Raw genomic sequence first — 46,167 nt, forward strand, 5'->3', positions numbered from 1 at the left:
ACAAATTCGTATCCGTGCTCAGGTGAAGCCATCGATTAGCAAGCGTTTTCCTGCTCGCCCTGCGACGGTTACCACTAAACCGAATGGTTTTAATGATACCGGTTATCGAGTTGGCTCTAAAGTGAAGCACTTTAAGTTTGGTGAAGGCAAGGTGATTAACTTTGAAGGCTCAGGTGAAAAAGGGCGTGTTCAGGTTGAGTTTGTCGATTTCGGCATCAAATGGCTGTTGGTGTCGTTAGCAAAACTAGAGCGTTGCTAATCTGTTGCGTTTGCTAAATCATGGAGAGATGACACCAATGCGATTGCAAGACAAGCTGCATGCATATGCACGATTAATGCGGATCGATAGACCCATTGGCACCTTACTTCTACTGTGGCCGTGTTTAATGGCGCTGGTGTTAGCGGCTCAAGGTATGCCAGACATTAAGGTCTTGCTGATATTTATTGTCGGTGTGGTGATTATGCGTGCTAATGGTTGCATTATTAATGACTTTGCCGATCGTAACTTAGATGCCCATGTTGAACGTACCAGTATGCGGCCGTTGGTGTCGGGTGTGGTCAGCGCCAAAGAAGCCCTAGGGTTGTTTGTTGTGTTGGGGCTCGCCGCATTTAGCTTAGTCTTATGGCTCAATCCACTGGTAGTGCAGCTATCTGTCGTTGGCATTGTGTTAACTGTGATGTATCCGTTTATGAAACGGATTACCAATATGCCGCAAATGTTTTTGGGCATTGTATGGAGCTGGTCTATTCCGATGGCTTATGCCGCTCAACTCGGCGAAGTCCCTGCTGAAGCTTGGTGGTTATTTATGGCTAATTGGTGTTGGACTGTGGCTTACGACACCATGTATGCCATCGTCGATCGCGACGATGATTTAAAAGTGGGCATTAAATCAACCGCCATTTTATTTGGCCGTTACGATAGGCAGATTATCGGCTTATTTCAACTTGCCGCCCTAGGGTGTTTTGTGATGGCGGGATTGATGGCTGAGCGTGGAGTGATTTATGGCTTGGGCATTATCAGCTTTGTTGCGTTTGCTGTGTATCAGCAAGGGTTAATTTATGGTCATGAACGTGCGCCATGTTTTAAGGCTTTTTTAAACAACAACTGGGCAGGTATGGTTTTGTTTATCGCGCTAAGTGCTGACTATGTTATTTCTGCAGCGGTATAATCACGACAAAGCATGAAATGGAATTGAGTTAATGGTTTATTACCATAGGGCAGGGATGCATGAATGAAAACAACTCCTTGGTTAATCGGTGCGATAATATGTTGTTGGTTATCCCTAGCCAGTGAGTCCGCTAACAATGATGCTTTACTGGCTGGCTTACCAAGCAACGCTGTCGATGTGCATTCCACAGCTGCAGTAGTCACTATTCCTCGTACCCGCCAATTTGTGCTTAACGATGGCGATCGCCACTATCAAGTGATGATCAAACTACCTAAAGATTACCGCAACAATCGTACTCATCATTACCCTGTAGTCTATATGACGGACTCCATGTATAGCTTGCAAGTGGTGTCTGGTGCGACGCGATTTCCAATGAACAGCAACATGATGCAACAAGCTATTTTAGTCGCCATAGGCTATCAGAGGCCGAGCAAAGGTTCGGCGAGTAGGATCCGCGACTATACCCCAAGTCACGATGCGAGTTGGAAACTACCCACTGGTGAGGCCAAGCGGCACGTTGCCTTTATCAGCCAGGTTGTTATGCCCTTTATTGAAAAAAACTATCGAGTCGACACACAACAAAATACCTTTGTGGGTAATTCGTTAGGCGGGTTACTCGGCGCACATATTTTATTAGAACAGCCAACGCTATTTGCGTATTACGTGTTGGGTAGCCCATCTCTATGGTTCGACAATAAACAATTGTTGCACCAGTTTGCTCAGCGTTTTAGTCAAACACCAGCAATATCTGCCGAGGTGTTTATTGGCATTGGTGAATTAGAGAAACCACCTTATACCCATGATGGTCATCAGATGGTTGCAGATGCTGAGGCTTTTTATCAAATACTCCAATCTCACCCATCTGCTCAAACCGGCACATTACAACTGAAACTATTGGTGATCCCCGAGGCCGATCATTCGATGGCTTTTCCTACTACCGCGATTCATGGTTTAACTTGGCTGTTCAAGCGCAATTTTTCGTGATCCCCATTTACGGCAATTTTTAGTAACAATTTTCACGCCAATCAATAGCAGTGAAACTAATGTTTGCTGATATGTTAACGACTTGTATCATCTCGTTTATATTCAGAATAATGATATGGCGTGGGTTAATAACATCTACAGGGATAAGTATTTAATGAGAGCCACGGTTAAGTATCGGTTAGTCTTTTTAGCCTTAATGGTGTTTAGCTTTGTAATAGGCGTTCAGTGGACGCCAGAGTCGTTAACGAGTGAAGCTGACAAGCGGTCGTTATACCTTATTTGTGCATTGTATTTTGTATTACTGCCTTTGAGCTACTGGTACTGCATTATTAAAATGGGTGCTCAGAAACTGTGGAAACTGATTGTCATTTTCAGTCTAAGCAGCTTGGTTGCTCGGTTAAGTTTCCCTGCCGAAGTCGCGCACTATTTTGAGTTTATTGCATGGTTACGTTATCCGATTATTGCGGTATTGCTGGTCATTGAATTGTACTTGGTGGTGAGTGTTGTTCGTGGCTTGATTAAGGTGCGAAAGCTTAAGGGCGATCCTAGAGTCGGGGCGGTAGAAACGTATCGGGATGGCGATGAAAAAAGCTTAACTATCGCACTTATTATGGCCAGTGAAGCGACTAACTGGTTTTATTCAATCCCTTGGTTTTCACGTCATCATCCGGTGGCCATCGCTAATATTAACCTCAACAGTGCAACGCGCTGGCATGTGTGGCTTATGCTATTTGGTTGTATTACCGCATCTTGTAGCAGTTATTTATTACTGGTTTCATGGAGCGAATGGGTGGCGATTATTGTCTCGAGCATTATTGCCTATACCTTGATGTCTATCGTGGCTAACCATCGGCTATCGCGTTATTACTCTTTGTATTTAATCAGAGATAACTTAGTGATCAATAATTCATTGTGGGGATTTATGGTGGTGAACATTGCCGATATTGCCAGTGTCGCTGCTCAAGAATCAACTGAATTAAATAAAGATGAGCCAGAAACCATTATTATTGGCCGTGGGCAGAGTAATGTCACTATTACCTTAAACCATCCGGTCATTTATCATGGTGGTATGGGCCAGTTACCCGAACCCATGATTACGATACATTTGAGTGTGGATGAGCCACAGCTGCTAATTCAGGCGCTTAATAATAAAGTCTCAGTGGCCGCGTAGTCATAAAAAGCTCATAAAAAATGCGCTGATAAAAGCGCATTTTTTATGAGTCAATCAGTACTACCAAGTGAAAACCCAGTCGTTGATTTGTTGATTAGTTTCGTACTAGTTTGGTTAAGTCTGCAGGGCGATAATAAACTGACTTTAATACTTTGCCTTGGCGCACAACTTTACCTGCCATTTCGACGTCTTTAGCGCACTTAGCAATAATAAACTCACCTTTAGTGCTACCGACAATCTCGACACCTTGTTTAGCGTAATGGGCAATGGTTTCGTCGAGTTCTTTGTGGTTGCGGCATACTTTACTCATGTTGCTTGAGTGCACTTCATCCCAGCATTGAATAAAATCAATTTGACGGTTTTTAGCGACGTTGAGCAATAAATCGATAAGGTAACTGATCTCAAGGCGATCGCTTACCTGAGACGCACCTAAGTGCACTAAACGGCCCATTAACACATAAACAGAGTCAACAATCGCATCGGCTTGTTCGATGCGAGAGTCGGCTTCAGCAAGCTCGGTCATTTCTTCAATAATTAATGATGTGTGTAAGGTATCTGCTTTGTCGTCTAGGCTAGCACTGTCATTAACCGGTAAATCAAAAGTGCTGCGAAACTCAAAAATGTCGCGATATAAATGGTTAAAAATGGATTGGTCTAAAACAGATAACTTCATTATAAAATAAGCCTAAAAATTGAAAAAATGGTGATAATGGTAATGAATTAAGGCGGAATCTACAAGGAAAACGGCGACCTTCGGTCTGCCGTTGTTGAGATAAAAAGAACCGCCCTAGAGAAGTCGGGATTGGACAGTAGTTGAAAATCACCTTGAACTATGAAATTACAGTTTGGTGTACTTAGCAATAAGTCTATCTAAATAAGGCTGTATGTCGTCGTCTGTCCAATCAATATAACCACGAACAAAACCAACAAGATTGCCTTTTCCATCCAGAATGAAGCTGGCTGGGATTAAATCTGCAGGCATGATGTAGTCGATGTTTTTTTCAGGGTCTAGCCATGTTTCATAGCCTGTAATACCGTGCGCTTTAAAGAAAGGAGCAATTGCATTGGTATCTTCATCGATTGATATTGGTAAAAGGACAAAATCTTTGTCTTTATTTCGTTGCTGTATTTCCTGCATAGCCGGTATTTCTTTAGCACAGGGGGCGCACCATGTTGCCCATAAATTTACCATCACTAACTTGCCGTGATATTGCTGCAAATCTACCTTATTTTTCTGTTGATCCATAAAGTGTATATCAGCAATCTTTCTAGCATGATGCAGTTCAACAAAGCGCGACATTACCAGAGGTTTTTCAATAGGGTCGCCGGTTTTATAGACTCTAACATCCACAGGTGACGCAGGTGCATTTAAATGAATACTGGCGGTAAGGATTAACAGTGTTAAAGGAAGCAATTTATTCATAATTTTTCTCGTCTATTACAGATTTTTCGTTAGCTGATTGCCGTTTGTGTTGTGTCATTACCCAGCTAATACCGCCGACAATGGACAGAATAATCAACATAAAAGGTATGAGCCATAGTGCGAATGTGCCGCTATTGATGCTTGGGTTATAACGGATCCTTTCACCAAAGCGTGCCACCATAAAATCAATGATTTGCTGTTTAGATTGACCTTCATCTAATTGTTTAAAAATGTGGCCTTTCAACTCATTAGCAATTTGTGTTTGTGAGTCAAAAAGACTGCGATTATCAGAAGAAGGGCAGCGAAGCTCTTGGGCAATCTCAAAACCCAATTTGCGCTTTTTTTCTGGGCTATACATTGCGGTATCAGCGAGTACTGACGGAATGAACACACACAGTAATATTGTTATCATCATGACTCTTAAATTCATGAGATGAGTTCCTGTAAAGTGTAAGTGGATGGTAAAGTCTTTAACTGTGTGGTGGGTTGGTGATAGCGGCTTGTTAATACGATAAAAAAACCGCCAAACATCATTAATATCGCGCCAATCCAAAGCCAGCTCACCATAGGTTTATAGCTGATACGGATTAAGTATTCAGTCTCATTTAACTTGGTGCCCATTGATACATATAAATCTTGAAACGCCGTAGAGTAAACACTAGCGGCAGTGGTTTGCATGCCATTAGTTTTAAAGGTTTGACGTTGAGGATAAACATAACCCACGGTTTTTTCGTCTAAATCCATAATACGGATATTGGCTTGCAGGGCATCAAAGCTTGTTGCCGTTATCTGCTGGGTTTGCTCAAATACAAAGATATATCCGGCCAACTCTCTGCCTTGACCTGGCCCCATACTTAGGACTTCTTCTTGTTCAAAATGAGAGACAACAGTACCCGCAAGAATTGCTATTGCAATGCCAAAGTGCGCTAAGCACATGCCAAAAAAGCGGTATGATTGAGTGGTTTTTGTTTTACTTTTAAGGAGCTGATACATCGCGAGGCAAGTGCAAGCTATAATCCATATAGTGGCCAGTAAGCCAAAGAAAAACCATGCATTAGTACGCTCTGTATTGACACTGATAAGTATCACTAGTGCAACACAAACGAATAGCAAAAGCAGTGGGCGTTTTAAGCTGGATAATTTTTCTTGTTGCCAACTTATCAAAGGTGCTAATCCCATCAGGAAACTCAGGATGAAAATAATGGGCACAAAAATACTGTTGAAATAAGGTGCGCCGACTGAGATTGTGTTGTTAGTGATGACGTTATAAATAATTGGGTAGTAGCTGCCTAGTAGCACCGACAGACCAGCTACCACCAATAAGAGGTTACCAAGCAATATAAGTGTGTTTTTGGAAAAAGGACTGAACCTGTCTTCTGCAGTTATATAAGAAATACGGCTTGCAAATAACGCTAAAGCTCCACCAGATAACACCACAAGCAGAAAGAGAATTGACATACCACGGGTGGGATCAGCAGCAAAGGCATGCACAGATTGTACAACGCCAGAGCGAACGATAAAGGTGCCAAGTAAGCTAAGTGAAAAAGCCAATATCGCTAAGAATAGCGTGAATTTTTTACATTGCCCTAAGCGCTGAGTCATGGTTACTGAATGCACTAAAGCTGTCGCCACAAGCCATGGAATAAACGAGGCATTTTCTACAGGATCCCAAAACCACCAACCACCCCAGCCAAGTTCGTTATAAGCCCACCACGAACCAAACGCATTGCCACCGGTTAGAAACACCCACGCCATAATAGCCCAAGGGCGCATATATTGTGCTTGTTGTTGGGTGAATTGTTTTCCGAGCAATGCGGATACTGAACTTGCAAAGCAAACCGTTAAGCCGACATAACCGAGGAACAATAGCGGTGGGTGAATAATTAAACCGATGTTTTGTAATATTGGATTTAAGTCTCGGCCTTCAATTGGAAAGTTCGGTAGAAGCCTAACAAAGGGGTTTGATGTGAAAATGATAAATAAACTAAAACCCAAAATGACCAAGGCTAATACCGATACGGTACGGACAAAAAACGCTTCATTATTCTCTGTCTTTCTATTGGCGATTAATGCCGTCCAAAATGCAATGGCACTGACCCAGAAAAGCATTGAACCTTCATGGCTTCCCCAAACTGCGGCAATTTTATAGAAGGTGGCCAGTTGAGTATTAGAGTGGTTCGCCACATAAGCAACAGAGAAGTCATTACAGATAAAGCTAAGCGTTAGGCAGGTAACTGCAGCCATAAAGGCTAATAACATCATATTACTTAATGGACGGTAATAGCTGATTAAATATCGGTTGCCTTTATATAACCCGAATAATGGAATGGTGGCCAATAATAATGAAAGGCTTGTGGCTATGATTATCAGTAAATGTCCAATTTCTGGGATCATCTTATATATACCTAGTTATATTAATCATGTATGTAGTTAATTTTTACTCATTGGTTTTTACTCATTGAGTCGTGAAATTTGATAATTAAAAAACTTAATGAATAAAGTTAAATAAACATTATCTTTGTTGATGTTTATTTTCTGTGAGGCTGATCTTATTCGTATTTCAATTATTTTAAGATGAGAGTTTTTTATATTAACAAATATATTTTTAGATTTTTTTATAGCTAAAAAATCGGTATTTTTATATAAAAAATAATCTAAAATAAAATCCAAGTTATTGTAATTAAAGACTTTATTTTGTTTTATGTTTTGTTATTTCTGAGTCGTTTTTCTATGTGATCTTGCGCATGGTTAGCCCTGTAATTACCTTTAAAATGCCTCTTGCTCAAATTAATTATATCGTTCGCTGAACTGCCAGGTTTGGTGGAGAAAAATAGAGTAATGATGATGAGGATTGGGACAATGAAACAGGGTAAATACAAGCTAGCTGCACTCAGTGTGCTGCTTTGTCTTGGCGCTGTAGGTACTGTTAATGCAGGCGGAAAGGCAACAAGTGAAAAGTCGATGGGGCATACCGCATTAGAAGTAATTGAACATTCTAATGGTGTTGAAAAAACTAAAGGGGTTAAAACACTACAAGATTATATTGTTCAGGAAAAAGAATTATTTGATTTTCTTTTTCAAAATCACCCATTATTTAAATATCATGAAGAAGGTAATTTAATTGGTGAGTATCATGTAAGCGACCGGGGTGAAGAATATCTCGATACTGGTAATAGCCCTGTATATAGTGAAATGGTTGGTCGCCCAAGTGCGGTTCAATATCGTTTAGGCGCGAAATCAATTCTTGATTATCCAAATAAGTTTGTTGGTCCTGAAAAATGTGGTGAATGTCATGCTGTCCAATATGAAGCATGGAGCCGCTCTCGTCATGCGAAGACAATTCGTTTCCCTGGCGACCATCCAGAAGTTGATAACGATCTTAAAAAGCCAATGTATGGCACTAAAGATACGTCTATCTTAGCTGACGGTATTACGCCTGATGCCATCTATGCAACTGTCGGTACGCCTCGTACTAAATATGGTTTCATCGATAGTTACCTTGTTCGTGGCACATACCATATTCGTGATGGTTTACTTATTGAAGGCACCGGTAAAATGGTCGCTGGTGGTAACCAATTCTCACGTGGTTGGGCCGAATGGTTAACCCCTGCCATGGCGGCAAAAATCAATGCTGTTATCCCTGAGTTCCCAGCCACTAACGACGGTAAAGCTTTTGGCGCAAGTGGTTCTCATCAAATCGGCATGAGCTCATACGGAGCGAAATACGAAAAAGAAATGCTGTTCCAACCAGCAAGTTCTTATTGTGAAGTGTGCCATAGCTTCAAGTTTGATTTCCAATCTAAAGATGAATACTTTGCCGCATTAGGCGACCCTAAAAAACTACAAGAACATACTATTTCTAAAGGTATTGCCTGTGAAGAGTGTCATGGCGCTGGGGGTCACTTAGACGGTGGGAATGGCGGCGGAATGCCTTCTAACTGTGAGCGTTGTCATCAACGTTTTAATTTTGTACCTGATTTAGCTAAAACAGAGAAAGGTAAAGAGAAGTTAGAGTATGCATTTGGTGTGAAAATGAAGTCTGCATGTCCATCATGTGGTACTGAAGGTTCGCAAATGTTCGCTTCTATGCATTATGAAAAAGGCATGCGTTGTTCTACTTGTCATGATCCACATGAAGTAACAAGCAACGATTGGAAGTCTGGTTATACCAAACCAAAAATGAAGAAAGAGTGCTCTGATTGTCATGCTGCACAAGCTGAAATCGTAGAGAACACTAAGTCTCATAGCGAACAAACCTGTACAAGTTGTCATATGCCGAACATGGGTAGTTGTGAAAACTTCACTGCTATGCAGTTCCCTGACCAAGCAGGCTTCGACGCGGTGCGTAAGTCGCATATGTGGAAGATTGAAATAGATCCAACTAATAAGACTCTTAACCCGCCTGAAGGTGAGCCTCGTGTATCAAGTACTAAAGGTTGGACTGTTGCTAAAAATGCAAACGGTAATAACTACTTAGACTTAATGTGGTCATGTGCACGTACTGCAATCTCTGATGATAACGTTGTTAATGGCAAAGGTTGTCATAGTCAGTTCCAATCCGAACTCGATCCAAGCTTACATTACGAAGACCAACAAGAGATTTATGGTGAAGTGATGAAGTGGCAAACACCGATTAAAGACACCTACGCTCAGGTTGTGGTTGCACTGGATGGTATCGATAAACTGCTAGAAGTCACTAAATTATCCGTTGAAGATAAATCACAAGTACTTTTACTTACTGATAAAGCTCAAGATGCTGTAACGCTTCTTAAGAAAGACGGTTCTTGGGGGGTGCATGGTGCACGTTATAGCCAAAAACGTATCGATGCTGCGATGACATATGTCACCCAAGCTCAAGCAATTATCAATAAAAATAGTATGTAAATCAATAATGGTTTCCCGCAATAGCGGGAAGCCATTTACCGATATTCCGACATCGCTGTGATGACGAGATATGTAGAGAGAATGTAATGAAAAAACTACTTAGCACCATTTTGATTTCAGTGTCGTTGTTAGTCGTATTTAACACTCCAGTATTCGCTGGCGGCGGCGGAGAGATGACTCTTGCTCCAGTATATGACATTCAGCTTAACCCGATCTCAATGCGTGAGGCTGAGACGTTAATAGGCAAAGAGGATGTTTATTTTTTTGATGTGAACACGATGGAGTTATGGGCTGAAGGATATATTCCGGGTGCTATTTATTTCAACGTTAAAAATTGGAAAAAACTACTTCCAAAAAATAAGGATGCCGTAATGATTTTCTACTGTGCAAATCCTTTATGCACTTCCAGCGCAATGGCGGCCAGAGAAACTGTGAAAATCGGTTATACCGGCGTTAGGCATATGAGCGAGGGCATTTATGGATGGCGCTTATCAGGTAGGCCAACAGAGAAACCATAACCCTTTATTTCAGATTAATAGCTATTGGTAATTTACTGATAGGTAAAACTCAATAATGTGAGAATTCTTTATGAAAAATCTTAGCAAAAGTGCGTTAACCATTGCGACGTGTATTTCGTTAGTACTATCAGCCAGCAGTGTTGCGAGTGATGGATTGGCAAGTGATGTTGAAAAACAGTCTTATAGTATAGGCGCTTCGGTAGGTAATTATTTATCAAACCAAATTTTTAATCAAACAGAGCTAGGTGCAAAAGTCGACGTTCAAGACGTTATTGATGGAGTGATTGATGCGTTAAAAGATCAGCAAAAAATCACTGATGAGGACGTCATCACTTACTTGAATGAGCGAAGTGAATTATTGAATTTATTAAACACCCAAAAAGATGAAAAAATGGCGTTAGCAAGTCGTAAAGCTAGCGAAGATTATTTAACGAAAAACAAAGATAAATCAGGTGTAAAAGTGACAGACACCGGTTTGCAGTATGAAGTGTTAACCCTTGGTGACGGTATTAAACCTAAGGCTGAAGATGTGGTGACAGTGAAATACAAAGGTTCATTGATTGATGGCACTGTCTTTGAAGAAACCACCGAACCAGTGCGTTTTGCATTGTTAACGGCTATTGACGGTTGGGAAGAAGGTTTACGTCTAATGCCTGTTGGTTCAACTTTTCGATTCACTATTCCATCTGAGTTGGCTTACGGCGCAGAGGGCGCGGGTAATATTCCTGGTGAAACAGCCTTAGTGTTTGAGGTTGAGTTAGTTAAGTCCGAAAAACCAAGTGAAAAAGCCAAAGGAATGGGGCTGAGTGGTATGGGAATGGAAGGCATGATGAACCAATCAATAGCGGGTAAATAGCCTAGTTAACGTAACAACTTATTCAATTCAAAGAAGAGACACTTATGAATATTCTGGCCTTAGGTATTGCAATATGTCTGAGTATATTTATCGGACTCTTCTGGCTTCATCACAGTGCATACAACCGTAATTTGAGCAGTACTGTGGTGAAAAATAATAGCAGAGTGACTAAAGGTGTTAGCAAGGCTGTAAACGTTGAACTTGATGAGTTCAATGGTCTTGCTACCGCTCATTATCCTTTTGGGATGTCAGTCATCGTGTTGATCTTTTCGATATCTATTTATGCCAGTGGAGGACATTTTCAAGGTTGGGATCAGGGTAGAGTTGATGACAATGTGGATTATCTTGTCGCTGCTAACATCACGAAAGGGCGGATGCAAGTTGAGCAACAACCACAAGATGAAAGGGCACTTATGGCGTTAGCGCAGTCTTATGCCGAAGGCGGCTTATATGCTGACTCGGTCGGGACGCTAACCCAGCTTATTTCTTTGGTCGGCAACGACGCTGAACTCTTAGGGATGAAAGCAACATCAATGTATTACCGTGATACTCGCACATTCGGGCCTGAAACAAAGCAAGTGATTGATACCGCTTTGTCTATCCAAAGTGACGAGCTTCATACTCGAATGCTACTTGCAACAGACGCTTACTTAAATGGTGAGTATGCAATAGCCATCGAGCATTGGCAGATTTTACTAACAAACCAATCTCAACCTTTTAATCGACAATCTATTACTAATGCAATTATAAAAGCCGAATTTCAATTGGACGAAGTGAATCAATAATTTCGTCATTTGAATTTACAGCCGAACCAATAAATACCTGTCAGCCAATGCTGATATAGGGAGGGTGTTGTGAGTGAGAATATAGAGAGACGGAGGTTTCTAAAAGGTGTTGGGGCTGCTTCTTTAATTTGGGGACCGATGGGTTGTACCTCAGTTGAAGACGACAGTTCTAATACGAATAAACCTCATTATGTCATGGTGTTTGATCAAAACAAATGTACTGGATGTGGAGAGTGCAAGCTGGCTTGTAATACAGCAAACAACTTACCTGAGGGGAAGTCAAAGTGTTTGATGGAACATCAATCGGGTGGAGTAGAAGGTAAAGCTTGCCCACACTGTGGTAAAGACAAATGTAACTGCGAACGTAAGTTTGTACGTGTTTCTTGTCAACAGTGTAAAAATGCACCATGTGTCAGTGTATGCCCAACTGGTGCAGCACATAGAGATCCTAAAACTGGGATTGTGACCATGGATAAAAGTAAGTGTGCCGGTTGTAAATATTGTATTGGCGCCTGTCCTTATAATGCTCGTTTCATAAATGAAGATACCAATGTCGCTGATAACTGTGATTTTTGTTTAAGTAGCAAGTTATCAAAAGGCGAGTTACCAGCATGTGTACAGCTATGTAAATATGACGCATTGGTTTTTGGTGATATTAACGACCCAAACTCATATGTGAATAAATTATTGGCAGTCAAAGACTCTGTTCGTATGAAACCTCAGTTTGGTACTGAGCCGAGTTTACGTTACATACCAGTCGTTAAATTGGGGGTATAAGATGGACGGTTCAATGGAATTCACCATGGGGTTATCCAAAGGGATAGCGTGGCCATGGCCTATTGCAGTGTACTTGTTTTTAGCAGGGATCTCTGGTGGTGCTTTAGTTGTTGCGTTAGCTCTTCGGTTTATTAAATGCCAAACCGCTAACACACCTTTGTATAAAGCTGCCGCGTTAATTTCGTTCGTTACGATAAGTTTAGGTATGTTATGTCTAGTGTTAGATTTAACTAACCCTATGTTCTTCTGGCGTATTTTGGTGTTTTACAATTTAACTTCAGTAATGTCACTTGGGGTTATCGCGCTTTGTGCTTATATCCCATTAACAGCGGTGTTGTGTCTTTATGCCTTTGAAGATGACATAAAAGCTATTAAGGGGTTAAGCATACTATTGCCACTTATTAGTATGTTGAAGCCAATTCGTCGTCCATTAGAATTATTAACTTTGATTCTTGCTATGTCGGTTTGTGCATATACAGGCTTCTTAATTTCAGCACTAATTCGTTTCCCACTGATTAATACTGCAGTGTTACCTGCATTATTTATCGCATCTGGTATTTCTGCTGGTGCAGCAGCATCAAAAATGGTGTCGGTTTTAGTGTTTAAAGAAGACTTACACAGTAGTGAGTTAAAGCTGTTACACGGTGCAGAATGGCCGATCATGATTACTGAAATTTTGTTTATTGTGATGATTGCCATGTCACTTGCTACGGGTAATGAAGGTGCGCAATCTGCATTTTCTGCATTTACTAGTGGTGTATGGGCTAACTTGTTCTGGGTTGGGGTAGTTGGGGTTGGTTTCTTAGGCCCCATCTTACTTAACTTTGCCACAGGTAGAACCTTTAGCCATTCAGCCAAAGCGTTCTACTTATCAGGTGTATGTGTCATTAGTGGCATGATGTGCCTACGTTTGTTCATCTTATATGCGGGGCAAACTTACGGTATTTAATCAGTTTTGAGGGCTGCCCTTTATTAATTGACTCCCCCGCTGCTTTTAGGGGGAGCTCTTTCAATGTGATTGTTTACTGTTAAGTGTGAATTATATGAATAGAATTTATGTTTTACTGTTGTTTATCCCGATGCTATTTGCTTGCGGCCCTCAAAATGATGGGCTAACAATGCACAACTCTCAGGCTATTCACGATCATGACCGTTGTCATATGTGCGGCATGATGATCACAAAATACCCAGGACCTAAAGGTGAGGTGTTGTTAAAAAATAGTGATGTAATCCCCAAGTTTTGCTCAACTAGAGACATGTTCAATTTTATTTTACAGCCGGAGAATCAACGGCAAGTAAGCCAAGTTTATGTGCATGATATGGCAAAAACATCATGGGAAATGCCTAAAGATGATTCCTTTATTGATGGAGTAAAGGCTTGGTATGTTTATGGCTCGAATCGTAAAGGTGTTATGGGGCCTTCCGTTGGCTCATTTAGTAGTGCAGATGCAGCGCAAAATTTCGCTAATGAGTTTGGCGGTGCAGTGTTGGCATATGATGAGATCACACTCGAAGTATTAGGTGAAGGAATGTCGCACGAAAAGGGCATGTCACACAAAAAGGGCATGTCACACAAAAAAACATGAGTCATTAATGCTAGTCTCAAATAAAGTGGCTTTTTATAAGGTCACTTTCATTGGGCACTATTACGTTTGAGTAGAGTGGTATGACAATGAGACTTGCTAGTTTGTTATCTATTTTTATGGGCATACTCATTCTGCCAAGTACTGCTGCTGAAATACAGGTGAAAGATCCACTAAGCTTACAACTAAAAATTCAGCAAGCACATTCTTATGACACGTTAGTCTTGCATCCAGCCGTTTTTCAGGGGCAATTTATCATAGATAAACCGCTCATTATTATTGGTAAGCCCGGCGCAGAAATAGACGCGTTGGGTTATGGCAGTGCAATAACGATAGCAAGCTCAGATGTTAAGCTTCGATCGTTAAAAATTGTCAATTGGGGGGCAGACCAATATGAGCTAAATGCCGCAATATTAATTAACGACGGCATTAATAATGTGTTAATTGAAAATAACGAATTATGGGGTCCAAGCTTTGGTATTCGAGCAGATAATGGTGATTTTTTATCGATTAAAAACAATGTGATTACTGGTAGCAGCCAAGGACATATTTTGGACAGAGGAGATGGTATTTACTTAAAGCGGGTCGATAATGCCGTCATTCAATTCAACGAGATTAAACATGTGAGAGATGGCATTTATCTTGAGTCAGGTAAGTATAGTTTGGTGAGCGATAATTACTTTGTTAACCAGCAATATGGCTTGCACTATATGTATACCGCTCATGATGAAGCATTTAATAATTATGCTGAAGATGTTGATGGTGGTTTTGCATTAATGAGTTCTGAGAAAATCAAGTTACATCATAATCGAGTTCAATCGGCCCAACGTTTTGGTGTGTTACTGAACATGACTAATCACTCTGAAGTATCTGCAAACCGGGTCAATAAAATTGTTAATTCACATGCGAAAGTTGCGGGAAGTGAAGGCCGTGGGATGTTTATTTACGGTGCACGTGATAATGCAGTGTTTGATAATAATTTTTCCAATAGTGAGGTAGGTATTTATATGGCGATGGGCGGTGAAGGCAATAAGATTTACCGTAATCAATTTATTAATAACCAGGCTCAGGTTAAATATGTTGGTGATAGCCTCGTTGAGTGGAGTTATGAACGTCAGGGGAATTATTGGAGTCGTTTCATTGGTTGGGATCTGACGGGGAATGGTATTAGTGAGCAGGCTTATCAGCCAAGTGATCAATTAGATCGTTTGTATTGGCTTTATCCAGAAGCGCAATTTCTATTAAAAAGTCCAGTCGCGCAACTACTTCGCTGGACGCAACATCAATTTAAAATTATGCCTGAATCAGGAGTAATTGATAGTTTTCCTATGATGAGCCCCCCCCCAAGTTGATAGATTATAAAGGTAATCATTATATGCAAGATACCACTGCAATTTTAGTCACTCATTTAGTTAAACAATACGGCGATTTTTTGGCCGTTGATGATATCAGTCTCACTGTTAATGCTGGAGAAACATTGGCTTTACTCGGTCATAACGGTGCAGGTAAATCTAGTTTAATCAAAATTTTGCTTGGTATTGTCCCTGCCACGTCGGGTGAAATCTCGATGTTAGGAACGGTGCTTAAAAATGAAAAGCAACACCGGAAAATTAACTTGGGTTATTTACCTGAAAATATCTCGCTTTACGAGAAGTTAACCGGAAAAGAAGTACTGGAATATTTTGCTTCATTAAAGGGTGTTGCTAAAAATCAGGTGGTTAAGGTGCTCGAAGAGTTTGGTTTGGGTCAGGTGCAGAATAAGCCTGTTAGAACCTATTCAAAAGGCATGAAGCAACGCTTAGGCTTTGCACAGGCCATTTTGTCTGAGCCTGATATTTTACTACTTGATGAGCCTACAGTCGGGCTTGATCCTCAAGCGTCGCTATTTATGTATCAAAAAATTGCCGAACTTAAACGGCAAGGCTGCGCTATTGTTGTGTGCACTCATGAGCTCGCAGTGGTTGAAGGTAATATCGATCGTGCATTTATTATGGCCAATGGTAAAAAGCTAGCAAGTGGCCGGTTAGAGGAGTTACGTCAAGCCGCGGATCTTAAGGTGCATTTTACAGGCGATGATATCCTTGATGCCATTGCCCATGATGATTTTCTATCAAGATTAGCAACCAATAATCAGTTATGGGTTCATCAAGTTGATAAGCCGAGGATTATTAAGTACCTCACTTCACATCGTGGGGCCTATAACTTTTCAATTGAAGAGCCTGATTTAAGTGATATTTATCATCACTTCATGAATCTTCATCAACACAAAGCGGCATAAGGGGCTGTGATGTTTACAGCGGTTTTGGCCATTGCATTAAAAGAAATAAAAGATAACTTTCGAAATCGATGGTTTTTATTTATTGGCTTAATGCTGACATGTTTATCACTGCTTATCACTTTTGCGGGTTCCGCCGTATCAGGTGAATTAGTTGTGGCTGATTTACCATTACTCATGACCAGTTTGAGTTCAATGTGCGTGTATATTTTACCATTGACCGCAATATTACTGAGTTACGATAGCTTTATTGGTGAGGAAGAGTCAGGCACTTTGTTGCTACTATTGTCTTATCCGGTTACACGTTTACACATCATATTAGGTAAGTTACTCGGCCATCTTTGGGTGTTCAGTTGTACGATTGGTTTGGCTTTTTTTCTGACAGCCATTTTAGTGTGGACGTTGACTGCCTTCCCGATACAAGAAGTCGTAGTGGCCTTTATTCACTTAATACTGAGCAGTATATTGCTAACGGTATGCTTTGTGTTGTTGGGTTATATAGTGAGTTTGTTGGTGGTTGAGAAAGCCAAAGCGATAGCGGTGCTGTTATTTCTGTGGGTAATGATTGTGCTGGTATACGATCTTGTTTTGCTCACATTCATGGTGGCTGATTTACAGGGCTTTTCAAATGCGATTTTTCAGGTATTGATTTTACTCAATCCTAGCGATTTATTTAGGGCAATTATGAGCGGTGTCGTATTACCAGACATACCACCTCAAGGTGATGTGGTTCAACACCGAGGCAGTAATAGCATGTTAAGTATTGCTCAGATGCCCATCGCTGGGCTTTATAGTGGCTTACTATTATGGGTATCGTTTTTACTGATCGTGGGGCAGCAAATATTTAGTCGTAAACGCTTATAAGAGCATTTCATTTGTTAAGGTGTCATCAAATCAGTGTAAAGGTAAGTTATTGTAATAAAGTAATTTAAATGTGTCAGATTGAGTTTGTTATCACATTGTAGTACCGTTTTTAAATGTATCAGATTGAGTTTGTTATCACATTATAGCACCGTTTTTAACTGTACAATTTTGTAACAATTAAATTGGTTTATGATCATTATTCTAGGTGCATACGGTGTTAAAAATCACTAATTATTTATCACTTGATACTTCAGCTAAGCAACTGATTAATCATCTAAACAATGAGAAAATCCCGCTCACTTTTTCTGAACATGCCGTACTAACTAAACTGCTTGATTTTGAATGTAAAATTTACACAAAAGAAGAATTATTAGAGGCTGGCTGGCCTGATAGAGTCGTCGCACCAACGTCACTCACTCAGTGTATTAGTACCTTGAGACGTAAATTAGAGCCCTTTCAAGACATCCAACTAAAAGCGGTTGCAAGGCGTGGTTATCAGCTTCATATAAGTGAGCAAAGCCATGTTAAAGTCGTTTCACTGAGTGACAGTGACACGATTCGCGCCGCTTTTTTTGACGTGAGCTTATTGGTTAAAATTGCTGGTGCATTGGTTTTGTTTGGCATACTCATTATCTTTTGGTATGGCTGTGAATATCACCAAGTGCTGAAAATTACATCGCAATGGAAAAGTGATAAAGACATTGAGCTCAACATTGGTGGTATTCGTGAAAGTGCGAAAGTGTTCTATAAAAACGACACGGATCAATTGCATGAATCTAAATGGCAGAAGCACATTGCGCCAAAGACAAATCAACTTAAAGGTTTAAAGGGGTTTAGCGGTTTTGCTCTCACGAACGGCAGTTCTTATTCATTTGCTACTTGTCCAGGATACACTTTGAATGATTGTGATGGCCAAGGCATTATTAATATCACTATGTTAACCCCTGAACCCGCAGGAATTAACATGGAAAGTTTTATCCCATTATCTAAAAAAATGGAGACTCGAATTCGCTATAATCGAGTGCTTATTCCAGAAGGGGATATTGGCGATATTGTTGAGCATCATTACCATGCAGATGTATATTTTCCAATAGCTGGACAAAAGCTCATACGCGCCGACTTAAGTATTTCATTAGTGTATCAAGGTGAAAATACTGGCCAGATATACACCACGACATGCATTACCGATGAAGACTGTATAACGACACCGATAAAATTAAAAACCCGTGGGACATTTAATCAATATCAGCAATCAATTGGCGATGTTGATGTGGATGTGTTTTTTACCAAGATAGATCAAAAAGAGTTCATTAAGCCCGAGCACGTCACCGAATCGGCAATGCGTTTTTATCGTGAAGTGAAACGCATGGATATTCAAGAGGAAGAGCTTGTATTTTTTAGGGTTCATACCACTGAAAATACAGCCGTATGGATAATGCCATTTATGAGCGACTTAGTTGCTTGGAGTCGTTATGAAAGAGTACAATTTTAATCAGTTAAGCTACCCGGAGGGCATAAAAGCTTACATTTATAGCCTACTATCGTTGAGATATTATTTGGATTTTCACCAGATCTTAATTCGGTCTTCATTGTGAAAGTTGATTAACAACAATAAAAAATCGGATGAAACATTATCATCCGATGTATATCTTGGTCAGCTTAGTCAACTGACCAGTAAACTCTATGCGCAGTTGTTTATTACTTGATAAATGCGAACGCATCACCATATAAATGAGTTTCTTCAATCCCAAGTTCACGAAAAACTTCTCGTGCAGCCCCGACCATATCAAAGCGGCCGGCTATGTAGATGTCATAACCATTTAAGCTGACAAAATCCTGCTTTATTTGCTCAAGTAAATTTGCTTTTTTGCCTTGCCAAGTACTGCCTGCAAGTTCAACTACAGGAATAAACTCTAACCATGAATGGTCTGCATGCCATTGACGAGCAATCTCTTGATAGTACATAGCATCTTCGTTACGACAACCCCAATATAGCTGAGTTTGAATCGTTTCGCCGTTAGCAATCTGCGCTTCAACGATACTTTTAATGTATGAAAAACCCGTGCCGCCAGCAATTAAAATGCGCGGTCTATGGCTATCGCTACGTAAAAATGCGTCGCCAGCCGGGGCTTCAATATCAATATGAGTCGCAGTTTGAAGGCGTTCAACAACTTGCATGGGATAACTTTCGCTGACCGCAGCACCAATGTGCAATTCAATTAACGCAGCATTAGGCGCCGAAGCGATAGAAAAAGGACGTTTGTCTTTTTCACCCATGATCACAGATAAGTATTGGCCAGCCTTAAAGTCAAAGGCGGCTTCGGGTTTAAGGAACACTTGATACACAGCATCATTAAACGGGGTGACTTTTTCAATCTGACAACGAATGGTTTTCATCTAACGTCCTTTAAACCTTTTTATAATTTTTATCAATGAGTTAATTATAGCTATCTACGCCTTAATCAGATCACTGTGGTTACAATGTTGGTACATCTTCTATGCCAAGATCATCCCAAATTTGGTCAATTTTTTGTTTAACCTTAGGATCCATCACAATAGGGGTGCCCCATTCACGGGTGGTTTCGCCTGGCCACTTGTTGGTGGCATCTAAACCCATTTTAGAGCCTAAACCGGCAACGGGTGAGGCAAAATCCAGATAATCGATAGGGGTATTATCTACCAGCATGGTGTCGCGTGTTGGATCCATCCGGGTAGTAATGGCCCAAATAACATCTTGCCAATCACGGCAATTGATATCTTCATCAACCACGATAATAAATTTGGTGTACATAAATTGGCGTAGGAATGACCATGCCCCCATCATGACACGCTTAGCATGACCCGGATATTGTTTACGGATTGAAATCACAGCCATACGGTAGGAGCAACCTTCAGGCGGCAGATAAAAATCAATAATCTCTGGGTACTGCTTACGAAGAATAGGCACAAATACTTCGTTTAATGCCACGCCTAACATAGCGGGTTCATCGGGTGGACGGCCGGTATAGGTACTATGATAAATAGCATCTTTACGGTGAGTAATATGAGTCACAGTAAATACGGGGAATGAGTCGGTTTCGTTATAATATCCAGTGTGATCGCCGTATGGACCTTCTACTGCTTTCTCATCTGGGTCAATATAACCTTCAAGAATAATCTCGCTGGTGGCTGGTACTTCAAGATCGCAGCTAATGGCTTTACAGACTTCGGTACGTTCGCCGCGTAGTAAACCTGCAAAGGCATATTCACTCATGGAATCTGGCACGGGAGTTACAGCACCTAAAATGGTCACAGGATCGCTACCTAATGCCACTACGACAGGATAACGCTCTCCAGGATGAAGCTGTTTAAAGTCTTTAAAATCTAAGGCGCCGCCACGATGATCAAGCCAGCGCATAATCAGCTTATTTTTGCCCAATAACTGTTGACGGTAAATACCTAGGTTTTGTCTTTTTTGACGTGGCCCTTTAGTGATCGTGAGTCCCCAAGTAACTAATGGGGCGACATCTCCAGGCCAGCAATGTTGGATTGGCAACGAGGTTAGGTCAACTTCATCACCGGTTTTAACCACTTGCTGACAAGGCGGATTACGCACTGTTTTAGGCGGCATATTGAGTGCCTGCTTATACATAGGTATTTTGGCGATGGCATCTTTAAAGCCACTCGGTGGCTCAGGTTCTTTTAAGAATGCTAATAATTCACCGACTTCACGCAAAGCCAAAGGATCGTCTTTACCCAATGCCATAGCAACACGTTTAGGCGTGCCAAATAAGTTAACCAGTACCGGCATGGTGTGATTGGTAGGATTTTCAAATAACAGTGCGGGGCCACCCGATCGTAAAACACGATCAGCGATCTCCGTCATTTCTAAATGAGGGTCAACAGGATAGCTAATGCGCTTTAACTCACCATTTGCTTCCAAATGATCGATGAAGCTGCGTAAATCTTTAAAACTCATGTTTACCGCCTGTAAATCAAATCCAATATGGCGCGCACTATAGCATTTTTCTAATATAGGGTTAACCAATTTGATAGACCTATATTACTGATATCGACTTTAGCTATACTTAGGCTAAAATGGTAATAGTCAATAATGTGGTAGAGGTGACTTATGCGAACGAATAAGCAGTGGACTTTGATGCCATTATTCGGGCTTGGTTGTGTTGTTATACTCAGTATGGCGAGTTCAGCCAGTGCTCAGCCGTCGTTAGCGAATGAGTATTCTAATCGTGTTTCGCATTCTGTCAGCTCTCAACATAATCATTATCGCCAACACAATAATCATCACCGAAATCGTGATCCTTGGCGTTGGGGATTTGGTTGGGATCAAGGCTGGGGAGTTAACCGACATTGGGGCCCAAGTATCGGGATTAGTTTAAGTCATGGCAACAACTGGCGATATGGCTCATATTGGGGGAATGGTTATTCCCGTAGAAATAACAACGGTTTTTATCCCTATCAACATCAGTTAACTAGCGGATATCAGCCGCAAAATATTAAGCTTATCGACACCATTGTTGCGCCTCAACAGCGGACTACGACCCATATTGAGTATGCTTCGGGCTTAAGCCACCTACCTGCAAATGCTAAAGTGATCCAGCGTGCGAACGGGACAGTCTATGAGTGGCAAGGGGTTGAATATTATTTTGATTGGAACACTCAAACCTATGAGGTTGCTAAAGCAGAGACACCATGATTGCTGGTATAGAAACAAAATTCAATGCTACCGTCTGCTTTAGCTTGATACATTGCAGTATCAGCTGCGCTGATTAGCTCCCGACTATTTAAACCATGCTTAGGCAGTATACTAATCCCAATACTCGCCCCCACGTGTAAAATATGTTGGCCGATGATAATAGGTTGCTTAATACAGTCCAATAGCTGGTGTATTTTATGTTCTATATCGATAGGCCCGGTGATCATATCGAGCCATACGATAAATTCATCTCCTCCGAATCGACCGACCATATCGGTTGCTCGCAAGTTGTTTACTAAGCGTGAGGCTATGATCATTATAACGTCATCGCCAATACTGTGGCCGAGTGAATCGTTAATGTCTTTAAATTTATTCAAATCAAGAAACAATAAAGCTGCTTGATCCTCGCCACGTAAATCTCTTGCGATCGCAGTATCTATTTTTTTTATAAACGCACGACGATTGTAAATCCCTGTTAGTTCGTCATGTTCAGCTAGGAAAATGAGCCTGTCTTGTTGTTCGATCAGTTTGTGGGTTTGACTGTCTACTTCTTGTTTTAACTCTTCTTTTTTGATCGTAATTTGGGCGAGTGATTGTTTCATTTTATTAAAGTTATCGGCAAGTGCAGATAACTCATCGGTATCAGTGAAATTAATCTGGCTGGTTAAATCCCCAGCAGCAAGCGCGTTCATCCCTTGTTTAAGTGAAGCCAATCCTTTTTTAAATCGAATCAGCGTTATAAAAGACCATGCCGTAACCAAAATCGCGAGTAGTAACAGTACGGCTCCAACGAGGTATAATAATTTTTGCTGTGTTTGACTCGCTTGTTTAATTGATAATTGATGAAGTCGGAACATTTCTTCGGTCATTTCTTCAATGGTCATGCTGTATTTAGCTTTAAATAATTGTTCGGCAATCAGTGTTGATGAAACATCGACTTGTTTGCTGTGGTAGCTATTTTGCGTATTGATGAGCTTTCTAATATTGCTATTGAGCTGATTAAGATTTGCGATAATGAGTTTTTGTTGTATCGCCCAGTTGATATCTTCTGCGAGATTTTGGGCCAGTTCTGTTTGGCGTTTATTCAGCTCTGAAAGCCCCTGGCCATCGGTATATTCTTGGTAAAGCCACAGCTGGCTTCGCAAGCTATCAATGTTGATCTGCAACTTCATTGAGTAATTGAGTTGGCGATATATTTGCTGCTGATAGTTGTGAATTTGGATCAGCGATAAACCAACAATGAACGTGAGAAGTGTGCAGAGTGTTGCGGTTAGCTTTAGGCGCTTAGATAACATCATAAATTACCATCCAGCCTCTGAATTCATAAAATCTTCAAGTAATTGACGATCGATAACTTGCCTGAAGTCGACGCTCTTTTCTGTCGGAACTAATTGATTGTCGATGGCCCATTGGCTTTGAATTTGAATGTTAGAAAAAAGTGCATTACTGAGGGATAATCTAAAAGTATAGTCATTCCAAGAATAATGCAGTTGGGAAGGATCGATATTCAAGATGCGACTAATGTCTACCTGAGCAAGATCTGAGTGTGTATGAATATAGTCTATTGCGTCATTAATTGCTTTGAGTAGAGCTAACTTTTCTGAGGCTGATAACGTCGTTTGTTTAAGCTCGATTAAGTTAAAGGATAAGTGATATAGACCGCGGCTATTGATGACTTTTGTATTTGAGGTTATTTGTTGTGTTAACAAATAACTTAATGGCTCCCAAGCTGAAATAATATCAACTTCATTATTTAATAATGCTGGAATAAGCTGATCTGCACGTAAATAAATGCGCTCGATAGGCTGTTGAGTTTTATTATACATAATCAGTAAACTATCGAAAAAAAACTCACTAGCACTGCTTTTTACTATCCCTACGCGGACGTTGGCTAGATTATTCAGCTGATGATATTTTTGCGGTACTAGGCTAAGTAATTTGAGATCGTTATCTGATTCGACAAAACTGGCTAATACGGAAAAGTTTGTTTGTTTAAAACTATTAAACATCACCACAGTTTCAGAGGCAGTGGCGAGATCCACTTGTTTATTGAGCAGCGCATTGAAGCATTTCACCCCACCATCTAATCTAACTAACTCAATATTAAGATTATTACGCTTAAAATAACCTTGTTGTTCGGCAATAAAAAAGGGTGCAGAAAGTGGCGTATTAGAAACAGCAATTTTAATCGGACCCTTTGCGGCTAAGGTCTTGATGGATGAGTTTTGATTAAGATCACAACCCGCAATGCCAATCGCGATTAGGCTCCAAAAAATAATCATTAACACTTTGTGCATAAGTGAGATTTCAGTCAAAAGATAAATAATGTTAAGTGTAGTTAATGTATTATTTTTTGTGAGAAATATTGGTCAATATAATCGTTTTTTTTTAATATTATCAATTAATAACGGAAATACTAAGCTTCTTGTTAATCATTAATTTACTAAGTAAAGTGATTCATAGTGGCGGCCATTGTGAAAATAAATATTATTTACCATTTAATTCAGATACTTATTTGTTAAATTAGTGAGACGATCACTGATGGACACCGAGCCATAACGGCTATATTTCGGTTAAGCTGTTTTATGCATGAGCAGAGAATGAATTCGATTGGTATTACTCCGACTAAGGTTAACTTATGAGTATGAAAAAGCCCCAATGCATCCTTTGCATTGGGGCTTTTGTTTGCATAGTTTATTTATATTTATATTATTATTTATGCTGCGGTGGTATCACCACCCTAACGCAATCATTGAGTATCAATTGAAGCTTTAGGGCGTTGCTCAAGCTCATTATTATTATTTGGCTTTGAGCTATCAGCCAAAGGCTGAAATAAAAATGACGTTATTGGCTATTACATCTGGGGAACCAATAACGCCTGAACTGTCAATAAAGCGGCAAGGATGCAAGTATTTTGCGCTTATTATTAGAATGTTTGTTGCTCTGTTATCAACTTGCTGGGGGACGAGTTGCTAACACTATCAAACATCCTTGCCAAAACGGTTTTGATATTTAGCTCTGTTAATGGTGACAATCGCGCCGTCAATGGCTAAAGCTAAAACACCTTAATAAAAATGACGTTATTGGCTATTACATCTGGGGAACCAATAACGCCTTAACTGTTATGTTAGCCGGCTTCCTTAACGACTAACGGTGGAGCAATAAAGCGGCAAGGATGCAAGTATTTTGCGCTTATTATTAGAATGTTTGTTGCTTTGTTTTCAACTTGCTGGGGGACGAGTTGCTAACACTATCAAACATCCTTGCCAAAACGGTTAACTGAATTTCCAGTCATTATGGCTTAAGATAGTTTAAACGCTATCTCAAGCGTATATGCTTAGCTTGCCATCGTATGTAACTGTTGACTTAGCTGAGTGATTTTTTGTTGTAAATGGGCTATTTCTGACACGATAGCGCTTTTGCTTCTCATTTGGCGAAGATCATTACTTCTTACCCATTGGTAAACGGTTTTAGCTGATACACCGTATTGCTTTGCTACATCAGACAATAATCTGTTATGGTTTTTGACTTCATCAATTACTTGTCTTTGTAATTCCACTGGATACTGTCTCGTATTTGACATATTCATCAAATAACCTCCTGCTGATTTATTTATGTTTGCCTGAGCGAGTTTCAACATCATCCCACTGGCTGCAACCGAGATGCGCTAAGAAAAAAATATTTTGTCGGCATTGTTGAACGATATTATTGAGCATGATACTGACCGATTTAATCTGACGACTTAAGTTAATTTTCTTCATCGCTATCTCCTACAACTACAATGGAATGCTTTACAATAAAACTACCTCTTAGTGGGTATGAGTTGTTATATGGAAACTTTGTGCCAACGTTGTATGAAAATTTAATCTGTTATTTATCAAGTATTTAATATTTTATTGTCAATGGGTTATTACTTACCTATTGGTTAGTTTGGTGCAATTGCACTAAATTGGTGAAAGATGCTATGGCGATTATTTATCGCTGAAGTGGTCGATGCTGCACAGTATGGATGACCAATATGGCAGCAAAAGGTCATCTTAATGACAAGATGAGCAAGGCGTTATAGTCGAATGAGTTATTCCGAGTGGATGGTTTAAAAAATCATACAAGGAGTGGGTTTGATGATATGGCTTTAATGGACGTCATCTTGGTAAGTGATCCGGGCGTGAAGACGCATGTTAAACAGGCTAGCGATGTATGGCGGGGGCAAAGTCGTCCGGGGAATTGCGCTAGAGTTTGCAATTTCACTGGACGACATGGTGTGCACCAATCAAATGAATGAGCTAGTGGATTAAGAACAATGTGGCTAGGCCTAAAAATGCAAATAAGCCAACCACATCTGTCACCGTGGTTAATACCATGCCACCGGCTAATGCTGGGTCAATATTTAACTTTTTTAACATTATTGGAATAGTGGCGCCAGCAAAGCCTGCAACCGTCATATTAATCAGCATAGCACAACCAATTAACCCTCCTAACGCGATGTCATCTTTCCACAGCCATACTGCAAAAAATACCAATATAGACCACATTAAGCCGTTTAATAATCCAATGCTGAGTTCTTTACCAATCAACCAACGTGAGTTACTTTGGCCAATATGCCCAAGTGCAATACCACGGATCACCAGTGCTAAGGTTTGATTACCGGCAACCCCGCCCATACTCGGAACTATGGTCATTAAAATCGCGATGGTGGCAAATTGCTCTAAGGTGCCTTCGAACATGTTACTGACAGACGAGGCAAGTAACGCAGCAAATAAGTTAATCGTTAACCACAGGGAGCGTCTTAGCGTACTTTTTAGCACTGGGCCAAAGGTATCCTCATCATCATCCATCCCTGCCATCCCCATCATTGAATGCTCGGCATCTTCGCGGATCACATCGATAATGTCATCGATGGTGATCCGGCCAAGCAATTTTGCTTGGCTGTCGACGACTGGGGCGGATAGCCAATCGAGTCGTTCAAATTTTTGGGCTACATCTTTATCAGACATCTCAACCGGAATACTTTCTAACTCTGTGTCCATAATGCTTCGGACGGTTACGCTTGGATCGCAGGTTAATAAATCGACTAATCTTACTCCGCCTAAAACATGATCTTGACGGTCAACAACATATAAGGTGTCGGTAGTATCGGGTAAGTTTCCCCGTTGACGTAAATAACGTAATACCACTTCGATATTGACATCGGGTCGTAAGGTGACGGTATCGGTGTTCATGATACTGCCTGCCGTATCATCAGGATAGCGCAGTGCTTGTTCTACTCTATCCCTGTCCTGGCTGCGCATTGACTTAAGTACTTTCTTGTAAACACCATCGGGTAAGCTGCGAAGAATATAGGCGAGATCATCTGTGTCCATACCTATTGTGGCCTGGGCGAGCTTTTCTGGTGTCATGCTGCTAATGAGTGAATCTTTAAGCTCTTCACCTAATTCGTCAAGAATTTCACCCGCATATTGTTGGTCAATGAGTTGCCATAACACTTGTCGATTTTTGGGCGGTGATGATTCGAGAATTAGGGCGACATCGTTAGGTGACATGGTGTGCAACATGTTACGAGCATGAACAAACAAACCACTGTCTAGCGCTTGAACGAGTTGATTGAGGCGTTGTTCGGTTATCTCATTATCTAGGTACTCTTTACCCATATATCTACTTCCTATTCATCATACTTATATCATAAAGTATGTAATCATTCTGGGCTGCTCAGGTTTTTCTGTTTAAGGCGTATTGGTGCAATAATCGTTGTCTGCTTGTAAGACAATGTAACGCCGAAATGGGATACTTGAGTCGTTTCCTCTGGACGAAATTATGCATGGTCTACGCTGCTATACATCATATTGACGGACGACTGCACGGATGCAGAGTCATACTGGATCCGTTGCTGAAAGCGGCGATATCTGTATTATGTTAAACGCTAAACTCCCGCAGAGTGAACTGATACTTAATCAGATGGGTATCAACTGCGTGAGATAAACCTAAGGGCTAATATTATCGAGGGACTGATGTCTACCGTTGAGCATCAATGTCGTGACAGTTTGGTTAGGCCACGTGTAATAAGAATAATAGTGGATTAAAAAGTGAGTGACTCGCGAATCGTACTCTTCACTGATTTAGCAAGATTCATCAAATTTAGCATTAATCAGATCACACACTGCATTTAATGCTACTTCGGCATCTGGACCCTTTGCGGTCACGGTGATCATTTTCCCTATTCCACTTTCAAGCATTAACAACCCAAGCACACTTGCGGCACTGGCGTTTTTTTCGCCCTGAGTTAAGGTGATGTTCGCGTCAAAATCGGCGGCTAATACCGCGAGTTTTGTTGCTGCACGGGCATGTAATCCTAATTTGTTGGAAATGGTAACTTGGCGTTCAAGTTTGATCATTCATGCAATCCTATGCTCACTTAGCGGTGAGTTCACTTATACTTAATTCTCTGTGGCGAGCATTAACAGTGTGTTTACTGCCTTGCCTAAATCGTTTTGCTAATTGGTCTGCAATATATACCGAACGATGCTGGCCACCCGTACAACCAATCGCGATAGTCAGGTAACTGCGATTGTTACGTTCTAGGTGTGGCATCCAGGTTTCAAATAGGTTTTCAATTTGCCAAATGAACTTGTTGACCAATGGCTGACGCCCTAAAAATTCTTGTACGGGTTCGTCTAATCCTGTCAATGGGCGCAATTCTATTTCCCAGTGTGGATTGGGCAAAAAGCGTACATCAAACATAAAATCCGCTTCAGTCGGCATGCCGTGCTTAAAGCCAAAAGACTCAAAGTTAATGACCAATTCTTTATCGACACTGCCTAGTAGTATTTGCCTAACTTGGTCGCTTAACTCGTAGATATTTAGCGCCGAAGTGTCAATGTAATGGTCAACAATTTTTGCGGTAGGCTCAAGTAAACGGCCTTCTAATTTGATCGCTTCTTGCAGTGAAATATGATTTTTAGATAACGGGTGCAATCGGCGTGTTTCGCTGTAGCGTTTAAGTAACACTTTATCATTGGAATTTAGAAAGAAGCTGATAATTTCAGTGTCATGTTCAAGTAGGGCTAATTGGTCTTGAAGCACTTTGCCTTGTTCAGCAATGTTGCGGACATCAACACTAATCGCAACTAAATCATTACTGCCCTTGAGCTGAGCGAGTAATGTGCCAATGAGGGGTAGAGGCAAATTATCGACACAATAATATCCTAGGTCTTCTAATACTCTTAAGGCAACGGATTTCCCTGAACCTGAACGTCCCGATACTATGACAAGTTTCATGCAGTTATAACCCGATAAAGTTCTGTTGCGTTGTGGCTTTTGCGAAGCTGTTTCAATATTTGCTTATCGCTGAGCTTTTTAGCCATACTCGATAACGTGCCTAAATGTTGTTGGCACTGGTCTGCAGGTACTAACAAAGCAAATAAAATATCCACGGGCTGCTTATCAATTGCATCAAAGGCAATGGCTTCTTCACATTTAACAAATATCGCGATGGGGTGATCGATGGTCGTTAATCGACCATGAGGTATCGCAATGCCATTTCCTATACCTGTGCTACCCATTTTTTCTCTCGCTAATAGGCTTTCAAAAACCTCTTGCGAAGACAGGGTTGGATACTGGGCAGCGACTAAATTGCTGATGAGTTCCAGTACTTTTTTCTTACTGCCCGGTGTGGCACAGGTAGTGCATTCCGGCTGCAGAATGGTACAAAGTTCCATCGTTAGTGTTTTGTATACTTCTCTTTGTGTTTAATTACCTGACGGTCGAGTTTATCGATCAGGGCGTCTATTGCAGCATACATATCAGTATTTTCTGACATAGCAAAAATCTCTGCGCCATTAACGTGGATTTTGGCTTCTGCTTTTTGTTGTAATTTGTCTACATGGAGTACAACGTGTACATTATGGATCTGATCGAAGTGTCGTTCAAGCTTTGAAAATTTACCATTAACATACTCACGTAAAGATTCAGTTATTTCGACATGACGTCCAGTCAGATTTATATCCATAGAAAATCCTCCACAACCTTGTAGGTTATAAACTCTTACGTTGGTTTGAGGGCGGGATTAGCATTGCTTCTCGGTATTTTGCAATCGTACGACGAGCAACGTTTATGCCTTGTTCTGCCAGAAGTTGAGCCATTTTACTGTCACTCAATGGTTTTTTCTGGTTTTCTGCGGCAACCAGCTTTTTGATAAAAGCACGAATTGCTGTTGATGAGCATTCCCCGCCATCGTCAGTGCTGACATGGCTAGAGAAGAAGTACTTTAGTTCAAATAGTCCACGTGGGGTGTGCATATATTTTTGTGTGGTGACTCGTGAAATTGTCGATTCATGCATTTCTACTGCTTCAGCAATATCATTTAGCACCATAGGTTTCATGGCTTCTTCACCGTATTCAAAGAAGCCTTGCTGAAATTGCACAATGCAATTTGCCACTTTGAGTAGAGTATCATTGCGGCTTTCGATACTTTTAATAAACCATTTAGCCTCTTGCAAATGGCCTCGAATAAATTGACTGTCAGACTGATTTTTACTGCTTCTAGCCATGGCGGCGTATTGCTGATTAACGCCAATTTTGGGCATATTGTCTGGGTTTAACTCTACAACCCAACGGCCATTTTTCTTTAGTACCGTGACATCGGGAATAACGAATTCGTCATCGGTGGCGGTGATCAATAAGCCTGGACGAGGATTGAGTGATTGGATTAGGGTGATGGCGTCACGTAACTCATTTTCTTTTAGCTTAGTTTTGCGCATCAATAATCTAAAATCACGCCCAGCAATTAAGGTTAAATAGTCTTTGATTAGCAAACGGGCATTATCGATATGGGGTGTGGTGTTAGAGAATTGCGCTAATTGGATCAATAAACATTCACTTAAATCACGTGCAGCAACACCAACGGGATCAAAGTGTTGAATTCGTTTTAATACAGCTTCAACTTCATCTAACTCAACATTTTCGTCACCCATGGCTTCGAGAATATCGTCGGTACTTTGGGTTAAATAACCGCGTTCATCCACGGCGTCGATGATCGCTGTGGCAATGGCAAGATCGGTCTCTGAAAATGGAGTGAGATTTTTCTGCCATTCTAAATGTTCATACAGACCTTCGGTGGTTTCACCTTGAAACGGCATGTCATCATCGCGCATGCTAGCACTACCTGAACCTGACATCGGCGAGGCGGTGTACACTTCATCCCATGTAGTATCCATGGCTAAATCATCCATGGTTTCTTTGGTCATAGATTCTGCTGTGTCGACTGTTGAGGTGTCTTTTTCAATATTGACAATGCTGTTGTCACTGAAGTCTGTATCAGCTTGGTCGCGATTTTCTTTTACGGGGTCTTTTGCTTCAGAAAACTCATCTTCTATTTCAAGTAATGGATTTGAATCCAATGCTTGTTGGATTTCTTGCTGTAGCTCCAATGACGATAATTGCAGTAAGCGAATGGCTTGCTGCAATTGTGGGGTCATGGTTAAGTGTTGACCCATTTTAAGTTGGAGTGACGCTTTCATTTACCGCTTATCCCTAGATGATTTCCATAAAAGTGACAATTTATAAAACTGTAATGGATTGTCACGTACATCAATGATGTTTAACGCTGTTTAGATATCGTTCAATCAAATGAGTTAGATAGACTAAAGGCCCGTAAAGTAACTATAGCTTGAATTGTTCACCTAAGTACACCGCCCGAACTTGTTGATTGCTCAATACCTCATCAGGTGTGCCTTCGGCAATTAAATTACCTTGGCTGACGATATAAGCTCGCTCACAGACATCTAACGTTTCACGTACGTTATGGTCGGTAATTAATACTCCTAGACCTCGGCTTTTAAGTTGTTGAATGATTTTTTTTATGTCGATGACAGAAATCGGATCAACACCAGCAAAGGGCTCATCGAGTAGAATAAATTTTGGATTGGCGGCTAAAGCGCGCGCAATTTCAACACGACGACGTTCACCACCCGATAACGACATGCCTAGGCTGTCTCGAATATGGGTAATATGGAACTCTTCTAATAGATGCTCAAGCTGTTCAATACGTTGGTTTGTACTGAGTTCTTTGCGGGTTTGCAACACGGCCATAATGTTGTCATACACTGTGAGTTTACGGAAAATACTGGCTTCTTGTGGTAAGTAACCAATGCCTTTGCGAGCTCGCAGATGCATTGGATCGTCAGTGAGATCGTCATCATCAATTAAAATTCGACCCTTATCACTTTTCACTAGGCCGACAACCATATAAAAGGTGGTTGTTTTACCTGCACCATTGGGGCCTAAAAGCCCAACAATTTGGCCTGTTTTAACCGTTAAACTGACATCTTTAACAACTTGACGATCTTTATAGCTTTTAGCCAGATTTTCAGCGGTTAAGGTTATTTGGGTCATGGTTTGATCTGCTTTTTAACTGGGATTTCAGGGAGTTTTTGCTTTGGCGCAGACTCGTCTTGGAAATTCTCAGGTTGAATAATGGTGATAACCCGATCTTGCCCTGTGCCCGAACTTTCAGCAATAAGCTCTTGCGCATTGATGTTGTACTTAATTCGATTACCGGTCACTTGGCTACCCGATTGATTAAGTTTGGCATTACCTGTCAATGTTAGCGTGGTAGTCGCAAGGTCATAGGATATTTCGTCGGCACTGGCAGTACCAATTTGACCGTCATCTAATTCTTGTGAAAACGTCGCGGGTTTGCCAGTGGCGATAAGTTTCTTACTGGTGCTGTTTTCGGGGGTAAACGCCCGTAATTCATCAGCATTGATATTAATACTGCCTTGGACAATCTTAACCGGACCATTAAAAATGATTTGGTTATTTTTTATGTCAGCAAATTGGCTAACCGCAACAATTTTTAATTCTTGTTTCAGATCACCTTGTTTCGCCATAGCAGGCAAACTCAACAGGCAAAGTATGCTGCTCAATAACATAACATTGGCGCGAGTGTGGAGACGATTAATGTGGCTCATATGTTCCTTCTACCTGGCTCAGTAGCGATAATTGTTGCGAATTCAAGTCAGCATGTAGGCCTAAGCCTTTAATAATAAACCCTTTGCCTTTGATATACACCATCTCTTGTGAGGTGCCTATCATAGTGGTTAAGTCTACCGTCACCGCTTGGGTACTCAATGACTGCAGGGGTTCTTCTATATCAATGGCATCAATAATAACATTGTTTTCTAATATGACTTTGCTGGTGTTTTTATTCAATTGTCCTCGATCTGCACTTAATTGCCATTGTGCTTTACCATTTTCAGGGTAAATGAGGTATATCGGTTTGGTAAAGTGAGTGATGTCACTTGAAGCATAATGCTCCATGTGCTCGGCGCTGACTCGACTTTCGACAAAACCTTGTTGATTGAATTCCGTGGTGCGTAGGTTATCTGCAATAAAGTCAGGGCGCTCAATACCAGGTACTTTCACCGAGTCCATTTCACTGCGTTTTATTTGTGCTTGCCAGTACAACATAAAAGCAAGACCAAAAAAAGCCACAATACTTAGGGTGATCCGATTCATATACTCATTCCATGAGCACTGGCAAATTTATCTTGGCTTAAGAGTAATAAGTCAGTCAGTTCTCGCAAAGCTCCATGTCCGCCGTTTAAGGTCGTTGTCATGTGACAATGTCGTTTTACAAACGGATGACCATCGCCGACACACACGGAGAGACCTACGGCTTTCATTACGGGCAGATCAACCATGTCATCGCCAATGTAGGCTACTTGTTCGGCGCTTACATTATACAGCGACATAAGTTGCTCAAAAGGTTCAAATTTATTATCAATGCCTTGATAAATATGTTTGATTCCTAATCCGGTCATTCGGGTTTCGACAATTTTTGATTGACGACCTGTAATGACGGCAACATGAATATCGCTAGTGAGAACTGAGCGTATACCGTAGCCATCGCGAGTATGAAAGGCTTTGAGTTCTTCGCCAGCATTACTGAGATAAATACGTCCATCTGAAAAGACCCCATCGACATCACAGATTAACAGTTTAATTTTCTGAGCTCGCTGCCAAATATCATTACTGATAGGGCCGTAAAATCCTTGGTGACACGAGGTTGATTCTGACATGATTAAATGACTCCAGCTTTAACCATATCGAGCATGTTTAATGCCCCGATCGGTTGGTGTTTTTCATTGACGACAACCAGTCCGTTGATGTTTTTTTCATCCATGATTTGTAGCGCTTGTGCAGCTAAAATACCCGTGGGGCAGGTCACACAGTTTTTGGTCATCACCAGGGCTATCGAAGTGGTACGAAGGTTCACTTCGGCATCGATGACCCGGCGTAAATCACCATCAGTAAAAATACCCACTAGTTTGGCTTCATGGTTGACTACCGCCGTCATGCCAAGGCCTTTTTTAGATATTTCATAAAGCGCTTCAGTAATACAAATAGCATCACTGACGATAGGCAAATCATCGCCTTTATGCATGACATCGTCTACTTTTAGTAATAATTTTCGCCCCAATGAGCCACCAGGATGTGATAAGGCAAAGTCATCACGGGTAAACCCTTTTGCTTGCAACAATGCAATGGCTAATGCATCACCCATTGCTAGCGTAGCAGTGGTGCTAGACGTCGGCGCTAATCCTAACGGGCATGCTTCTTCTTGTACTTCAATGCATAAATGAATTTTAGATAAACGCGCCATGTTAGAGTCTGGTTTACCTGTTACGGCAATAACAGGCACGCCCATACGTTGAATCACAGGCATTAACGTGAGTATTTCGCTCGATTCACCTGAATTGGAAATCGCCAGTACAATATCGTTCTTAGCCAATGCGCCTAAATCACCATGACTGGCCTCACCAGGATGAACAAAAAATGCCGGCGTGCCGGTACTGGCAAACGTCGCGGATATTTTATTACCGATATGACCCGATTTGCCCATTCCCATGACAATCACTTTGCCTTTGCACTGCATAATGAGTTCACATGCTTGGCCAAACTCAACTGAGTCCACATATTGATATAAATTATCTAAAGCAGCTTTTTCAATATCAATGACTTTACGGCCCCATTGACGAAATTGAGTTTGATTTACCATACGGCTCTCTCTTTTAGCTTAAGACTTTACCTTTAATGCTCCAATCTAATGGGATTGAAATACAATAATTTGGTACGCAATAAAGGTGATTAATAATAGTGCGCCATGCCAACGAGTCAGTTGTTGCTTGGTGCCACTGGATAATACTAAAACGGCTAATGCAGTACTGGTGCCCAATACCATATAGAAGTCTCTTCCACTGGCAGAGGCATCTATTTCGCCAGGGGCAATTAACCCTGGTAGTGCCAGTACGGCAAGAATGTTAAATAAATTCGATCCAACGATATTACCAATAGCGAGATCGTGTTCTTTTTTTAATACGCCAGCAATACAGGCTGCTAATTCTGGTAGGCTTGTTCCCACTGCAATAATGGTTAATCCAATGACAAGATCTGACAAGCCATAAAACTTTGCAATACCCACAGCACCATCTACCATCCAACTCGCTGATAGCGGGAGGAATATAATACCGACGATTAGCCAAATGATAGCATGAAAGGTTGAGACATTTTTAGGGATATCAGATCCAAGTTCAGTATCTAAGCTGTCGGTTGTTCTATCATGAGTCGCTTGCCAAATGAAATATCCCATTAACACGAAAAGTACCACGATGAGCATGATACCTTCTGCTCGTGTTAGCACATTATCATGCAGGGTATAGCCAGCAAATACCGTGGCGGCTAGCATAATAGGTATTTCGCGTTTTAAGGTCTTTGAGGCTACGCTAATGGCGCCAAGTAAGGCGGTTAATCCTAATATTAAGGTGATGTTAGCAATGTTTGAGCCCAGTACGTTACCCACGGCGGTATCACGCATGCCATCCATTGAGGCCGTAGCTGCAACAAACATTTCAGGTGCAGAGCTACCCATCGCAACAATGGTCAATCCAATTAACATGGGAGGCAAGCCTAAATTTCGCGCAAATGCCGCCGCTCCGTAAACAAATCTATCCGCACTCCAAACTAAAACAGCAAGGCCAGCAACTAACATTAGAATATTAACTAGCATGTGATTCCGATAGTGATCATTAATTAACGAGCATTTTCGCTGGATTTTTATCAAATTGAAAGTCAAATTGAAAGCATTGCACAGTAATTGTACTCGAAATGATGTGTGGTGATATGGATATAGTTGTCGCTTAATCGACAATTACAGTACAATTTACACCTTAACTTAATGCAAGGAAGGCAGTTATCTCCTCAACGCCAATGTCTGATATGAGTAAATCAAATAATAATCCTTTGGTCGAAGTCAACCATATGGCCTTTAGCCATGGTTCGCGCGTGATTTTTAACGATATTTCTTTATCGATCCCCAAAGGCAAAGTAACGGCAATTATGGGACCTAGTGGTATTGGTAAAACCACCTTGTTAAAATTGATTGGGGGACAGTTAACCCCTAATACCGGACAAGTCTTGTTCGACGGTCACGATTTACATAAGCTTAAGCGCAAGGAACTTTTTGAATTGCGCAAGCGGATGAGTATGCTGTTTCAAAGCGGTGCATTATTTACCGACCTTAATGTATTCGATAACGTGGCATTTGCATTGAGAGAACATTCTGGATTACCAGAAGATATTATCCGCTCCATTGTATTGATGAAGCTGCAAGCGGTAGGTCTTCGTGGTGCAGCGTATATGATGCCTAACGAATTATCCGGTGGTATGCAGCGTCGAGCAGCATTGGCTAGGGCGATTGCACTAGAACCTGAAATGGTGATGTACGATGAGCCATTTGCGGGACAAGATCCAATTTCAATGGGGATGCTGGTAAAACTTATTCGTGAGTTGTCGGATTCATTAAAACTGACTTCTGTGGTGGTCTCTCACGATGTGGATGAAGTATTAGGTATTGCAGATTATGTCTATGTAATAGCAGACAAAAAAGTCATTGCTCATGGTACCCCAGAGCAATTACGTCAATCTGACAATCCGCAGTTGATCCAATTTATTCAAGGCGCACCAGATGGCCCTGTGCCATTCCATTATCCTGCAGAGGATTATCAAGAGGAGCTACTTCGTGGGCGCAATTGATTATATTGCCGATATTGGCGCATATGCACTGAAACTCGTGCAGGGCCTCGGTCGGGCTGGCATCATGTTATGGCGCGCGATCGTGCGTGTTCCGAATATCAAAAAAGGCACGCCATTACTTATCAAGCAGATTTATGTGCTTGGTGTCCGTTCTATGGTTATCATTATAGTATCAGGCTTGTTTATTGGCATGGTATTAGCCCTACAGGGATATAATATTTTAGTTGGGTTTGGTACTGAAGAAAGTTTAGGCCCAATGGTGGCGTTAAGCTTATTACGAGAACTTGGACCCGTTGTTGCCGCGTTATTATTTGCCGGACGAGCGGGCTCGGCGCTAACCGCCGAAATTGGTCTAATGAAATCGACTGAACAATTGTCAAGTTTAGAAATGATGGCGATAGACCCTTTAAGGCAAATCATTGCGCCGCGCTTTTGGGCAGGTGTTATCAGTATGCCATTACTCGCACTAATGTTTAGTTTGGTGGGTATTTTTGGTGGACATTTAGTCGGTGTTGAATGGAAAGGTATTGATAGTGGTGCGTTTTGGTCTATTCTTCAAGCATCGGTTGAGTGGCGACAAGATATTGTTAATTGCTTGATAAAAAGTGTTATTTTTGGTGTGGTGGTCACATGGATAGCCTTGTACCGAGGTTATGAAGTCGAACCCAATCCAGAAGGCATTAGCCGTGCGACAACCTCAACGGTTGTGCAGGCAAGCTTAGCTGTTTTAGCACTGGACTTTTTGCTGACAGCAATCATGTTCGGAAATTAAGATTTTTTCATTATTTAGATTAATTTAAGTGGTTTAATAGTATGTTGACACGGAAAATTGAGTTATTAGTAGGCGTGTTTTTATTGTCAGGTCTATTGGCATTTTGTGTATTAGTATTCAATGTTGCTAATGTTAAAGTAAAAACCGATGCCCAGACTTATACATTAGTGGCTGAGTTTAACAATATTGGCGGACTAAAAGTACGTTCGCCTGTAAAAGTCGGTGGCGTAGTGGTTGGTCGCGTGACTGATGTTGCCCTTGATAGCCATAAATTAGTGCCTATTGTGACGTTAACAATGGATAAGCGTTTCGATAAATTCCCTGAAACGAGCAGTTTGGCCATTTTGACTTCAGGGTTACTCGGGGAGCAATTTATTGGCTTAACGCCTGGGTTTATGGACGATGATATTTCGATGCTTGCCGATGGCGATAAAGTACATGACACTCGTGGAGCATTGATTTTAGAAGATTTGATTGGTCAACTTTTGTACAGTATGTCATCTGCAGATAAATAGGATCCCTATTATGAAAATATTTTTTAGTCGTGTTATTGCTTTATGCCTAGTGGGCAGTGTTGTGATAAGTCAAGGTGCTATGGCTGCCAATGATGAGGTTAATACCAATGACCCTTATGAGATGATCAAACAAGTATCTAATATGACTTTTGATCGATTTAAATCAGACAACACGTTAATTAATAATGATTTAAGTCACTTGAAAGTGATTGTTCGAGAAGAGCTTATGCCTTATGTCGATTATAAATATGCCGCTTACAAAGTGATGGGGCAGTATTTAAGTGATACAACGGTAGATCAACGTAATCGTTTTGTTGAAGCTTTTGAAGGGTATCTAGTCGCGACCTATGCGCAAGCATTAACAGAATATACTGATCAAAAAGTCGCTTTTGATCCGCCGAGAGATTTTAGCGATGAGAAAATAGTTGAAGTGAACGTCCAGATCCTTGAGCAAGGTCGTCCACCGATTAAAATTCAATTTAAAGCGCGTCGTTTAAAAGACAACACTTGGAAAGCATTTGATTTAGTGGCGGAAGGCGTGAGCTTATTGGCCTCTAAGCAATCTGAAATTTCGAATTTAATCCGTCAGCAAGGTATTGAAGCGGTTATTACCATGTTGAATGATAAAACCCAGCAGAGAATTGATCGTCAACCTGCAAAAGAAGCTGCAGCTGCGTGATTACCTTTAATCAACAAGACGACCGTTGCATTGTTAGCGGTCGGTTAACTCAAGATGAGGTGAAACAATTGTGGCCTAAACGCCATGAATTGTTTACTGCATCAACCCAAGTGGTAGACTTATCAGCAGTGGAATACGTCGACAGTGCAGGTGTTGCATTGTTATTAGCGTTAATCAAACTGCATGTTTCAAGCAGTCAGGAAACAAGTGTGTCACGTCAATTGGTTAATCCAAGTGTTCAGCTCAAGAAAATGATTGAGCTTTATGATTTAGACGCTTTTTTCAGCCAAGTATAGAATTGAATAGTAAAGGTAATTGATTTCATGGAATGCAAAGATATTGAACAACTTTTAACCGAGGCGTTGTCGCTAACAGAAGCGCATGTGACCTCTGATGGTAGCCACTACAAAGTGGTCGCTGTGGGCGAATGTTTTGACGGCATGAGCCGCGTAAAACAACAGCAGGCGATTTATACCCATTTAGCGGAGCAGATTGCCAATGGTGAATTGCACGCATTAACGATTAAAACTTTTACGCCTACCCAGTGGAAGCGTGAAAAACTTTTCAATATGTAACAACTGAGATTCACATTGGATAAATTAACTATTAAAGCCAGTAATCCTTTAGCTGGCGAAGTCGTGATCTCGGGTGCAAAAAACGCAGCATTGCCAATTTTAATGGCTGGCGTACTAGCAGAAACAGATTTTATTGTTTCAAATGTACCTAAACTTCGTGACGTCATCACCAGTTGCGAACTGTTACGTTGTTTAGGCGCAGAGGTTGAAGACTTAGGCGATAGCCGCATTCGTATTTCAACCACGCATTTAAATAACTATTGTGCCCCTTATGACTTAGTCAAAACAATGCGTGCTTCTATTCTTATTTTAGGCCCACTGCTTGCCCGTTATGGTACTGCAGACGTTTCTTTACCCGGCGGTTGTGCTATCGGCGCCCGTCCGGTCAATTTGCATTTGCACGGCTTGGAGTTAATGGGGGCCAAGATTGAAGTTAAAGAGGGCTACATCAAAGCGCGAGTTGATGGCCGTTTAAAAGGCGCCCATATCTTTATGGATATGGTCAGTGTCGGCGCAACAGAAAACTTGCTTATGGCAGCCGCGCTAGCGGATGGCACAACGGTTATTGAAAATGCTGCTCGTGAGCCTGAAGTGACTGATTTAGCAAATTGCTTAATTGCTATGGGTGCGAAAATCACCGGTGTTGGTTCTGCCACGTTAACGATTGAAGGGGTGGAGCGTTTATCCGGTTGTGAATATCGCGTGATGCCTGATCGTATCGAAACAGGGTCATTCCTGGTTGCGGCGGCGGTAACGCGTGGCAAAATTCGTTGTGTGTCAGCAGACCCTATTGGATTAGAGTCGGTATTATCCAAGCTTGAAGACGCCGGTGCCGAGATCACCACAGGCGAAGATTGGATTGAGCTTGATATGAAAGGCCAACGTCCAAAAGCCGTAAACATTAAAACGGCACCTTACCCTGGATTTCCGACCGACATGCAGGCGCAATTTTGTGTGTTAAATGCGCTGGCAGACGGGACGGGTAGAGTGACTGAGACGATTTTTGAAAATCGGTTTATGCATGTGCCAGAATTAAGCCGTATGGGGGCTAATTTAGAGCTGGAAGGTAATACCTGCATTATTCATGGTATTGAGCGTTTAAATGGTGCCCAAGTGATGGCGACCGATTTACGTGCCTCGGCCAGCTTAGTGATTGCCGGCTTAATGGCTGAAGGAACCACGACAGTGGCTCGTATCTACCATTTAGATCGTGGTTATGAGCACATAGAAGCAAAATTCAAAGGGCTAGGCGGCGAAGTTATCCGCGTTAGCTAACTTAATATAATACTTGCTTATTCACTAAGACCGCACTTAACCGTGCGGTTTTTTATTTGATATGTGTCAAAAATTCTTAAATAAACCTCACCGCATCGCAAAGTAATTGCAAAGCTGATCACTTCTTCATAATGGTAAACTGTTAATGTGTTGTGATGACGACTTTCATCACGTTTAACATTTATTTATTTTACGGCCTCGTGTTTTTTGCGATTGGTTGCGTGGTGGTGTTTCGGAATTTTAAATATAGTCAGCTATCTATATCTGAGACGTTATGGGCGCTGGCGCTTTTTGGTTTCTTTCATGCTTTTCATGAGTGGTCTGAGCTATACGCCATCTTATTCAGTGATGATATCTCGCCAAAATATCATTCTGTGGTGCAATGGTTAAGAGTGATAAAACTGTCACTTTCTTTTGCTGGCTTGATGATTTTTGCTTGGCTTTTATTCCGAATTTGCCCTAAAACGTGTGCAAGAATAGGCCAGTTTATTACCGCAGCAATTATGGTGATTTATATTCTGGTGATGTTGTTCTTATATCAAAGGAGTTCAGTGCTGGCGGAAACATTTGCACAAGCTGCCAGCTACACTCGTTTTTTACTCGGCTTTGGTAGTGCCACCTTAGCCGGAGTGGGTATCGCTGTTTATGGTCATCAATTGCGTCAGGATAGTCACGAATATGGGCAGTATTTTATTGCCACTGGTGTTGGGTTATTTATCTACGGTGTATTGGCTGGTTTAGTGCCGACAGAGCTTCATTCTTCCGTTCCAGTGTATAGAACCTTAGCGGCCACTTTTGTGTTGATCACGCTCTACAAGGCACTCAATATTTTTGATATTGAGAAAGAAATGGCCACAGAGGCTAAGCTGAAGCGAGCTATTGAAGCGGATAAATATAAAGCCATTGGGCATTTAGCGATGGGAATAGCCCATGAAATTAATAACCCTTTGGCTTCTTCTACTTTGGCATTGGATTTACTCGAACGAAAACTTCCAGTGAAGTTGGATGAGTTAACGGATTATATTAATAGAGCGCGCTTAGGCATTGATAGGGCATCTGTTATCAGTAAAGAATTACTGGCCTATGCTCACACCGATTTGGGTAACGCTCAAAAGGTGTATTTTTGTGATGTCATTTATGGCGCTAAGCAATTAATGAGTCATAAAATTGTCCCTTACGTTATCAATATTGATTGTGATCCATCCTTAAGTATCATTGGTCAGAAGGTGAAGTTGGAAGAGTTATTAATTAACTTACTTAATAACGCCATGGATGCCAGTGGTCATAACTCTCATATCGATATCAGCGTCACTAGAGATGAGCATCAGGTTTTATTTGAAGTCAGAGACTATGGCGATGGAATGAATGAGCAAACGCAGCAACAAGCCACAGAATTGTTTTACTCAACTAAACCTATAGGTAAGGGAACGGGATTAGGCTTGGCTATTTGTAAGCAAATTGTCAGTGCTCATAAAGGGAAAATGAACATTATCAGTGCCAAAGGCGTTGGTACTAGAGTACTTATCCGTTTTGCCACAGGGGGGGAGTGTGAATGGTTAACGTGTTAATTGCAGAAGACGATCATGAACTTAGGCGAAATATGGTCGATATTCTTCAACTTGAAGGCTATCAAGTCACCGGTGTTGACAGTGGTGAAGCTGCAATTACTGCTTGTGAGCAGCAAAATTATGATATTGCTCTGTTAGATTTAGTGATGTCTGGTATGACAGGTGTTGAGGCCATTTCCAATTTACGCCAACTTAACCCCTATATGGCGGTGGTCATTGTGACGGCTTATGCCACGGTTGATACCGCTGTGGATGCGATGAAAAAGGGTGCCGATAATGTTATCACTAAGCCTTTTAATAGTTCGGTGTTAATTGTCACTATAAAACGCAGTATTCAAGAAAAACTATTATTAAAAACAACCAATGATATCGATCCAGATTGTGTCTATTCTGCGTTAGCAAACGCCTTGCGACGCGAAACACTTAAGCAGTTAGGTACTCATAAGCAGCTAAAGTTTATGGATCTTTGCCGATTAGTGGGGGTTGCAGACCATACCAAATTTAATTTCCACTTACGCCAGCTAAAAAAAGCAGGTTTGGTAATGCAAAATGAGAGCAAGATCTACATTTTAACAAGTACCGGTCAATTCGTATTACAAAACCACAACTTATCATTATAGTTTTAATGCATTTAAATCAGTTGGTTAAGTTTATTGTGATAACAATAGTTCACAAGTTGTTAGAGACTGTGAACTATCGTTATCTATCTCTTTATAGGTAATCCGCAAATACTGAGCATATGTCCAAAGAGACATATCAATCACGCCCAACAACATTGTGCAGTGATTGAAAGCCAATTTGAGGATGAACTGATGAAAACAATAATTCCATACAAAAAATTACTTCTTGCCAGTATGATTACCATGCTTGTTGCTTGTGGTAGTGACAATGACGATACCGTTACTCCACCACCAGCAGATGAAAATACCCCCCCAGTAGCAACTGCTGATATTGCCAATGTTCTGGCTGCACAAGTTGTGACCATTGATGTGCTAGCAAATGACACCGATGCCGATGGCGACACCTTGGCAATTGTTTCTGTTGATTCTGGTAGCGCAGTGATTAAAGATGGCAAGGTTGACTTTACCGCTGGTGCAGAAGCCGGTGAAGTGACGTTTAATTACACCATTACTGATGGCACCGACGAAGCATCAGCTGTAGCCACGGTAACCGTAGAGGCTATTCCTGAGCCAGAAGCATTAAGCTATGTCGGGTCTTCATCTTGTGCTGCCTGCCACGCTGATACGCACGAGACTTTTGTAAAAACTGGTCACAACTTCAAAATCATGAAAAACCCGGGCAATGATGCTCCGGTATTTCCGTATACTCCTGCTACAACCATTATTGGCGCTATCGATTTGTTGGTCAATTCAACAGCCAATAATGATTTAGGTGCACCAACAAGTTATGACGAGGTCTCATATACTGTTGGTGGTTACGGTTGGAAAATGCGCTGGTTAGACAAAGATGGCTACATCGTTACCGGTCAAGACGTGCAATACAATATTCGTAATGCTGCTGGTGAATTGAATATTCCTGATAATCATCCAGGTGATGTGGATGTTATGGGCGATTACAAGGGAGACCAATTCAATGTTAAATATAGCTGTGGTAACTGTCATACAACGGGGTGGAAACGTACGACTGATGTAGCAGGTGGCGATACTCGCAGCCCATTACGTCAAGATGATCTTCCTGGCATGGATGGTACCTTTGCAGAGCAAGGCGTTCAGTGTGAATCTTGTCATGGCGCGGGTAGTGAGCATGTCAAAGCACCATCATCAGAAAATATCGTTAAGATTGCCGTTGCTCGTATAACCGAAGATTTCTTAGCCGATGATATGGGCTATGGTAAAGCGGTCACATGCGCCGAGTGTCATACTCGTGATGGTGAGAAAGATTACCCAACATTTATTAGCCATTATAACGATGCCTTCCCTGATGGAAGTAAAGTCGGTGGTCGTATCATCTCTAGTGGTGGATTATCAAAGCATCACCAGACTGGCGATGAAATGTTAGGCGTTGTACCTGAAGACCATGGCACTTATAAAGCCGGTGACGAAATTGGTCCTAAGAGCGGTATGGCGTGTACCTCTTGTCATGATTCTCACAAGTCTACCTTAAATGCAGACAGTGCTGATGGTTTGCATACTGGTGCAGTTAAAGAGTGTTCTTCTTGCCATATGGGTGAATACAAGAAAGAGTTTACCGTTGGAGTACATGAGTTTGTTGCAGAGTGTACCGACTGTCATATGCCAAAATTGGCTAAGAGCGCAGTAAAACATTTCGGAAAAGATGGCACAACGGCCTTTGGTGACGTCAAATCTCACCTGTTTACTCTTGACCTAGACCCTGCCGCGAAGCAGTTCACTGAAGATGGTAAGTTCCAAATGCCTTGGGCAACCGCGCAGTACTCTTGCGGTGAGTGCCATGCTGATTATGCTGATAAAGCAGCAGCACTACCTGATGGTAAAATGCATAAGTAAACATTAGCGCTACCTTAAAGCCATGCGGTATTCCGCATGGCTTTTTTTATTGTTAAATGATGAAGCCGTCAATAATCTGGTTTTAGATTATCCATGTAACTGTTGTGATGAAACTGTTTGAGTAACTTAAATGAGTTAACGAATTAACCGCTTAATGAAAAAAGCCATCAATATTAATTGATGGCTTTTTTCATTAATGTTTAACTGCCGGGGTTTATGGATCAAAGACCTTATGTTGCTCACTATTCACCAAGGCAAAATAGTTTCAAACCATCATTTGGCGTTATTGAACCATCCCGCCAGTATTAAGCGAGTGTTATTACCAAGTAGCGCTAACATGAATGAATTTACACAATATAATCATGACTTACATTGTTGAACAAACTAAAGCTCAGCTGCAAGAAGATAAAATACTTACCCCGCACTAAAAATAGTGATTGAGTTGATTTAGGTTGTCGTGGTGATGCAGGGGAATAAATTAGCGCTCAACAGTAACAATAGTCGTATCCTTCATAAGATATTAATCAACACAAACAGTCTAAAGATAAATTAGATCAACAATCGGTGGGTAAAAAGTAGTGTGGGTAAAACATCAATGCAGACGGATACACTGATGCTATAAAGGTAATTATTGTTGAACGAGACATTATTCCCAAAGGGAATTATTAATAGTTTGGTTTTCAAAAACGGCATGTCGTCGGCATCGTTATTCACTGCATAGTCAAAGCGTTTCAAGTTCAATTATTGACGACGAACAAGGTAATCGTTTTGTTGCTAAATTCCCCTAAGGGATAAATAGCCCATGATGAAGGCGTTAAAGCCTATGGCGTTTACTTATCGCTATATCCGTTATTGCCTTATTGAGTAATATGTTAGCCACAATTATGCTGAAAATGATATCAGGATGACAAAAGTGCATCAAAAGACCTGCCTGCTTTAGGCATTGGCAGGCCATAGATGTTTTACTTAATTCGACGTCACTAATCGACTTAGTTAATCGACTTAGCAAAAAGCTAAAATTTCAGCAACACATGGCTTAGCATTTCAGTTAAAGAATAAATTGTCTTATATATTTATATATATATTTATCTAAGAAAATGCGGAATCGTTAGCGCTAGTGTTGTACAAAAAAAGCCATTCAATTGAATTAATGCTATTCGGATAAGCACTATTGTTTATATCTAAGTGGATAGCGACTGGGTATGTAGAGCACTGAGCGTGGATA

At 41.1% G+C, this 46,167-nt stretch carries 48 protein-coding genes (1 of these 48 cut by a window edge); 26 read left to right on the plus strand and 22 right to left on the minus strand.

Features of this window, described 5'->3' with window-relative positions:
* From uvrD to AAEZ02_RS02280, 4 genes are all read left to right on the plus strand, one after another.
* Positions 1-259, plus strand: the final stretch of a protein-coding gene (gene uvrD / locus AAEZ02_RS02265) for a DNA helicase II (protein ID WP_124012509.1). Its footprint begins 1,925 nt before the window's first position; only the last 259 of its 2,184 coding nucleotides appear in the window; its start codon lies off the left edge, out of view; the stop codon is at positions 257-259.
* Between the two features lie 37 nt (positions 260-296).
* The gene (ubiA, locus tag AAEZ02_RS02270) at positions 297-1,169 is read left to right on the plus strand and encodes a 4-hydroxybenzoate octaprenyltransferase (protein ID WP_124012685.1); all 873 of its coding nucleotides are present in this window, start codon (positions 297-299) and stop codon (positions 1,167-1,169) included.
* 63 nt (positions 1,170-1,232) lie between these two features.
* Positions 1,233-2,153, plus strand: coding sequence for an alpha/beta hydrolase (locus tag AAEZ02_RS02275; protein WP_351121750.1), 921 nt, complete (start codon positions 1,233-1,235; stop codon positions 2,151-2,153).
* Positions 2,154-2,307: 154 nt separating this feature from the next.
* Positions 2,308-3,324 carry a hypothetical protein gene (locus AAEZ02_RS02280; protein WP_124012507.1) on the plus strand — a complete coding sequence of 339 codons (1,017 nt, stop codon included), beginning with the start codon at positions 2,308-2,310 and terminating at the stop codon, positions 3,322-3,324.
* Between the two features lie 94 nt (positions 3,325-3,418).
* On the opposite strand, the gene AAEZ02_RS02285 is transcribed toward AAEZ02_RS02280, so the two are convergent.
* From AAEZ02_RS02285 to AAEZ02_RS02300, 4 genes are all read right to left on the minus strand, one after another.
* Positions 3,419-3,997, minus strand: a complete 579-nt coding sequence (locus AAEZ02_RS02285) for a nucleoside triphosphate pyrophosphohydrolase family protein (protein ID WP_124012506.1) — start codon at positions 3,995-3,997, stop codon at positions 3,419-3,421.
* A 165-nt stretch (positions 3,998-4,162) separates the two neighbouring features.
* Positions 4,163-4,747, minus strand: coding sequence for a TlpA family protein disulfide reductase (locus AAEZ02_RS02290; RefSeq protein WP_124012505.1), 585 nt, complete (start codon positions 4,745-4,747; stop codon positions 4,163-4,165).
* Complete coding sequence (locus AAEZ02_RS02295; RefSeq protein WP_351121752.1) at positions 4,740-5,177, minus strand: cytochrome c-type biogenesis protein; 438 nt, start codon at positions 5,175-5,177, stop codon at positions 4,740-4,742. The genes AAEZ02_RS02290 and AAEZ02_RS02295 overlap by 8 nt, the downstream gene beginning before the upstream one ends.
* Positions 5,174-7,141, minus strand: a complete 1,968-nt coding sequence (locus AAEZ02_RS02300) for a heme lyase CcmF/NrfE family subunit (RefSeq protein WP_233768619.1) — start codon at positions 7,139-7,141, stop codon at positions 5,174-5,176. The genes AAEZ02_RS02295 and AAEZ02_RS02300 overlap by 4 nt, the downstream gene beginning before the upstream one ends.
* 465 nt (positions 7,142-7,606) lie before the next feature.
* On the opposite strand from AAEZ02_RS02300, the gene AAEZ02_RS02305 reads away from it, so the two are divergent.
* From AAEZ02_RS02305 to AAEZ02_RS02355, 11 genes are all read left to right on the plus strand, one after another.
* The gene (locus AAEZ02_RS02305; protein ID WP_124012502.1) at positions 7,607-9,631 is read left to right on the plus strand and encodes a multiheme c-type cytochrome; all 2,025 of its coding nucleotides are present in this window, start codon (positions 7,607-7,609) and stop codon (positions 9,629-9,631) included.
* An 86-nt stretch (positions 9,632-9,717) separates the two neighbouring features.
* The gene (locus tag AAEZ02_RS02310) at positions 9,718-10,149 is read left to right on the plus strand and encodes a rhodanese-like domain-containing protein (protein ID WP_124012501.1); all 432 of its coding nucleotides are present in this window, start codon (positions 9,718-9,720) and stop codon (positions 10,147-10,149) included.
* A 70-nt stretch (positions 10,150-10,219) separates the two neighbouring features.
* The gene (locus tag AAEZ02_RS02315; RefSeq protein WP_124012500.1) at positions 10,220-11,005 is read left to right on the plus strand and encodes an FKBP-type peptidyl-prolyl cis-trans isomerase; all 786 of its coding nucleotides are present in this window, start codon (positions 10,220-10,222) and stop codon (positions 11,003-11,005) included.
* A 44-nt stretch (positions 11,006-11,049) separates the two neighbouring features.
* Positions 11,050-11,790 carry a nitrite reductase gene (locus tag AAEZ02_RS02320; protein WP_124012499.1) on the plus strand — a complete coding sequence of 247 codons (741 nt, stop codon included), beginning with the start codon at positions 11,050-11,052 and terminating at the stop codon, positions 11,788-11,790.
* Positions 11,791-11,859: 69 nt separating this feature from the next.
* Positions 11,860-12,567, plus strand: coding sequence for a 4Fe-4S dicluster domain-containing protein (locus AAEZ02_RS02325; RefSeq protein WP_124012498.1), 708 nt, complete (start codon positions 11,860-11,862; stop codon positions 12,565-12,567).
* A gap of 1 nt (position 12,568) precedes the next feature.
* Positions 12,569-13,516: an NrfD/PsrC family molybdoenzyme membrane anchor subunit gene (gene nrfD, locus AAEZ02_RS02330; RefSeq protein WP_124012497.1), complete on the plus strand. Its 948-nt coding sequence runs from the start codon at positions 12,569-12,571 to the stop codon at positions 13,514-13,516.
* A gap of 94 nt (positions 13,517-13,610) precedes the next feature.
* On the plus strand, positions 13,611-14,153 hold the full coding sequence (locus AAEZ02_RS02335) for a nitrous oxide reductase accessory protein NosL (RefSeq protein ID WP_351075102.1): 543 nt from the start codon (positions 13,611-13,613) through the stop codon (positions 14,151-14,153).
* Between the two features lie 86 nt (positions 14,154-14,239).
* Positions 14,240-15,502, plus strand: a complete 1,263-nt coding sequence (gene nosD / locus AAEZ02_RS02340) for a nitrous oxide reductase family maturation protein NosD (RefSeq protein WP_351121755.1) — start codon at positions 14,240-14,242, stop codon at positions 15,500-15,502.
* 23 nt (positions 15,503-15,525) lie between these two features.
* A complete protein-coding gene (locus AAEZ02_RS02345) occupies positions 15,526-16,428 on the plus strand; it encodes an ABC transporter ATP-binding protein (RefSeq protein ID WP_124012495.1) in 903 nt (300 codons plus the stop codon).
* 9 nt (positions 16,429-16,437) lie between these two features.
* The gene (locus tag AAEZ02_RS02350) at positions 16,438-17,289 is read left to right on the plus strand and encodes an ABC transporter permease (protein ID WP_351075106.1); all 852 of its coding nucleotides are present in this window, start codon (positions 16,438-16,440) and stop codon (positions 17,287-17,289) included.
* Positions 17,290-17,503: 214 nt separating this feature from the next.
* Positions 17,504-18,781 carry a winged helix-turn-helix domain-containing protein gene (locus tag AAEZ02_RS02355; RefSeq protein WP_124012493.1) on the plus strand — a complete coding sequence of 426 codons (1,278 nt, stop codon included), beginning with the start codon at positions 17,504-17,506 and terminating at the stop codon, positions 18,779-18,781.
* 206 nt (positions 18,782-18,987) lie between these two features.
* Here AAEZ02_RS02355 and fre read toward each other — a convergent pair whose 3' ends face one another.
* Together fre and ubiD are read right to left on the minus strand one after the other, a co-directional pair.
* Positions 18,988-19,686 carry an NAD(P)H-flavin reductase gene (gene fre, locus AAEZ02_RS02360; RefSeq protein ID WP_124012492.1) on the minus strand — a complete coding sequence of 233 codons (699 nt, stop codon included), beginning with the start codon at positions 19,684-19,686 and terminating at the stop codon, positions 18,988-18,990.
* Positions 19,687-19,765: 79 nt separating this feature from the next.
* The gene (ubiD, locus tag AAEZ02_RS02365) at positions 19,766-21,247 is read right to left on the minus strand and encodes a 4-hydroxy-3-polyprenylbenzoate decarboxylase (protein WP_101034036.1); all 1,482 of its coding nucleotides are present in this window, start codon (positions 21,245-21,247) and stop codon (positions 19,766-19,768) included.
* A gap of 153 nt (positions 21,248-21,400) precedes the next feature.
* Between ubiD and AAEZ02_RS02370 the strand changes: the two genes are divergently transcribed.
* The gene (locus AAEZ02_RS02370) at positions 21,401-21,985 is read left to right on the plus strand and encodes a hypothetical protein (protein WP_124012491.1); all 585 of its coding nucleotides are present in this window, start codon (positions 21,401-21,403) and stop codon (positions 21,983-21,985) included.
* Here AAEZ02_RS02370 and AAEZ02_RS02375 read toward each other — a convergent pair.
* The 16 genes from AAEZ02_RS02375 to AAEZ02_RS02450 form a co-directional block, all read right to left on the minus strand.
* Positions 21,955-23,283, minus strand: a complete 1,329-nt coding sequence (locus AAEZ02_RS02375; protein ID WP_351075112.1) for a diguanylate cyclase domain-containing protein — start codon at positions 23,281-23,283, stop codon at positions 21,955-21,957. The two genes, AAEZ02_RS02370 and AAEZ02_RS02375, sit on opposite strands and share 31 nt — an antisense overlap.
* Before the next feature lie 3 nt (positions 23,284-23,286).
* Entirely contained in the window at positions 23,287-24,267 is a 981-nt protein-coding gene (locus AAEZ02_RS02380) for an ABC transporter substrate-binding protein (protein ID WP_164839437.1), read from the minus strand.
* Positions 24,268-25,322: 1,055 nt separating this feature from the next.
* Complete coding sequence (locus tag AAEZ02_RS02385) at positions 25,323-25,574, minus strand: transposase (protein WP_124012487.1); 252 nt, start codon at positions 25,572-25,574, stop codon at positions 25,323-25,325.
* A gap of 19 nt (positions 25,575-25,593) precedes the next feature.
* The gene (locus tag AAEZ02_RS02390) at positions 25,594-25,746 is read right to left on the minus strand and encodes a hypothetical protein (protein WP_157822248.1); all 153 of its coding nucleotides are present in this window, start codon (positions 25,744-25,746) and stop codon (positions 25,594-25,596) included.
* A 522-nt stretch (positions 25,747-26,268) separates the two neighbouring features.
* Positions 26,269-27,633, minus strand: coding sequence for a magnesium transporter (gene mgtE / locus AAEZ02_RS02395; RefSeq protein ID WP_101034040.1), 1,365 nt, complete (start codon positions 27,631-27,633; stop codon positions 26,269-26,271).
* Positions 27,634-28,098: 465 nt separating this feature from the next.
* Positions 28,099-28,374 carry an HPr family phosphocarrier protein gene (locus tag AAEZ02_RS02400; protein WP_101034041.1) on the minus strand — a complete coding sequence of 92 codons (276 nt, stop codon included), beginning with the start codon at positions 28,372-28,374 and terminating at the stop codon, positions 28,099-28,101.
* Positions 28,375-28,390: 16 nt separating this feature from the next.
* Entirely contained in the window at positions 28,391-29,257 is an 867-nt protein-coding gene (gene rapZ, locus AAEZ02_RS02405; RefSeq protein ID WP_124012486.1) for an RNase adapter RapZ, read from the minus strand.
* The gene (gene ptsN, locus AAEZ02_RS02410; RefSeq protein WP_101034043.1) at positions 29,254-29,697 is read right to left on the minus strand and encodes a PTS IIA-like nitrogen regulatory protein PtsN; all 444 of its coding nucleotides are present in this window, start codon (positions 29,695-29,697) and stop codon (positions 29,254-29,256) included. The genes rapZ and ptsN overlap by 4 nt, the downstream gene beginning before the upstream one ends.
* 2 nt (positions 29,698-29,699) lie before the next feature.
* A complete protein-coding gene (gene hpf, locus AAEZ02_RS02415) occupies positions 29,700-29,987 on the minus strand; it encodes a ribosome hibernation promoting factor (protein ID WP_124012485.1) in 288 nt (95 codons plus the stop codon).
* A 25-nt stretch (positions 29,988-30,012) separates the two neighbouring features.
* Positions 30,013-31,497: an RNA polymerase factor sigma-54 gene (locus AAEZ02_RS02420; protein ID WP_124012484.1), complete on the minus strand. Its 1,485-nt coding sequence runs from the start codon at positions 31,495-31,497 to the stop codon at positions 30,013-30,015.
* Positions 31,498-31,639: 142 nt separating this feature from the next.
* Positions 31,640-32,371 (minus strand): LPS export ABC transporter ATP-binding protein, encoded by a 732-nt coding sequence (gene lptB, locus AAEZ02_RS02425; RefSeq protein ID WP_124012483.1) that lies wholly within the window; start codon positions 32,369-32,371, stop codon positions 31,640-31,642.
* Positions 32,368-32,949, minus strand: a complete 582-nt coding sequence (gene lptA, locus AAEZ02_RS02430; RefSeq protein ID WP_124012482.1) for a lipopolysaccharide transport periplasmic protein LptA — start codon at positions 32,947-32,949, stop codon at positions 32,368-32,370. Before lptA ends, lptB begins: the two co-directional genes overlap by 4 nt.
* Positions 32,936-33,496 carry an LPS export ABC transporter periplasmic protein LptC gene (gene lptC, locus AAEZ02_RS02435; RefSeq protein ID WP_124012481.1) on the minus strand — a complete coding sequence of 187 codons (561 nt, stop codon included), beginning with the start codon at positions 33,494-33,496 and terminating at the stop codon, positions 32,936-32,938. The genes lptA and lptC overlap by 14 nt, the downstream gene beginning before the upstream one ends.
* The gene (gene kdsC, locus AAEZ02_RS02440; RefSeq protein WP_101034049.1) at positions 33,493-34,059 is read right to left on the minus strand and encodes a 3-deoxy-manno-octulosonate-8-phosphatase KdsC; all 567 of its coding nucleotides are present in this window, start codon (positions 34,057-34,059) and stop codon (positions 33,493-33,495) included. Before kdsC ends, lptC begins: the two co-directional genes overlap by 4 nt.
* Before the next feature lie 2 nt (positions 34,060-34,061).
* Positions 34,062-35,039 carry a KpsF/GutQ family sugar-phosphate isomerase gene (locus tag AAEZ02_RS02445; RefSeq protein ID WP_124012480.1) on the minus strand — a complete coding sequence of 326 codons (978 nt, stop codon included), beginning with the start codon at positions 35,037-35,039 and terminating at the stop codon, positions 34,062-34,064.
* A 45-nt stretch (positions 35,040-35,084) separates the two neighbouring features.
* Entirely contained in the window at positions 35,085-36,047 is a 963-nt protein-coding gene (locus AAEZ02_RS02450) for a calcium/sodium antiporter (RefSeq protein ID WP_124012479.1), read from the minus strand.
* 200 nt (positions 36,048-36,247) lie between these two features.
* Here AAEZ02_RS02450 and AAEZ02_RS02455 point away from each other — a divergent pair, with 200 nt between their 5' ends.
* The 10 genes from AAEZ02_RS02455 (at position 36,248) to AAEZ02_RS02500 (ending at position 44,942) form a co-directional block, all read left to right on the plus strand.
* Positions 36,248-37,072 (plus strand): ATP-binding cassette domain-containing protein, encoded by an 825-nt coding sequence (locus AAEZ02_RS02455; RefSeq protein WP_164839438.1) that lies wholly within the window; start codon positions 36,248-36,250, stop codon positions 37,070-37,072.
* Positions 37,059-37,844 (plus strand): lipid asymmetry maintenance ABC transporter permease subunit MlaE, encoded by a 786-nt coding sequence (gene mlaE / locus AAEZ02_RS02460; protein WP_101034050.1) that lies wholly within the window; start codon positions 37,059-37,061, stop codon positions 37,842-37,844. The genes AAEZ02_RS02455 and mlaE overlap by 14 nt, the downstream gene beginning before the upstream one ends.
* A gap of 41 nt (positions 37,845-37,885) precedes the next feature.
* On the plus strand, positions 37,886-38,359 hold the full coding sequence (gene mlaD / locus AAEZ02_RS02465) for an outer membrane lipid asymmetry maintenance protein MlaD (RefSeq protein ID WP_101034051.1): 474 nt from the start codon (positions 37,886-37,888) through the stop codon (positions 38,357-38,359).
* A 79-nt stretch (positions 38,360-38,438) separates the two neighbouring features.
* The gene (locus tag AAEZ02_RS02470; protein ID WP_372491505.1) at positions 38,439-39,038 is read left to right on the plus strand and encodes an MlaC/ttg2D family ABC transporter substrate-binding protein; all 600 of its coding nucleotides are present in this window, start codon (positions 38,439-38,441) and stop codon (positions 39,036-39,038) included.
* A complete protein-coding gene (locus AAEZ02_RS02475) occupies positions 39,035-39,334 on the plus strand; it encodes an STAS domain-containing protein (protein ID WP_101034053.1) in 300 nt (99 codons plus the stop codon). The genes AAEZ02_RS02470 and AAEZ02_RS02475 overlap by 4 nt, the downstream gene beginning before the upstream one ends.
* Before the next feature lie 27 nt (positions 39,335-39,361).
* Positions 39,362-39,613: a BolA family protein gene (locus AAEZ02_RS02480; protein ID WP_101034054.1), complete on the plus strand. Its 252-nt coding sequence runs from the start codon at positions 39,362-39,364 to the stop codon at positions 39,611-39,613.
* A gap of 15 nt (positions 39,614-39,628) precedes the next feature.
* Positions 39,629-40,888, plus strand: coding sequence for a UDP-N-acetylglucosamine 1-carboxyvinyltransferase (murA, locus tag AAEZ02_RS02485; RefSeq protein ID WP_124012476.1), 1,260 nt, complete (start codon positions 39,629-39,631; stop codon positions 40,886-40,888).
* A gap of 155 nt (positions 40,889-41,043) precedes the next feature.
* Positions 41,044-42,456 carry a sensor histidine kinase gene (locus AAEZ02_RS02490; protein ID WP_124012475.1) on the plus strand — a complete coding sequence of 471 codons (1,413 nt, stop codon included), beginning with the start codon at positions 41,044-41,046 and terminating at the stop codon, positions 42,454-42,456.
* Complete coding sequence (locus tag AAEZ02_RS02495) at positions 42,441-43,076, plus strand: response regulator (RefSeq protein WP_124012474.1); 636 nt, start codon at positions 42,441-42,443, stop codon at positions 43,074-43,076. Before AAEZ02_RS02490 ends, AAEZ02_RS02495 begins: the two co-directional genes overlap by 16 nt.
* Before the next feature lie 192 nt (positions 43,077-43,268).
* Positions 43,269-44,942 (plus strand): Ig-like domain-containing protein, encoded by a 1,674-nt coding sequence (locus AAEZ02_RS02500; protein ID WP_124012473.1) that lies wholly within the window; start codon positions 43,269-43,271, stop codon positions 44,940-44,942.
* The last annotated feature ends 1,225 nt before the right edge of the window (positions 44,943-46,167 follow it).

It is taken from the genome of Shewanella sp. T24-MNA-CIBAN-0130 (assembly GCF_040310185.1).
GTDB lineage: Bacteria > Pseudomonadota > Gammaproteobacteria > Enterobacterales > Shewanellaceae > Shewanella > Shewanella psychromarinicola.

Bases quoted from the DNA above. Each gene is read 5' to 3' on its own strand.
- ubiA (WP_124012685.1), top strand. From the start codon at position 297: ATGCGATTGCAAGACAAGCTGCATGCATATGCACGATTAATGCGGATC.
- AAEZ02_RS02275 (WP_351121750.1), top strand. From the start codon at position 1,233: ATGAAAACAACTCCTTGGTTAATCGGTGCGATAATATGTTGTTGGTTA.
- AAEZ02_RS02280 (WP_124012507.1), top strand. From the start codon at position 2,308: ATGAGAGCCACGGTTAAGTATCGGTTAGTCTTTTTAGCCTTAATGGTG.
- AAEZ02_RS02285 (WP_124012506.1), bottom strand. From the start codon at position 3,997: ATGAAGTTATCTGTTTTAGACCAATCCATTTTTAACCATTTATATCGC.
- AAEZ02_RS02290 (WP_124012505.1), bottom strand. From the start codon at position 4,747: ATGAATAAATTGCTTCCTTTAACACTGTTAATCCTTACCGCCAGTATT.
- AAEZ02_RS02295 (WP_351121752.1), bottom strand. From the start codon at position 5,177: ATGAATTTAAGAGTCATGATGATAACAATATTACTGTGTGTGTTCATT.
- AAEZ02_RS02300 (WP_233768619.1), bottom strand. From the start codon at position 7,141: ATGATCCCAGAAATTGGACATTTACTGATAATCATAGCCACAAGCCTT.
- AAEZ02_RS02305 (WP_124012502.1), top strand. From the start codon at position 7,607: ATGAAACAGGGTAAATACAAGCTAGCTGCACTCAGTGTGCTGCTTTGT.
- AAEZ02_RS02310 (WP_124012501.1), top strand. From the start codon at position 9,718: ATGAAAAAACTACTTAGCACCATTTTGATTTCAGTGTCGTTGTTAGTC.
- AAEZ02_RS02315 (WP_124012500.1), top strand. From the start codon at position 10,220: ATGAAAAATCTTAGCAAAAGTGCGTTAACCATTGCGACGTGTATTTCG.
- AAEZ02_RS02320 (WP_124012499.1), top strand. From the start codon at position 11,050: ATGAATATTCTGGCCTTAGGTATTGCAATATGTCTGAGTATATTTATC.
- nrfD (WP_124012497.1), top strand. From the start codon at position 12,569: ATGGACGGTTCAATGGAATTCACCATGGGGTTATCCAAAGGGATAGCG.
- AAEZ02_RS02335 (WP_351075102.1), top strand. From the start codon at position 13,611: ATGAATAGAATTTATGTTTTACTGTTGTTTATCCCGATGCTATTTGCT.
- nosD (WP_351121755.1), top strand. From the start codon at position 14,240: ATGAGACTTGCTAGTTTGTTATCTATTTTTATGGGCATACTCATTCTG.
- AAEZ02_RS02345 (WP_124012495.1), top strand. From the start codon at position 15,526: ATGCAAGATACCACTGCAATTTTAGTCACTCATTTAGTTAAACAATAC.
- AAEZ02_RS02350 (WP_351075106.1), top strand. From the start codon at position 16,438: ATGTTTACAGCGGTTTTGGCCATTGCATTAAAAGAAATAAAAGATAAC.
- fre (WP_124012492.1), bottom strand. From the start codon at position 19,686: ATGAAAACCATTCGTTGTCAGATTGAAAAAGTCACCCCGTTTAATGAT.
- ubiD (WP_101034036.1), bottom strand. From the start codon at position 21,247: ATGAGTTTTAAAGATTTACGCAGCTTCATCGATCATTTGGAAGCAAAT.
- AAEZ02_RS02370 (WP_124012491.1), top strand. From the start codon at position 21,401: ATGCGAACGAATAAGCAGTGGACTTTGATGCCATTATTCGGGCTTGGT.
- AAEZ02_RS02375 (WP_351075112.1), bottom strand. From the start codon at position 23,283: ATGATGTTATCTAAGCGCCTAAAGCTAACCGCAACACTCTGCACACTT.
- AAEZ02_RS02380 (WP_164839437.1), bottom strand. From the start codon at position 24,267: ATGATTATTTTTTGGAGCCTAATCGCGATTGGCATTGCGGGTTGTGAT.
- AAEZ02_RS02385 (WP_124012487.1), bottom strand. From the start codon at position 25,574: ATGAATATGTCAAATACGAGACAGTATCCAGTGGAATTACAAAGACAA.
- AAEZ02_RS02390 (WP_157822248.1), bottom strand. From the start codon at position 25,746: ATGAAGAAAATTAACTTAAGTCGTCAGATTAAATCGGTCAGTATCATG.
- mgtE (WP_101034040.1), bottom strand. From the start codon at position 27,633: ATGGGTAAAGAGTACCTAGATAATGAGATAACCGAACAACGCCTCAAT.
- AAEZ02_RS02400 (WP_101034041.1), bottom strand. From the start codon at position 28,374: ATGATCAAACTTGAACGCCAAGTTACCATTTCCAACAAATTAGGATTA.
- rapZ (WP_124012486.1), bottom strand. From the start codon at position 29,257: ATGAAACTTGTCATAGTATCGGGACGTTCAGGTTCAGGGAAATCCGTT.
- ptsN (WP_101034043.1), bottom strand. From the start codon at position 29,697: ATGGAACTTTGTACCATTCTGCAGCCGGAATGCACTACCTGTGCCACA.
- hpf (WP_124012485.1), bottom strand. From the start codon at position 29,987: ATGGATATAAATCTGACTGGACGTCATGTCGAAATAACTGAATCTTTA.
- AAEZ02_RS02420 (WP_124012484.1), bottom strand. From the start codon at position 31,497: ATGAAAGCGTCACTCCAACTTAAAATGGGTCAACACTTAACCATGACC.
- lptB (WP_124012483.1), bottom strand. From the start codon at position 32,371: ATGACCCAAATAACCTTAACCGCTGAAAATCTGGCTAAAAGCTATAAA.
- lptA (WP_124012482.1), bottom strand. From the start codon at position 32,949: ATGAGCCACATTAATCGTCTCCACACTCGCGCCAATGTTATGTTATTG.
- lptC (WP_124012481.1), bottom strand. From the start codon at position 33,496: ATGAATCGGATCACCCTAAGTATTGTGGCTTTTTTTGGTCTTGCTTTT.
- kdsC (WP_101034049.1), bottom strand. From the start codon at position 34,059: ATGTCAGAATCAACCTCGTGTCACCAAGGATTTTACGGCCCTATCAGT.
- AAEZ02_RS02445 (WP_124012480.1), bottom strand. From the start codon at position 35,039: ATGGTAAATCAAACTCAATTTCGTCAATGGGGCCGTAAAGTCATTGAT.
- AAEZ02_RS02450 (WP_124012479.1), bottom strand. From the start codon at position 36,047: ATGCTAGTTAATATTCTAATGTTAGTTGCTGGCCTTGCTGTTTTAGTT.
- AAEZ02_RS02455 (WP_164839438.1), top strand. From the start codon at position 36,248: ATGTCTGATATGAGTAAATCAAATAATAATCCTTTGGTCGAAGTCAAC.
- mlaD (WP_101034051.1), top strand. From the start codon at position 37,886: ATGTTGACACGGAAAATTGAGTTATTAGTAGGCGTGTTTTTATTGTCA.
- AAEZ02_RS02470 (WP_372491505.1), top strand. From the start codon at position 38,439: ATGGCTGCCAATGATGAGGTTAATACCAATGACCCTTATGAGATGATC.
- AAEZ02_RS02480 (WP_101034054.1), top strand. From the start codon at position 39,362: ATGGAATGCAAAGATATTGAACAACTTTTAACCGAGGCGTTGTCGCTA.
- AAEZ02_RS02490 (WP_124012475.1), top strand. From the start codon at position 41,044: ATGACGACTTTCATCACGTTTAACATTTATTTATTTTACGGCCTCGTG.
- AAEZ02_RS02495 (WP_124012474.1), top strand. From the start codon at position 42,441: ATGGTTAACGTGTTAATTGCAGAAGACGATCATGAACTTAGGCGAAAT.
- AAEZ02_RS02500 (WP_124012473.1), top strand. From the start codon at position 43,269: ATGAAAACAATAATTCCATACAAAAAATTACTTCTTGCCAGTATGATT.